The sequence below is a fragment of the Streptomyces sp. NPDC048295 genome (genome assembly GCF_040652135.1).
In the GTDB taxonomy this organism is placed as follows: domain Bacteria; phylum Actinomycetota; class Actinomycetes; order Streptomycetales; family Streptomycetaceae; genus Streptomyces.
This window is the reverse complement of sequence record NZ_JBEZLL010000009.1, coordinates 171,199-227,411: the sequence shown is the minus strand read 5'-3', so window position 1 is coordinate 227,411 and position 56,213 is coordinate 171,199. Positions and strand designations below refer to the sequence as shown.

51 protein-coding genes, 1 tRNA gene and 2 pseudogenes (2 of these 54 only partly in view) are annotated in these 56,213 nt (G+C 71.3%); 31 read left to right on the top strand and 23 right to left on the bottom strand.

The genetic code is table 11. The features are described 5' to 3' along the window. Both AB0D53_RS16410 and AB0D53_RS16405 read left to right on the top strand, forming a co-directional pair. Window positions 1-143, top strand: partial view of a hypothetical protein gene (locus AB0D53_RS16410; RefSeq protein WP_362446192.1) — the final stretch only. The gene continues 1,048 nt to the left of window position 1, outside the view; only the last 143 of its 1,191 coding nucleotides appear in the window; its start codon lies off the left edge, out of view; the stop codon is at window positions 141-143. 122 nt (window positions 144-265) lie between these two features. After that, window positions 266-442, top strand: a pseudogene (locus tag AB0D53_RS16405) (IS630 family transposase); the annotation flags it as partial. On the opposite strand, the gene AB0D53_RS16400 reads toward AB0D53_RS16405, so the two are convergent. From AB0D53_RS16400 to AB0D53_RS16385, 4 genes and pseudogenes are all read right to left on the bottom strand, one after another. Further along, window positions 414-596, bottom strand: a complete 183-nt coding sequence (locus AB0D53_RS16400; RefSeq protein ID WP_362446439.1) for a polymorphic toxin type 30 domain-containing protein — start codon at window positions 594-596, stop codon at window positions 414-416. The pseudogene AB0D53_RS16405 and the gene AB0D53_RS16400 overlap by 29 nt on opposite strands. 96 nt (window positions 597-692) lie before the next feature. Continuing rightward, a pseudogene (locus AB0D53_RS16395) lies at window positions 693-887 on the bottom strand (RHS repeat-associated core domain-containing protein); the annotation flags it as partial. A 513-nt stretch (window positions 888-1,400) separates the two neighbouring features. Then, the gene (locus tag AB0D53_RS16390; protein ID WP_362446189.1) at window positions 1,401-2,279 is read right to left on the bottom strand and encodes an SCO0930 family lipoprotein; all 879 of its coding nucleotides are present in this window, start codon (window positions 2,277-2,279) and stop codon (window positions 1,401-1,403) included. 339 nt (window positions 2,280-2,618) lie between these two features. Further along, window positions 2,619-4,214 (bottom strand): hypothetical protein, encoded by a 1,596-nt coding sequence (locus tag AB0D53_RS16385; RefSeq protein ID WP_362446186.1) that lies wholly within the window; start codon window positions 4,212-4,214, stop codon window positions 2,619-2,621. A 158-nt stretch (window positions 4,215-4,372) separates the two neighbouring features. Between AB0D53_RS16385 and AB0D53_RS16380 the strand changes: the two genes are divergently transcribed. The 3 genes from AB0D53_RS16380 (at window position 4,373) to AB0D53_RS16370 (ending at window position 15,344) form a co-directional block, all read left to right on the top strand. Further along, complete coding sequence (locus tag AB0D53_RS16380) at window positions 4,373-10,465, top strand: hypothetical protein (protein ID WP_362446183.1); 6,093 nt, start codon at window positions 4,373-4,375, stop codon at window positions 10,463-10,465. A 98-nt stretch (window positions 10,466-10,563) separates the two neighbouring features. Then, complete coding sequence (locus AB0D53_RS16375; protein WP_362446180.1) at window positions 10,564-10,860, top strand: hypothetical protein; 297 nt, start codon at window positions 10,564-10,566, stop codon at window positions 10,858-10,860. 95 nt (window positions 10,861-10,955) lie between these two features. Beyond that, a complete protein-coding gene (locus AB0D53_RS16370) occupies window positions 10,956-15,344 on the top strand; it encodes an FtsK/SpoIIIE domain-containing protein (RefSeq protein ID WP_362446177.1) in 4,389 nt (1,462 codons plus the stop codon). A 177-nt stretch (window positions 15,345-15,521) separates the two neighbouring features. Here the strand turns inward: AB0D53_RS16370 and AB0D53_RS16365 are convergent, their stop codons facing one another. The 3 genes from AB0D53_RS16365 to AB0D53_RS16355 form a co-directional block, all read right to left on the bottom strand. Then, entirely contained in the window at window positions 15,522-16,148 is a 627-nt protein-coding gene (locus AB0D53_RS16365) for a hypothetical protein (protein WP_362446174.1), read from the bottom strand. Window positions 16,149-16,227: 79 nt separating this feature from the next. Continuing rightward, window positions 16,228-16,560 carry a hypothetical protein gene (locus AB0D53_RS16360; RefSeq protein WP_362446171.1) on the bottom strand — a complete coding sequence of 111 codons (333 nt, stop codon included), beginning with the start codon at window positions 16,558-16,560 and terminating at the stop codon, window positions 16,228-16,230. A gap of 141 nt (window positions 16,561-16,701) precedes the next feature. Further along, entirely contained in the window at window positions 16,702-17,199 is a 498-nt protein-coding gene (locus AB0D53_RS16355; protein WP_362446167.1) for a hypothetical protein, read from the bottom strand. 204 nt (window positions 17,200-17,403) lie between these two features. Here AB0D53_RS16355 and AB0D53_RS16350 point away from each other — a divergent pair, with 204 nt between their 5' ends. From AB0D53_RS16350 to AB0D53_RS16335, 4 genes are all read left to right on the top strand, one after another. Further along, window positions 17,404-18,330, top strand: coding sequence for a CHRD domain-containing protein (locus AB0D53_RS16350; protein ID WP_362446164.1), 927 nt, complete (start codon window positions 17,404-17,406; stop codon window positions 18,328-18,330). Window positions 18,331-18,417: 87 nt separating this feature from the next. Beyond that, the gene (locus AB0D53_RS16345) at window positions 18,418-19,416 is read left to right on the top strand and encodes a DUF1996 domain-containing protein (protein ID WP_362446161.1); all 999 of its coding nucleotides are present in this window, start codon (window positions 18,418-18,420) and stop codon (window positions 19,414-19,416) included. Between the two features lie 122 nt (window positions 19,417-19,538). Then, entirely contained in the window at window positions 19,539-20,111 is a 573-nt protein-coding gene (locus tag AB0D53_RS16340; protein WP_072489594.1) for a sigma-70 family RNA polymerase sigma factor, read from the top strand. Continuing rightward, window positions 20,108-20,827, top strand: coding sequence for a zf-HC2 domain-containing protein (locus AB0D53_RS16335; protein ID WP_362446157.1), 720 nt, complete (start codon window positions 20,108-20,110; stop codon window positions 20,825-20,827). The genes AB0D53_RS16340 and AB0D53_RS16335 overlap by 4 nt, the downstream gene beginning before the upstream one ends. A 709-nt stretch (window positions 20,828-21,536) precedes the next feature. On the opposite strand, the gene AB0D53_RS16330 is transcribed toward AB0D53_RS16335, so the two are convergent. Then, window positions 21,537-22,214, bottom strand: coding sequence for an HdeD family acid-resistance protein (locus AB0D53_RS16330; protein ID WP_362446153.1), 678 nt, complete (start codon window positions 22,212-22,214; stop codon window positions 21,537-21,539). A 552-nt stretch (window positions 22,215-22,766) separates the two neighbouring features. Between AB0D53_RS16330 and AB0D53_RS16325 the strand changes: the two genes are divergently transcribed. From AB0D53_RS16325 to AB0D53_RS16300, 6 genes are all read left to right on the top strand, one after another. Continuing rightward, window positions 22,767-23,405 carry a choice-of-anchor M domain-containing protein gene (locus tag AB0D53_RS16325; RefSeq protein WP_362446150.1) on the top strand — a complete coding sequence of 213 codons (639 nt, stop codon included), beginning with the start codon at window positions 22,767-22,769 and terminating at the stop codon, window positions 23,403-23,405. 96 nt (window positions 23,406-23,501) lie between these two features. Then, window positions 23,502-24,644, top strand: a complete 1,143-nt coding sequence (locus AB0D53_RS16320) for a choice-of-anchor M domain-containing protein (RefSeq protein WP_362446147.1) — start codon at window positions 23,502-23,504, stop codon at window positions 24,642-24,644. Then, window positions 24,641-26,167 carry an anchored repeat ABC transporter, substrate-binding protein gene (locus AB0D53_RS16315; protein ID WP_362446144.1) on the top strand — a complete coding sequence of 509 codons (1,527 nt, stop codon included), beginning with the start codon at window positions 24,641-24,643 and terminating at the stop codon, window positions 26,165-26,167. Before AB0D53_RS16320 ends, AB0D53_RS16315 begins: the two co-directional genes overlap by 4 nt. 5 nt (window positions 26,168-26,172) lie before the next feature. Continuing rightward, window positions 26,173-27,840, top strand: coding sequence for a TIGR03773 family transporter-associated surface protein (locus AB0D53_RS16310; protein WP_362446141.1), 1,668 nt, complete (start codon window positions 26,173-26,175; stop codon window positions 27,838-27,840). Beyond that, window positions 27,837-28,583 carry an anchored repeat-type ABC transporter ATP-binding subunit gene (locus tag AB0D53_RS16305; protein ID WP_362446138.1) on the top strand — a complete coding sequence of 249 codons (747 nt, stop codon included), beginning with the start codon at window positions 27,837-27,839 and terminating at the stop codon, window positions 28,581-28,583. The genes AB0D53_RS16310 and AB0D53_RS16305 overlap by 4 nt, the downstream gene beginning before the upstream one ends. After that, window positions 28,580-29,467, top strand: coding sequence for an anchored repeat-type ABC transporter permease subunit (locus tag AB0D53_RS16300; RefSeq protein ID WP_362446135.1), 888 nt, complete (start codon window positions 28,580-28,582; stop codon window positions 29,465-29,467). Before AB0D53_RS16305 ends, AB0D53_RS16300 begins: the two co-directional genes overlap by 4 nt. A gap of 16 nt (window positions 29,468-29,483) precedes the next feature. Here the strand turns inward: AB0D53_RS16300 and AB0D53_RS16295 are convergent, their stop codons facing one another. From AB0D53_RS16295 to rpmG, 7 genes are all read right to left on the bottom strand, one after another. Next, the gene (locus tag AB0D53_RS16295; protein ID WP_362446132.1) at window positions 29,484-29,849 is read right to left on the bottom strand and encodes a hypothetical protein; all 366 of its coding nucleotides are present in this window, start codon (window positions 29,847-29,849) and stop codon (window positions 29,484-29,486) included. A gap of 2 nt (window positions 29,850-29,851) precedes the next feature. Further along, on the bottom strand, window positions 29,852-30,103 hold the full coding sequence (locus AB0D53_RS16290) for a DUF1490 family protein (RefSeq protein WP_362446436.1): 252 nt from the start codon (window positions 30,101-30,103) through the stop codon (window positions 29,852-29,854). Then, window positions 30,097-30,330, bottom strand: a complete 234-nt coding sequence (locus AB0D53_RS16285) for a hypothetical protein (RefSeq protein ID WP_362446452.1) — start codon at window positions 30,328-30,330, stop codon at window positions 30,097-30,099. Before AB0D53_RS16285 ends, AB0D53_RS16290 begins: the two co-directional genes overlap by 7 nt. Before the next feature lie 83 nt (window positions 30,331-30,413). After that, a complete protein-coding gene (gene rpsR / locus AB0D53_RS16280) occupies window positions 30,414-30,650 on the bottom strand; it encodes a 30S ribosomal protein S18 (protein ID WP_362446129.1) in 237 nt (78 codons plus the stop codon). A gap of 43 nt (window positions 30,651-30,693) precedes the next feature. Further along, on the bottom strand, window positions 30,694-31,845 hold the full coding sequence (locus tag AB0D53_RS16275; protein WP_362446126.1) for a GTP-binding protein: 1,152 nt from the start codon (window positions 31,843-31,845) through the stop codon (window positions 30,694-30,696). Next, window positions 31,845-32,090, bottom strand: coding sequence for a type B 50S ribosomal protein L31 (locus AB0D53_RS16270; protein WP_362446123.1), 246 nt, complete (start codon window positions 32,088-32,090; stop codon window positions 31,845-31,847). The genes AB0D53_RS16275 and AB0D53_RS16270 overlap by 1 nt, the downstream gene beginning before the upstream one ends. A 44-nt stretch (window positions 32,091-32,134) precedes the next feature. After that, the gene (gene rpmG, locus AB0D53_RS16265) at window positions 32,135-32,299 is read right to left on the bottom strand and encodes a 50S ribosomal protein L33 (RefSeq protein WP_150529996.1); all 165 of its coding nucleotides are present in this window, start codon (window positions 32,297-32,299) and stop codon (window positions 32,135-32,137) included. A 67-nt stretch (window positions 32,300-32,366) separates the two neighbouring features. On the opposite strand from rpmG, the gene rpmB reads away from it, so the two are divergent. The 7 genes from rpmB (at window position 32,367) to AB0D53_RS16230 (ending at window position 35,898) form a co-directional block, all read left to right on the top strand. Continuing rightward, a complete protein-coding gene (gene rpmB / locus AB0D53_RS16260) occupies window positions 32,367-32,603 on the top strand; it encodes a 50S ribosomal protein L28 (protein WP_362446118.1) in 237 nt (78 codons plus the stop codon). After that, complete coding sequence (rpsN, locus tag AB0D53_RS16255) at window positions 32,603-32,908, top strand: 30S ribosomal protein S14 (RefSeq protein ID WP_362446115.1); 306 nt, start codon at window positions 32,603-32,605, stop codon at window positions 32,906-32,908. The genes rpmB and rpsN overlap by 1 nt, the downstream gene beginning before the upstream one ends. 121 nt (window positions 32,909-33,029) lie before the next feature. Further along, window positions 33,030-33,281, top strand: coding sequence for a hypothetical protein (locus tag AB0D53_RS16250; RefSeq protein WP_362446112.1), 252 nt, complete (start codon window positions 33,030-33,032; stop codon window positions 33,279-33,281). 93 nt (window positions 33,282-33,374) lie between these two features. Next, window positions 33,375-33,704, top strand: coding sequence for a hypothetical protein (locus AB0D53_RS16245; protein WP_362446109.1), 330 nt, complete (start codon window positions 33,375-33,377; stop codon window positions 33,702-33,704). 60 nt (window positions 33,705-33,764) lie between these two features. Then, window positions 33,765-33,935, top strand: coding sequence for a 50S ribosomal protein L32 (gene rpmF, locus AB0D53_RS16240; RefSeq protein ID WP_362446106.1), 171 nt, complete (start codon window positions 33,765-33,767; stop codon window positions 33,933-33,935). Between the two features lie 4 nt (window positions 33,936-33,939). Continuing rightward, entirely contained in the window at window positions 33,940-35,100 is a 1,161-nt protein-coding gene (locus AB0D53_RS16235) for a GTP-binding protein (protein ID WP_362446103.1), read from the top strand. Between the two features lie 534 nt (window positions 35,101-35,634). Beyond that, window positions 35,635-35,898: a hypothetical protein gene (locus AB0D53_RS16230; protein WP_362446100.1), complete on the top strand. Its 264-nt coding sequence runs from the start codon at window positions 35,635-35,637 to the stop codon at window positions 35,896-35,898. A 226-nt stretch (window positions 35,899-36,124) separates the two neighbouring features. Here AB0D53_RS16230 and AB0D53_RS16225 read toward each other — a convergent pair. After that, window positions 36,125-36,198, bottom strand: a tRNA-Pro gene (locus AB0D53_RS16225). 51 nt (window positions 36,199-36,249) lie between these two features. Next, a complete protein-coding gene (locus tag AB0D53_RS16220; RefSeq protein ID WP_362446097.1) occupies window positions 36,250-38,883 on the bottom strand; it encodes an AAA family ATPase in 2,634 nt (877 codons plus the stop codon). Window positions 38,884-38,990: 107 nt separating this feature from the next. Here AB0D53_RS16220 and AB0D53_RS16215 point away from each other — a divergent pair, with 107 nt between their 5' ends. Together AB0D53_RS16215 and AB0D53_RS16210 are read left to right on the top strand one after the other, a co-directional pair. Then, on the top strand, window positions 38,991-39,494 hold the full coding sequence (locus AB0D53_RS16215) for a DUF309 domain-containing protein (protein ID WP_362446094.1): 504 nt from the start codon (window positions 38,991-38,993) through the stop codon (window positions 39,492-39,494). Window positions 39,495-39,627: 133 nt separating this feature from the next. Next, window positions 39,628-39,996, top strand: a complete 369-nt coding sequence (locus AB0D53_RS16210) for a hypothetical protein (protein WP_362446091.1) — start codon at window positions 39,628-39,630, stop codon at window positions 39,994-39,996. A 7-nt stretch (window positions 39,997-40,003) separates the two neighbouring features. Here AB0D53_RS16210 and AB0D53_RS16205 read toward each other — a convergent pair whose 3' ends face one another. Genes AB0D53_RS16205 through AB0D53_RS16195 form a run of 3 tightly spaced genes read right to left on the bottom strand, consistent with a single transcriptional unit; the run spans window position 40,004 to window position 44,134 of the window. Next, on the bottom strand, window positions 40,004-41,236 hold the full coding sequence (locus AB0D53_RS16205; protein ID WP_362446087.1) for an FAD-dependent oxidoreductase: 1,233 nt from the start codon (window positions 41,234-41,236) through the stop codon (window positions 40,004-40,006). Continuing rightward, window positions 41,233-42,681, bottom strand: coding sequence for an NAD(P)/FAD-dependent oxidoreductase (locus AB0D53_RS16200; RefSeq protein ID WP_362446084.1), 1,449 nt, complete (start codon window positions 42,679-42,681; stop codon window positions 41,233-41,235). The genes AB0D53_RS16205 and AB0D53_RS16200 overlap by 4 nt, the downstream gene beginning before the upstream one ends. A 19-nt stretch (window positions 42,682-42,700) precedes the next feature. After that, entirely contained in the window at window positions 42,701-44,134 is a 1,434-nt protein-coding gene (locus AB0D53_RS16195) for an FGGY family carbohydrate kinase (RefSeq protein ID WP_362446081.1), read from the bottom strand. Window positions 44,135-44,576: 442 nt separating this feature from the next. Here AB0D53_RS16195 and AB0D53_RS16190 point away from each other — a divergent pair, with 442 nt between their 5' ends. Continuing rightward, the gene (locus tag AB0D53_RS16190; RefSeq protein WP_362446078.1) at window positions 44,577-45,584 is read left to right on the top strand and encodes a hypothetical protein; all 1,008 of its coding nucleotides are present in this window, start codon (window positions 44,577-44,579) and stop codon (window positions 45,582-45,584) included. 85 nt (window positions 45,585-45,669) lie between these two features. Further along, window positions 45,670-47,199 carry an amino acid permease gene (locus AB0D53_RS16185; protein ID WP_362446075.1) on the top strand — a complete coding sequence of 510 codons (1,530 nt, stop codon included), beginning with the start codon at window positions 45,670-45,672 and terminating at the stop codon, window positions 47,197-47,199. A 92-nt stretch (window positions 47,200-47,291) separates the two neighbouring features. On the opposite strand, the gene AB0D53_RS16180 is transcribed toward AB0D53_RS16185, so the two are convergent. From AB0D53_RS16180 to AB0D53_RS16170, 3 genes are read right to left on the bottom strand one after another with little or no spacing between them, the layout of a single operon-like run. Continuing rightward, the gene (locus AB0D53_RS16180; RefSeq protein ID WP_362446072.1) at window positions 47,292-48,557 is read right to left on the bottom strand and encodes an MFS transporter; all 1,266 of its coding nucleotides are present in this window, start codon (window positions 48,555-48,557) and stop codon (window positions 47,292-47,294) included. A 5-nt stretch (window positions 48,558-48,562) separates the two neighbouring features. After that, window positions 48,563-49,168, bottom strand: coding sequence for a DUF5825 family protein (locus AB0D53_RS16175; protein WP_362446069.1), 606 nt, complete (start codon window positions 49,166-49,168; stop codon window positions 48,563-48,565). After that, window positions 49,165-51,081, bottom strand: a complete 1,917-nt coding sequence (locus AB0D53_RS16170) for a RiPP maturation radical SAM C-methyltransferase (RefSeq protein WP_362446066.1) — start codon at window positions 51,079-51,081, stop codon at window positions 49,165-49,167. Before AB0D53_RS16170 ends, AB0D53_RS16175 begins: the two co-directional genes overlap by 4 nt. Window positions 51,082-51,492: 411 nt before the next feature. Here AB0D53_RS16170 and AB0D53_RS16165 point away from each other — a divergent pair, with 411 nt between their 5' ends. The 5 genes from AB0D53_RS16165 to AB0D53_RS16145 all read left to right on the top strand — a co-directional run. Beyond that, window positions 51,493-52,629, top strand: a complete 1,137-nt coding sequence (locus AB0D53_RS16165) for a substrate-binding domain-containing protein (protein ID WP_362446063.1) — start codon at window positions 51,493-51,495, stop codon at window positions 52,627-52,629. A 103-nt stretch (window positions 52,630-52,732) separates the two neighbouring features. Beyond that, window positions 52,733-54,073 carry a sugar ABC transporter substrate-binding protein gene (locus tag AB0D53_RS16160; RefSeq protein ID WP_362446060.1) on the top strand — a complete coding sequence of 447 codons (1,341 nt, stop codon included), beginning with the start codon at window positions 52,733-52,735 and terminating at the stop codon, window positions 54,071-54,073. A 47-nt stretch (window positions 54,074-54,120) separates the two neighbouring features. Beyond that, a complete protein-coding gene (locus AB0D53_RS16155) occupies window positions 54,121-55,125 on the top strand; it encodes a sugar ABC transporter permease (RefSeq protein ID WP_362446057.1) in 1,005 nt (334 codons plus the stop codon). Further along, window positions 55,122-55,994, top strand: a complete 873-nt coding sequence (locus AB0D53_RS16150) for a carbohydrate ABC transporter permease (protein WP_362446054.1) — start codon at window positions 55,122-55,124, stop codon at window positions 55,992-55,994. The genes AB0D53_RS16155 and AB0D53_RS16150 overlap by 4 nt, the downstream gene beginning before the upstream one ends. A gap of 35 nt (window positions 55,995-56,029) precedes the next feature. Next, on the top strand, window positions 56,030-56,213 hold the beginning of the coding sequence (locus tag AB0D53_RS16145) for a hydroxyacid dehydrogenase (RefSeq protein ID WP_362446051.1). 857 nt of this gene lie beyond the right edge of the window; 184 of the gene's 1,041 nt are visible here — the first part of the coding sequence; it begins with the start codon at window positions 56,030-56,032; its stop codon lies off the right edge, out of view.

The window sequence follows — 56,213 nt, the reverse complement described above, 5'->3', positions numbered from 1 at the left end:
TCGTCGCGGGCATCTGGGCGCTCGGCTTCACCGCGCTCGTCGCGCTGTCGATGCGCTCGGACGCGGCCGCCCCGAAGCTCCGGGAGGAATTCGGCTACCGGCTCCCGACCCAGACCTCCGGAAACGACAACACCTGGCACTGAGATTCAGGTCCGGTAGTTCGCCGGGAGCACGACTCCGGAACAGCTGTGAGGATGGCGCTGTGCCACTCCGGTCCCGTCGAGGCGCGTCGGCCCCGGGTGACGAGGCCGCCCGCCGCGGTGGCGCCGTGGTGCTGTCGGTCGACGAGAAGACGCAGGTGCAGGCCTTGGACCGGACCCAGCCAGTGCTGCCGGTGGCTTTCGCAGCCACCGAGAAGCGCACCCACGACTACATGCGGCACGGCACCACGAACCTGTTCGCCGCACTGAACGTCACGACCGGTGAAGTCCTCGGCGAGTGCAAGCCGAGCCGGAACGGCGGTAGACAGGACCGCTGCTGGCGTTGGGTCCGGTGAGTGGGCCGAGGCCGGGCCCGTGGACGCGCATTCGCACCGTCTTACCCGTGACATCGTCCGTCCACTTCCACTTGATGCCGTGCTCGACGCCACCCGGGATCGGCTTCCAAGGTTCCTGAACGGCGCCCTTCGGAATGATGCTCAGCGGGTCCGCATCTCCACTGAGGCCCCAGCCTCCGCCCTGGATCCGGGGCGGACACGGAGCGAGCCCGAGCGGATCGCTCCACGTGTGTGGGTTGTGGACGTACATGACCGGGTTGTCTGCCGGCGTCAGGCCCAAGGGATCCGGCGTGAGGTAGCGAGCCGACTCCGGGTCGTAGTAGCGGAAGAAGTTGTAGTGGAGTTCCGATTCACGGTCGAAGTACTGCCCCGGAAAGCGGAGCGGGGTGTACGGCATGGCGTGGAGGGTCCGGGTGGTGGTTACCTGGACGGTCGTATGCGTACCGCCAGACCGTGCCGTCCGGCGTCGCCACCGACGTCACGGCACGGCGACGGAGGGCCAGTGACTGTGCGCCGAGCAGTTCCTGAAGAAACGGGGCCGCCTCCTCGCAGGTGACGCGTGGGGGCCAGCAGCCCCAGCTCGTCTCGAACGGGGTACTCAGCTTGACTCCCGTCCCCACCGATCCCGGCGATACCCCTCATCCCACCACCTGAGAACGCATCAGCCCTGCCTCCTGGGCCCCACCGAGACGACTGCACGGTGAATCGGGCTTTCTCCGCGCATGGATGTGCCCCGGCCGCCAGGGGTGGGGCGGCCGGGGCTGTTCCGCTCGGGCAACGGCGCGTTCGAACCGAGCGGAGTCCGGAGGATGTCAGCTCGGGGCAGGGCCTCTTCGTCCGAGCATGCGGGGCGTGGCCCTGCCGTGCATGGCCGGGCTGACGGTCGACGTATGCCTGAGGTCAGTCACTTGGCGAGCTTGCCGTCCGCCCGCACGGTGAACCAAGTGCCGTTCACGCCCTGCCCGTTGGTATCGCCGGGCTGCTCGTCACCGGTGTACCAGTAGAGCGGCCAGCAGTCGATGGTGAGCTGCTCGGTGCCGTCGGGGCGGGTGTACTTGATGAGGAGCTTGGGGGCGATGCCCTTGATGTTTTTCTTGTCGACGAGCTTGGCCGGCTTCCACTGCTTGAGGCAGTCGCCCTGACAGTTCGACTTCATCGGCCAGGCCGTGTCCTTGGTGAAGCGGTAGAGCGTGCGGCCCTTGCCGTCGCGGACGATCTCGCCGAGTTCCTTGTCCTCGACCGTCGACAGCGCGGGAAGTGCCTTCGGGGCGCTCGCCGTCTGCTTCGCCTTCGACCCGTCGGGGGCGGCCGCGAACCACGTGCCGCCGACACCCTGGCCGCGGGTCTGCCGGGGCTGCGTGTCCTGCACGTAGCGGTAGAGCGGCCGGCCGGCAAGCGTGAGCTGCCTGGTGCCGTCGGGGCGTTCGACCGAGCCCAGCAGCGACGGGTCGAGGCCGCGGCCCGCCTTCGCACTGTCGGCGAGCACCGGAGGCCAGGTGGTGGCGCAGTCGCCCGCGCAGTTGGACGCGGGGGGCGAGGCCGTGTCCTTGTCGAAGCGGTACAGGGTGAAGCCCGCTCCGTCCGTCACGACCGAGCCCAGATTCGCGCTCTTCCACACGCTCAGGCGGCCCGCTTCCTTGGGCTGCACCCCGCTGTCCTTCGAGGCGGAAAGCTTGGGGGAGCCGGCGGTTGTTGCCGCCGTGCCCTGGGAGCTGCCGCACGCAGCTGTGGTCAGGACCGCAGCAAGGGTGATCGCGACCGGGACGTAGGCGAATTTACGCATGGGGATCCCTCTTTCGGAACTCTCGACGAATGCGTGAAATGAATTGCTGAGCTGATTGCTCAGGTGGTTGTGCGGCCTTTTCGGCGCCTTTTGGTTTGCTCGATGCGCGCCTGAAAGGCCCGCCCCGGCAGCCGGGGAGGAGGTCGGCCGACTGCCGGAGCGGAGTTTCTGGACCAGAAATCCGTCCTGGCCGGTCACCGTGCACACGGCTTCGGCTGCAGAACGGTTCAATGCCGGGGATTTCTTTCCTCGGGTCGCCTCTATCGGCGTGCGCCCGCGCGTCGCCACCACGCGCCCGGCCGTACGCACGCAGCCACACGCCCTGTCGTACGGGGTGCGTCACACACGCCCCGTGCCCGCCCCCGCCAACGTCTGTGTCGGGACGACCACTTGGATGCCGAGCACGCCCAGGTCCACGCTTCCGTCGCTCTCCGCGTACCACCGCCAGTGCGCGCCGGGGATGTCGCCGACGGTGAGGACTGTCCATCCGCCGCCCTCCGGTGAGGAGAGGTCCGCGAGGGCCCGTGCCTCCTCCGCCGTCGGCGCGTCCTGGAGGACGACGAAGCCCGTGACCTCGCCGGTACGGGCCGCGCCGCGTACCAGGCCGATACCCAGCTCCTCTGCCGAGTTGAGAATCTCGTCCGGCGCCTTGCCCTGCACATCGGCGACCGAGCGGACCCGGACCAGGCCGTTGAGGCCGGGCAGGGCGCTTGCGCTCGGGTCCACCGACACCACCACCGTGCTCTGCCGGGGCAGTTCGAGGAGACCGCGGACCAGGGCCGCCACCGTGTCCTGCGCGACGACGAGGTCACCGCTGATGCTGAGCGCACCGTTGATCTGCCCGAGGTCCACCATGACCTGCGCGCCCCGCTCGCTCACCCCGATCCGGGCGAGGTGCGGCAGCGCGAGCGTCACGTCGGCCGCCGGATCGCCCTCGATGACGGAGGGCAGTCCGGTGCGCTCCCAGCGGTTGGGTTCGAGCGCGGTCCACGGCACGGGCGCCGTGCGCGCTCCCGACACCGACGCGAGCAGCTTCGTGGGTTCGGCGAGGACGCTGTAGACCCGCACCGGACGCTCCGCCTCCGCCGCGTCGGTGGGGATCAGCTCGCGCAGGGCCTGCCGCACCATCACCGGCGTACGGGTGTCCGCCGCGAGCCGCCGCGCGAGCGCGCCCCTCCGACGTCGCCGCAGCGCGAGGGCCAGGCGGCGCGGCAGCCGCGGCCGCAGCACCCGGGCAGCACGTGCGATCCCGGAGCCGGTGGCACGCAGGGCCCGGCCGATCGGACGCCGCGCGACGATCACCACGGTGAGTACGGCGGCGCCGGCGACACCCCCGATCAGCCACGGCGACCCGAGTCGGTCGCCGAGCCCGGCAAACTGTCCCGAGCCCCGGCCGGCCGCGGCACGGGGCGCGGGGGAGGCGCTCCGTGCGGGAGGCTTCGCCGCGTCGGCGTTCTCCTCGGGCAGGACACCGAACTCCACGCCGGGCCCGTCCGCGTCCTCCGGCAGGATCAGCGGGAAGCCCGGGACCAGCTGGTCGGGGCTCACGAAGGCCGAACCGTCCGGGAGCTGGCGCCCGCTGTTGAGGACCAGGATCTCCTCGAACCGGTCGCCGTCGCCGAGGGTGCGCTGCGCGATCGCGAACAGCGTCTCCTGCTCGCCGCCGTTCTCCTGCGTGGACTTGACCACGTAGTACTTCGTCACATCGTCGGCCCGGAGCGCCCGGGAAGGCTGCATCCGCACGGCCGTCAGTGCCGGTGCGGAGTCCAGAGCCCGTACAGAATCCGGAGCCCGTACGGATCCCAGCGCCTGCGCCGGTGCGGGCAGCGCCAGCCAGGTGACGGCCGCCAGACCGCACACCGCCGTCACCCGTGCCGTCGTGCGCCACGGCGCCGGCCGCCACGCTTCGTTCGTTGTCCTCGGGGCGTCGCGCATCTTTCTCGTCCTCCTCCGTACGGGGCCTGGTGACGCGCACTGCAGATGCGTCGGCCGTCACACGCGTGGATCCCCGGAGCGGTTCAACAAGCTGAACCGAAACGTCGACCGCCCCGTTAGGAGGTGCCGAACGAGCGTGCAGCCGAGAGGAGTTGGACATGGCGCGTCGGCACACCACGGGCTGGGAGGTGCTCGGGTTCGGGGAGGACCCGACCCCCGGGAACCCGGAGGCGATCAGAACACTGGCCAGGACCTATCAGGAGCTGGGCGACGGGGCGGGCGAGGCGGTCGATCTGCTGCGCGCCGACGGGGCGCTGCGCCGGGGCAAGGGCCAGGCGATGGACGCCCTGAAGACGCGGATCACCAAGGACCTGCCGGGGCTCCTGGAGAAGACCCGGGACTCCTTCCGTACCGCCGCGGGCGCCTACGACGAGTACGCGAACACCCTCACCGACGCCCAGGACCTGCTGGACCGGGCCATCGACCAGGGCGAGGAGGTCGCCGGCACCGCGAGGACGGAGGTCCCGGAGCTCGCGGCGGACGCCACTCCGGAACAGGCCGAGACCCACCAGACGCAGCAGGGCGAGGTGAACGCCGCGAAGGAGGCGCTGTCCGCCGCCGAGGAGCTCGGCCGCGCGGCGCAGCGGATGCGCGAGGACGGGTCCAACAAGGCCACGGTCATCCTCGACGAAGCCGCCGAACAGGCCATCCCCGCACGGGACTGGGTCAAGCAGTTCGGTGACTTCCTCGCGGACAACCCGCTGGTGGAGATCATCGCCGGGGTCATCATCGGCATCGTCGCCGTGTTCTTCCCGATCGTGGGTCTCATCCTGGGCGCGATCCTGTTCGCCGTCTCGGTGATCCGGATGGTGTCGCAGGGCAAGATCGACGCCGGTGAGATCATCATCGGCCTGCTCACCCTCGTGCCCGGTGGTGTGCTGCTCGGCGGGCTCGGGAAGATCGTCGGGGCGGCGGGCAAGCTGGCGAAGTTCGCGCCGTTCCTGGCCAAGGTGGGGAAGGGTGTCGGGACGGCGTCCGGGGCCGTCTCGGCTGCTCTGAAGAACTCGACGTTCGTCCGCAAGATCATCGACCCGCTGTCCAAGGGGCTCGTGGGCCTCAAGACGTCCCCCGGTCTGGCCCTCGGCGCCAAGTTCGCGATCGATGTGACCACCGAGTTCTCCCTCGGATTCCTGGCGAGCGGGATCACGGCGGCGGTCGACGGGAAGAAGTTCGACGCGGCCTCGGCCGCCACCGGCGCCGCGCTCGGCGCCGCCACGGCCGGTGCCCTCACCCTGTTCGGCGGGACGAAGTTCGCCACCAGCATCAAGGACGCCTTCACCACCAAGGGCAAGTTCAAGAGCAACATCGACAAGGCGTTCTCCGTGAACAGTCTCGGTGTCGTCGACGGCAAGTTCAAACCCAGCAACGTCCTGTTCAACGACACCAAGGGCGCGCAGAAGACCGGCTTCCACGGCATCAACGGCACGACCAAGTCGGACCCCAGCACGGGCGAGGTCAAGACGAAGGTCACGACCCCGGACGGTGCGAAGACCGAGACGAAGATCACCCCGCCCGGTCCCAAGGCCGACCAGGTCCAGGCCCCCGACGACCTGCCCTTCGGAGTCCCGGCCCCCGAGACGTCGACGACCACCACGACGCCGGACGGGTTCACCTCGACGACCTCGAACGGCACGAACACCATCAAGAGCCCGGACGGGGACGTCATCACCTCGAACGGCACCACGACGACGATCGACACCCCGATCCAGGGCCCGACCACGAAGGAGACGGTCCTCGACGGGCTCGGCGGCGAGTTCGCGCCCGCGCACTCCGAGAAGCCCGCGCTCTCCACGGAGCTGGGCCCGAACGGCGGTTTCACGACCTCGGGACCGTTCGGCGAGGTCAACAAGGGACCCGACGGCACCACGACGTTCAGCTCGCCCGGCGGCGACGGCGGTGGTCCCACGCCGGAGTTCACCGTGAACAACAACACGGTCGCCACCCCGAACGGCCTCTCCGTGACCGACACCGGCGGCTCCACGACGGTGGGCGGCGGCGGGCTCAGCGCGGACAACACGAACGGTGTCAACTCGGTGTTCAACGGCCCCCCGGCGGGCCAGCCGGTGGTGACCCACAACCCCGCCGACGGCAACGTCGACATCAACTTCGGCAACACCACGCTCAACGGCAACGCGGGGAATCCCGGCGGCGGATTCGCCCTGCCGGACGGCACACAGGCCAACGTCGGCAACCACGGCAACGTGAGCGTCGTCAACGGCGACGGCGGCGGCCAGAACGTCAACCTGCCCCCGGCAGGCGCGGGCGGCCCGGTCACCTTCACCGACACCAACGTCAGCACCAGCATCCCGCCGGGCGGCGGCGCCACCATCACCACGCCGGGCGGCGCCGCCACCACGCTCGACAACACGGGGTTCACGGTGAACACCGGCGGCCCCACCCCCGACACGGTGCAGTTCAACGGTCCGGCCAACTCGCTCGACGTGACCCCGCCCGGCGGTCAGCCGCAGGTCTCGGTCAGCCCGGACGGCGGTGTCACCACCGGCAACATCACGACCGACGGCGGTGGCGGCGGTACGGCCACCGGCGGCGGGGGGAACGTGGCGTTCTCGCCCGCCGACATCAAGTTCGGCACGCCCGACGGCGGAACGATCGCCGTCAACCCGCAGGGACAGTTCGACCTGAACCCCTCCGGCACCCAGCCGCCGATCACGGTCAACCCGAACGGGGACATCTCCGTGGGCCCGAACGGCGTGGCCCCGGTCACCTTCAACGGCCCCGACGGCACCGCCGTCACCACCAAGCCGGGCGGCGGCCTCGACGTGACGCCGCCCGGCGGCCAGCCACAGGTCTCGGCGGGACCGGACGGCGGCGTCACCGTCAACGGGATCACCACGGACGGCAAGGGCGGCGGCACGGCCACGGGCCCCGGTGGCAAGGTCGACTTCTCGCCGCTCGACGTCAAGTTCAGCTCTCCGGACGGCACCACGTTCACCATCAACCCGAACGGCAAGTTCCATGTCGACGGGATCAGCCACGGCGCGGACGGCGTCACCATCGGCGGCTCGACCACGGTCAACCAGGACGGCTCGGCGAGCATCGCCCACGGCGGCCAGGAGATCAACGTCGGTGCCGGCGGCACCATCACGGCCAAGGACGCGCAGGGCAATACGGTCGCGCCGGCCGTTCCGCAGCCGACCCCCGGAAATCCGGTGAACGCGGGCAACACCACCATCTCCGTGGACAACAGCGGCGGCCACTCGGTCACCGTCCACGGTCCGAACGGCGCCACGGTGACCGTCGGCAACAACGGCACCACGACCGTCAACAACGGTCCGATCCAGGCGAGTCACGGCCCGAACGGCATCAGCGGCAGCGTGGGCACCGCCAACCCGGTCCAGGTCAGCCAGGGTCCCAACGGTGTGACGACCGTCAGTCAGAACGGTACGTCGGTGAGTACGGGTGGCAACGGCCCGACCACGGTCGCACCGCAGGGCGGGCCCGCCTCCGTCACCGTCAAACCGCCCTCGGGCGGCAACCCCGCCCAGGTCACCACCGCCGACGGCAGCACCACCAGCGTGCACGGCGACGGCACCGTCACCAAGTCGGCGCCCGGCGGAACCGGCACCCAGACGGTCAACACGGGCGGCCCGGACAACACCACGATCACGCTCGACAACAACGGCACCACGACCGTCAGCCATGGTCCGATCCAGGCGAGTCACGGCCCGAACGGCACCGGCGGCAGCGTGGGAACCGTCAACCCGGTCCAGGTCAATCAGGGTCCGAACGGTGTCACGACCGTCAGTCAGAACGGTACGTCGGTGAGTACGGGTGGCAACGGCCCGACCACGGTCGGACCGCAGGGCGGGCCCGCCTCGGTCACCGTCAACCCGGCCGACGGAGGCAACCCGACGCAGGTCACCACATCCGGCGGCAGCAGCACCACCCTGACGGGGAACGGCGCCCAGACGGACGTCAACGGCAACAACACGGCGAACAGCACGATCAACAACGACGGCACCATCAGCAACAACGCCCCGGCAGGCCCCAACAGCACCGTCGTCACCGGGGCGAACGGCACCACCGCCGCCGACAACAACGGCAACTTCAGCGTGGACAACACCGGCACCGTCACCGACGGCCCGGTCACCATCACCGCCAACACCGACGCCAACAACAACCCCGTGGCCACCTTCACCGACACCTCGGCCGGCGGTGCGCAGGCCGATGTCGGCACCAACGGCGTCAACACCCAGGGCGTCGACACCACGGTCAAGCCGGGCGGCGATGTCACCGTCACCCACAACCAGGCACCAGGCGGGCCGCCCACGACCGTCAACTCGGGCGCCGACGGCACGATCACCGCACAGACCCCCGACGGGGCCCAGGCGAAGGTGCCGCCGCCGCCCCAGAACATCGCGGGCGGCGGACCGGTGCCCGCACCGGCCCCGAGCACGATCACGAACAACAACGGCGCCACCATCTCGTCGGACGGACAGACCACCACATTCACCAGCGACGGGTTCACGACCACCATCGGCAACGACGGCACCGGCCCGGCCACCACAACCGTCCACCACGACTCCGGCGTCAGCCACACCATCGACAACAACGGCCAAGCCACGGTCGACAACTCGCCGAGCGGCGCCGGCATCACCGGCACCAACACCCAGGTGACGGTGAACACCCCGCAGCAGGAGGGCTGGGGCCTGTTCGGCTCACCGGAGATGACCGGCGGCCAGAACACCCTGTCCAACGGCCCGGACGGACCCACGATCACCACACACGGCGCCGACCCGGTCCACGAGCCCGGCAGCACCGTCGTGCACGGCCCGAACCCGGGCGGACCCGACGGCGAGTTCTCCGTCACGTACGGGCCGGCCACCGGCACCTTCGCCCCCGGCGGCGTCACCGGCCTCGGCCCCTCCGGCACCCACGTCGACCCGGTCACCAACCTTCCGATCGACACGGCGGGCAACCCCATCGGCAACAACCCCGGCAACACCACCATCAGCACCGTCACCGGCGACGGCAACAGCGGCATCACCGTGCCCACGCCCGGCGGCGGCCCCGTCGTCCAGCACGACGGCTTCTACGGCGGCAACACCAGCGTCGACACCAACAACACCAGCATCGGCAAGAGCCCCGGCGACGTGGAGAACGCCGGTACGCCGGGCCAGAAGTCCGACATCCTGGACGGCCCGCACAACCCCTACGACCGCGGCCCCGCGCCGGGCCCCGAGACCTTCACGGTCGGCGGCAACGGCGGCGGCCCCACCGCGGACATCCCGGTCGGCGGCAAGGGCGCCTCCACCGTCCACGGCGGCCCGTTCGACGTGAAGGCCAACGGTGACGGCAGCTTCGACGTGTCCGTGCCCGGCAGCAACCAGCCCGGCGACACGGTCACCGTCGGACCGGACGGCAGCCTCACCGGGCCCGGTGTGGCTCAGGCGCAACCCGGAGCAGGACAGGAGGGGCCCGCCGGGCCCCCGCAGGCCACCTTCAGCAACAACACCACCTTCACCGGCGGACAGGGCGCGGCGCCCGTCGTCACCCCCGACGGCGGCGGGGCCACCACCACCTTCGCCAACGGCGGCGCCACCACCACCGACCAGGCGGGCAACGTCACCATCACGCAGAACCCGGACGGCACCACCACGTTCAGCAACAACGCGGGCGGCGAGAACACCACCTTCACCGTCACCAAGGACGGCGTGGAAGGCACCGTCACCACGACCGACAACAACGGCAACCCGGCCACGTTCGACGTCAAGGTCAACAACAACGGCTCCGCGCAGGTGAAGGACGCCAACGGCAAGACCCTCACCGAGGTCGACGCCAACGGCTCCTTCAACGAGCAGCACACCCCGATCCACGACTACCACGCCTACGCGGGCGGCCCCACCTCCGTCACCGAACTCCACGAATACGGCTACGAGGCCCTCACCAGCATCCTCAAGGGCGCCGTCGGCCAGGCCGTCAACTTCGGCTACGAGGTGGGCGCCAAGGGCGCCGACGCGCAGACCACCTTGGAGAACGCAGGCATCAAACTCGGCTACGGCGTGGGCAATTCGCTGGCCGGCAAGAAGGTCGAGAACGACCACGGATTCAAGACCAAGGGCCCCGAGGTGCCGCTCTCCTCGCTCCCCACGAAGACCATCGGCGCCGTCAACTCCAACCAGGACACCGAATTGGCGAATCCGCCGGAGGAAGTCCCCATCAAAGTCTGAACCGAATGACCGCACCCGTCGTGTGTAGGGCGCGGGTCCACGAAATGGTCCTTGAAATACCCATCCGCATCACCGACTTGGAAACAGGAGACATTCCGATGGCCGATTACATCGTCAACGACGAGAAGACCAGCGCCGCCGCCTCGCAGACCATGAACGAGTACGAGATCGCGGTCGCCCAGCTCAACAAGATCAAGTCGGACCTGGACGCGCTCACCGCCGACGGCTACAACACCCCTTCGGCGAAGAGCGACTTCCAGCCCTTCGTGCAGGAGTACACGGACAACTACGGCAAGGTCACCGAGGGCCTCACCGGCATCTCCGAGTACATCAAGAAGTACGGCGAGGGCATGACCCAGTTCGACTCCGAGATGGGTGCCAGTCTCCGCAAGTGACCCCGCCCGGACATCGGCCGGGCCGGCCCCTATCCGGTCCGGCCCGGCCGATGTCCCGCACAACCTGGTGACCCCGTGCCCAAGGAGCACTGACGATGCGTCTGACCGTCACCGCCGTCGACCCGGAGCAGGGTCAGACCGCGGACATCATGATCGAGGCCGACCCCGAGGCCCCCGCGGGCGAACTCGCCGCGCAACTGCACCGGCGGCTGCGAGGCGGCACCCCGGACACCCCGCCCGTCCTGTACCACGGGGCCACCCCGCTCCCCGCCGACCAGCCGATGGCCGCCGCCGCCCTGCGCTCCGGCAGCCTGCTGTCCCTGGACGCCCCCGCACCCGAGGCGGGCCCGGAGCCGGACGGCGTCGTGGAACTGCGCGGCATCGGCGGCGCCGACGCCGGGCTGGTGTTCCGGCTGTCGCCCGGCGACTACGAGATCGGCTCCGCCGCGTCCTGCCGCATCCAGCTCCGCGCCGAAGGGCTCGCGAAGACCGCGGCGCGCCTGAAGGTGCACGCCGACGGCACCGCGACCGTACGCTCCGTCGACCAGGACGGCGTCACACGGGACGGCACCGAGGCGCGGGACTGGACGGACTGGCCGCTCGGCGGCGTCCTCACCGTCGGCCCGGCCCTGCTCGAACTGGCCGCGCCTTCCGTGCCCGACGCCGCCCTCCAGCCCTCCGACGACGGCGTGGGGCTCGACTACAACCGGCCGCCCCGGCTGCTGCCCCCGCCGGTCAACAACCGCTTCCAGCTCCCGGTCCCGCCCGGCAAGCCCACCCGTAACAAGCTCCAGTTCGTGCTGATCTTCGCGCCGTTGATGATGGCCGGCGTCTCGTTCGTCATCTTCAACAACCCCAGGTTCCTGATCTTCGGTGTCCTCTCCCCGGTCGTCGCCCTCGTCTCCCAGTTCTCCAACAAGCGCCGGGGCAAGGAGAGTTACGAGGACCAGCTCAAGGAGTACGAGGAGAAGAAGGCCGTCCTGGAACAGGACGTGGACGAGGCGGTGCTCGCCGAACAGCACGCCCGGCGCCTCGCCGCCCCGGACCCGGCGTCGGCCCTGCTGATCGCCACCGGCCCGCGACAGCGGCTGTGGGAGCGCCGCTGGCGCGACGACGACTTCCTGCTGATGCGGCTCGGCGTCGCCGACCGCCCCGCCTACGTGGAGCTCCAGGACCCCGCCGAGCCGGAACACCGCCGCCGGGTCGACCGCACCACGCACTCCGTGCCCGTGACCGTGCCGCTGCGCTCCTCGGGCGTCATGGGCGTCGCCGGAGGCGACACCGCCGAGCCGCTGGTGCGCTGGCTGATCGCCCAGGCCGCCGTCCTGCACAGCCCCTCCGACCTGCGGATCTGCGTACTGTCCGGCACGGGCGGCGCGGACCGCTGGTCCTGGGTGCACTGGCTGCCGCACTGCGCGCCGCTCGGCGAGGACACCATCTCCCTGGTCGGCGCGAGCGCCGAGTCCGTGGGCCGCCGCATCGCGGAACTCACCACCGTGATCGCCGCCCGGCAGGCGGCCGGCGACCGGGCACCGCGTGGCGGAGCCGTGGGCGAACCCGATGTCCTGGTCGTCCTCGACGGCGCCCGCAGACTGCGCTCCCTGCCCGGCGTCATCCAGATCCTCCGCGACGGACCGGCCGTCGGCGTGTACACGCTCTGCGTGGACGACGAGGCCCGGCTCCTGCCCGAGGAGTGCCGCGCCGTGGCCGTGGCCGGGCCGGAGTGGCTGCGCGCCGAGCAGGACAGCGCCGACCCCGTCGACGAGGTCCGCATGGACGCGCCGGCCCGCTCCTGGTGCGTGGGCGTGGCCCGCGCGCTCGCGCCGATCCGCGACGTGGGCGACGACGCCGACGAGAGCCTGCTGCCCGCCTCCGCCCGGCTCCTCGACGTACTCGGTCTCGAACCGCCCACCCCCGACGCCGTCGCCGCGCGCTGGGTGATCGCCGCCCGCAGCACCCGCGCCGTGATCGGCGAGGGCGTGGACGGCCCGTTCGCCGTCGACCTGGCCGCCGACGGGCCGCACGGCCTGATCGCGGGCACCACCGGATCCGGCAAGTCCGAACTGCTCCAGTCCCTGGTGGCGAGCCTCGCCGTCGCCAACCGGCCCGACGAGCTGAACTTCGTCCTCGTCGACTACAAGGGCGGCAGCGCCTTCGCCGAGTGCGAGGACCTGCCGCACACCGTCGGCATGGTCACCGACCTGGACACCCACCTCGTGGGGCGGGCCCTGGTCTCCCTCGGTGCCGAACTCAAGCGACGCGAACACCTCCTCGCCGAGGCCGGGGCCAAGGACATCGACGACTACACCGACAAGCGCACCCGCCGCCCCGAACTCGCCCCCATGGCCCGGCTCGTCCTCGTCATCGACGAGTTCGCCTCGATGGTGCGCGAACTCCCCGACTTCGTCTCGGGACTCGTCAACATCGCCCAGCGGGGCCGCTCCCTCGGCATCCACCTGATCCTCGCCACCCAGCGGCCCTCCGGCGCGGTCACCGCCGACATCCGCGCCAACACCAACCTGCGGATCGCGCTGCGCACCACCGACACCAGCGAGAGCCGCGACATCATCGACGCCCCCGACTCCGGGCAGCTCTCGCCCCGCACCCCTGGCCGCGCCCACGCCAAGCTCGGCCACGCGGCGCTGCTGCCGTTCCAGACCGGCCGGATCGGCGGCCGCCGCCTCGACGCCTCGGACACGGACGAGGACCGCCCGGCGCCGGTGCTCACCGAACTCCACTGGGAGGCCCTCGGCGCCCCGATACCCAGGCCGGACGCCCAGGAGGACACCTTCCAGCCGGTCACCGACCTGTCGGTCCTGGTCGACGCGGTACGCGACGCGGCCACCCAGCTCGCCGTACCGCCCGCCCGCCGCCCCTGGCTGCCCCCGCTGCCCGACACTCTTACCCTCACCGACCTGCCCACGCCTCCCGAGGCGGCCGAGGACGGCCGGCTCGCCCCGGTCGCGTACGGTCTCATCGACGTACCCACCGAGCAGGCCCAGCGCCAACTCGCCTTCGACGCGGATGAGATGGGCCATCTGTACATCGTCGGCTCACCGCGCAGCGGACGGTCCCAGACGCTGCGCACCCTTGCCGCCGCTCTCACCGGCGCGCACCGCTGCGCCGACGTCCACCTGTACGGACTCGACTGCGGCAACGGAGCCCTCCAGGCCCTCAGCGGGCTGCCGCACTGCGGTGCCGTGGTGGACCGGGGCCAGGTCGAGCGGGTGGCCCGCCTCCTCAACCGCCTGGTCGCCGAGGTCGGGCGACGCCGTGAACTCCTCGGCAGGCGGGGCGTCGCCGACCTCACCGAGCTGCGCCGCGCCCTGCCCGAGGCGGAGCGGCCCCCGCACATCCTGCTGCTCGTCGACCGGTTCGAGGCGTTCGAGCGGGACTTCGCCAACTACGACCAGGGCAGCCTGATGGACGCCATGACCCTCCTGATGCGCGAGGGCGCGAGCGTCGGCGTGCACCTGGTGCTGTCCGGCGACCGCATCCTCGGCCAGAGCCGGTTCTCCGCCTCCACCGAGGACAAGCTCGTCCTGCGCCTCAACGACCGCTCCGACTACTCCATGGTGGGCCTCAACGCCCGCAATGTCCCCGAGGACCTCCCGGCCGGCCGCGGTGTCCTCGCCAGGGACACCAACAGCGCCCAGGTCGCGCTGATCCCCGGCACCGACGGCACCGACGCCACCGGCGCGGGCCAGGCCCAGGCACTCGGCGCACTCGCCGAACGGGTCGCGGAACGCGACGCCGACGTACCCGCCGGGCGCAGGCCGTTCCGCGTGGACGTCCTGCCCGACGAGTTGGACTTCGCGGACGCCCTCGCCCGCAAGCCGCGGAACACCTCCCCACTGTGGGCGATGATCGGCGTCGGTGGCGACGAACTCGCCGCCATCGGCACCGACCTGTCGCAGGTGCCGTCCTTCGTGGTCGCCGGTCCGCCGAGGTCCGGCCGGAGCACGGTGCTGCTCACCATGGCGAAGTCGCTGACCGAGTCCGGCACGAAGATCGTGGTGATCGCGCCACGCAATTCGCCGCTGCGCGGCCTCGCCGGACAGCCCGGCGTCGTGGAGGTCTTCACCGACGTCGACGTCGCGGTCGCCGACTTCCGCGCCGCACTCGGCAAGGTGGACAGCCCCGCCGGAGCCATCCTCGTCGACGACGCGGAAATGATGATCAACTCCGAGCTCGACACCGACTTCGTCGCGCTCGCCCGCGGCAGCGCCGGGGACGGCTGGGGCCTCATCGTGGCCGGCAACAACGAGGCGCTGCTCGGCGGCATCGGCGGCTGGCAGGCCGCCGTACGCCGCAACCGGTGCGGCGCCCTGCTCGTGCCCCGCCTGATGGGCGACGGCGAACTCGTCGGCGCCCGTCTGCCACGCGGCCTGATGGGCCAGGACAGCGAACCCGGCCGCGCCCATCTCCAGCTCGGCGACGGCCGCTTCACCACGGTCCGCGTGCCCGCGACGACGGTGGACTGACCGGCAGTACGGCGTACCGCACCACGTCGCACCGCACCACAGAGCAAGGCCGGAAGGCCTCCGCTCCCCTCCGGCCACCGGGGGGAGCGGAGGCCTTCCGGCCTTCGGCACACACGAAGAAGAGGGCCCGGCCGTTCCTCCCAGGAACGGCCGGGCCCTGTGCGGGGCCGACGTCGGTCAGGTGGCCGCCGCGCCGGCGGCCACCGGCGCCTCCTCACCGAAAGCGAACGTCGAGGTGATGGCGTCGAAGAGGTCGCACAGCGGCTCGGCGAGCGGGAGGTTCGGGCTGAAGCAGGTGATGATCAGGACCCGCTCACCACCGGGAACCGGCACGAACGTGTGCGTCACCACCATCTTGTACGAGATGCCGTCGGAGATCTCCGTCTCCTCGATGCCGGTCATCCGGCCGACCGGACCGACACCCGGCAGCGTCGCCGTCGTGAGGGTCCGGGTGGTGCCCTCGCGGCGGCGGCCCCCGGTGGCCGAGAACTGTTCGGCGATGCCCCTGGCGGAGAAGTCCTCACCGGGCGGCGAATTCACGCTGAACACCATGAGCCCGGCCATCAGCAGGCCGTCCTCATACATGGCGGTGGTGCCCGCCGCATAGACGGCGCCGCGCATGCGGGCGCCCTCCATGATGCGCCGCGCGCTGCGGAACGTGTGGTTGATGGCGTCCCGGGTCTCCTTCTGCGGAGCGTGCCGCAGCATCTCGGCGCGGCGCTCGGCGAGCGTGTCGCCGTGCAGGTCGTACTCCGTCCAGTTCTCCGGGATGGCGATCCCGAAGGTGTGCGAACCAGCGGTCATGGGACCGTTCTCCTCAGTTCGTTTCGGGCCGGGCTCGTGTCGGGCCAGGCGGAAAGGGGGAAGCGATGAGGCCGTCGTCCTAGGACGACGGCCGGGGGCCGCCCCCGGAGGGTGTTGTGTCGCCGCCGCTCTGGCTGCCGCCCTTCTTCAGCGCAGAGCCCATCTTGGTGTCGAATTCGGCGAAGGCCTTCACGATGGCATCGCAGCCCTCCTTGAGGTCCTTGCTGTTCCGCTTGACCTGCACGCGCCCGTCCTTCCAGGCGTCGTCGAAGTTGGTGCCTGGGCGCACCAGTGGTGGGCCTACGTCCGCGGGGTTGTAGCCCGACGGCCGGGTGTCGATGAGATCCACCACCCGGCCCAGCAGCTCACCGAGACGTTGCACCTCGTCTCCCGGCATCTCGATCTCGGCCAAGGCTCCTCCCTCGTACGCGTCGTCCGGCGGGCGTGTTCCGCCCCGCTCCAGGAACGACCGTGGACGCGGAACGGTTCAACGACCCGCCGGAGCAAGGGCGTACGGGACACGGAGCGGCATGGGACCGGGCCGCGGAGACGGTCACGCGGACTTGCGGACCAGCTTCCCGTCGGGCGACACGGCGAACCACTCGCCGTCCAGGCCCTGCCCGTTGACATCACCGGGCGCCATGTCGCCGACGTAGTAGTACAGCGGCCAGTCCCCGTACGTGACCTGCACGGCACCCCCCGACTGCTTCGCCTCGCGCAGCAGCGACTTCTTGACGCCCTTGCCCGCGTCGGCAGGAGAGGGGCTGGTCAGCGCGGGCCACACGGCGATGCACTCCGCGTCGCAGTTGCTGGTGGCCTCCTTGTCCTTGGTGAAGGCGTACAGGGTGCGGCCCTGACCGTCGACCAGGACGGAGCCGAGCCCGACGTCCGCCACGGTGACCTCGGTGCCGGGCGCCGCCCTGCCGGACACTGCCTTGCCCGGCGCCTTGTGGCCGCCGGTGCCACTGTCGGTGCCGCCGTCGCTCCCGGCACCGCAGGCGACAAGTGCCAGGGCCAGCGGGATCGCGAACAGAGCCTTGCGTGCGCGCATGGTGATGACCTCTCTCGTACATCGTGAAAAGCGGCGGGGCGATTTCCCCGTGGCCCACACGTGCCGCCCGCCGTACGGGTTCAGCGAACGCCGTCCCGTCTGCCGACGCCCCCGAATCGCGGACGGCGTTGAACCGTTCGTGCCGTCCGTCCGTTGGTCGACGCGAAGGGCCCTGGAAGCCCAACTCCCGGAAGGACGAAAGACATGCGCAGGCTCACTGTCGCGGCGAGCGTCGCCGTGCTCGTCGCCGGTCTCACCGGTTTCGCCGGTGTGGCCCCGGCATCGGCCGAGGACGGCCCCGGCGCCCGGGTCTCGACGGCCGCCGCCGAAGCGGCTCGGGCGCCGGCCGTCTCCCTGATCGCCCGGCTCACCGGTGACGAGGGAGTGCGGAAGAAGGACGGGCCCGCCGAGGACGGCAAGGCCGTCGCGCTCATCAAGGTCAAGGGCGACCGTGTCACCTTCGCCCTCACCTGGAACGGCATCGGCAGGCCGGCGCGCGCCCATCTCCACCAGGGCCGGGCCGGCCGTGACGGCGGGGTGAAGGCCGAGCTGTTCGGCACGGCCATGCCCGCCTCCGTGAATTCCGCCGCCGGGCAGACCTCGATGTCCTCCGCCGCGCTCGCCCGGCGGTTGCGCACCGACCCCGGCGGCTTCTACATCGACCTGCACTCCGAGGAGTCCCCCGGCCGCGGGGTGCGCGGACAGCTCAGGCTCCTGGAGAAGCCGGTGAACCCGCTCAGCATCATCAGGGGCGGCAAGTTGCGCGCGCTCGCGGACGGCGGCCAGGAGATCCCGGCCGACGACACCGGGAAGGCGGGCGACCCGGACGGGCACAGCACCACGTTCCTGCACCCGAGGCCGGACCGCGTCGACTACTCCATGGCCTGGGTGAACATCGGGGCGCCGCTGGCCGGACACATCCACGAGGGGGTGCTCGGCGAGAACGGCGACGTACGGCTCCCGCTGTTCGTCACTCCCGTACCGAAGAACGTCTTTGCGGTCTCCGGCAGCGTCAGCACCCCCGACGCGGAACTGATCGCGCGCCTGAAGGGGAGCCCGACCAGCTTCTACTCGAACGTGCAGACCCGGGAGTTCCCCGACGGCGCCGTACGGGGGCAGTTGTTCCTCTGACGTTCACCGGAAGGGAGTTGATGGAGGTTCGGCGGGTGAATTGCGGGCAATCTTGCCTGACCCGGTCCCTGGTGCCACTCTGCTTGCGTGCGGATCAAGCTGCTCTTCTCCGACTCCCGCCTGCTCTGGGGGATTCTTCCCGTGGCGCTCGGGCTGGTCGTGTTCCTCGGCGTCATGACATTCGGCGCCGACGGGGCCGCCAGGGTGCCCAACGCGCCCGCTGACAGCAAGTATGTGGACATCGGAACCGTTGCGCCGACCCAGCGGCCCGCTGCCGGACCCGACGCGTCCACCGGCTCGTACACCGTCGACTGCGGCCGCAACGAACAGGGCCACTACAACATGGACAACGTCGTGACCTCCCCGGGCGTCGTGAACGGCGCCCACCACACCCACGACTACGTCGGCAATCTCTCCACCGACGCCCTTTCCACCGACCGGAGTCTGGCCACCGCCAGGACCACCTGTGCGGGCGGCGACCGGTCCACGTACTACTGGCCGGTGCTGCGCCGACTCGACCGCACCGGCGAGGCCCACAAGGCCGGCCTCGGCGCCCACGGCAACACCGGCGAGGCCGTCACCGCCTCCTCGGTGCGGGTGGAGTTCCGCGGCAACCCGGTCAGCTCGGTGGTCGGCATGCCCCGATTCATCCGGCTGATCACGGGCGACCCGGTCGCGGCCACCACGGACAGCACGAACGTCCGTGCGCAGTGGGGCTGTTCCGGCTACCCGGACCGGTTCGCCCGGAACTACGTACGCTGCCCGCAGGGCAGCGGACCGACCCGCACCCTGGACTTCCCGAGCTGCTGGAACGGCCTCGCCACCGACAGCCCCGACCACCGCGCGCACGCGCAGTTCCCCGCCGCCGACGGCACCTGTCCGCGGGCCACGTTCCCCGTGCCGCAACTGCGCGTCACCCTCACCTACGAACTCCCGGAGGGCACGCCGTTCGCCGTCGACTCCTTCCCGGAGCAGCTGCGCGATCCGATCACCGACCACGCGATGTTCGTGAACGTGATGACCGGGGACCACATGGCGGAGCTGGTGCGCTGCATCAACGAGGACCGGCAGTGCAAGGCGGGGTGACCAGGACCCCTCGCACGACCCCCGACCAGGCTGTGATTCAGCTCACATCCACCGGGGATTGAACCGGCCCGGCCCGCCGTCCGTGTTCAGCGCATCGGCCCAGGAGAGGACGGAGAAGATGGATGGCGGCATTGTGGTCCCGCAGCCGGCAGAGACAGGACACCGGTGACGAGGCACTGATCCGGTCCCTCTACGAGGAACACGGCAGAGCCCTGCTCGCGTACGCGCAACGCCTGACCGGCGATCGCAGCGCCGCCGAGGACGTGGTCCAGGAAACCCTGATCCGGGCCTGGAAACACCCGGACGCGCTGGTCAACGGCAAGGGCTCGGTACGCGGCTGGCTGCTCACCGTGGCCCGCAACATCATCACCGACCGGTACCGGGCCAAGGCCGCGCGCCCCACGGAGGTCGCCGAGTCGGTGACCACCCAGCCCGTCGAGCAGGACCACGCGGACGCCGTGGTCGACTCGATGGTCGTCATGGAGGCGCTCGACCGGCTCTCCCCGGACCACCGGGACGTGCTCATGGAAATCTACTTCCAGGGCAGGAGCGTCGCCGAGGCGGCGAACAGGCTCGGGATACCACCCGGGACGGTCAAGTCCCGGTCACACTATGCGTTGAAAGCCCTGCGGGACATGTACGCGGACAGACCGAAGGCAGTGAAGCTGGTGGCGTTGAAGGGGGTGGCGGTGTGAGCACCAGGGAACACGACAGCGAACTGCTCGGCGCCTATGTCCTCGGCGCGCTCGATGAGCAGGAGGTGCGAACCGTCGACGAACACATGGCGTCGTGCCAGAAGTGCCGCGACGAACTGGACGGGCTGCGGGAGATGGAGTCCGCGCTCGGCGAAGTGCCCCCGGAGGCGTTCCTCGACGGGCCCCCGGAAGGCGGTGACCTGCTGCTTCAGCGCACGCTGAGGCAGGTCCGCAGCGAACGTGCCGGGCAGACGCTGCGGCGAAGAGCGGTCCTGGGCGCGGTCGCTGCGGTCGCGGCGGGCGCCGTGCTCGGTGGCGGCATACTGATCGGGCAGAACACCGGCGACGGCCGCGCCCTGGAGGCCCGCCCGTCGGCGCCCTCGGTCACGGCCACCGCGCCGGCCACGCCGCCGGGGAGCGTGAAGGTCGTCGAGGGCCACAGCACCAGGACCGGCAGTGAGGTGCGCCTGAAGGTGACCCCGGCAGTCGACTGGATCCGCCTCAACGCCTCGGTCACCGGCATCCCGGCGGGAGAGCGCTGCCGCATCGTGGTTGTGGCGAAGAGCGGCAAGCGCGAGATCGCCGGCAGCTGGCTGGTCGCCGACAAGGAGAAGGGGGCGAACCTCGACGGCTCGGCAGCCGTCCCCATGGACGACGTCGAGAAGGTCGTGGTCGAGAACGACAAGGGCAAGGAGTACGTACAGGTCAGGATCTGAGTACGCGCCGGGCCCGCACAGCGCATGCCCTTGCCGCGCCGAGGACGTACCCGGGGAGTGGGGCCACCCCACCGCCGCGTACGTCCGCGGTCCACGGCCGACGCGACCGCCCGGCCCGCCCCGCGAGGGAAATGTCCCGAGTACGGGCGCGCCACCGCCAGGGGGCCACGGCCGTGACAAGCCGGACGATTGCCCGCGAGCGGGGCGAGGGCGACGCAGAGCGCGGCGCGTCCGGCGATGGCTGGGGGCGCGGCATCTCGCCGAGGACGCCCGTCGCTGCTGCGCCGAGCCAGTTGCCCGGCGGTCCGACGGCCCGACGGCCCGACGGCCGGGAACGGCTCACCGGAGTCAGTCTCAGACCGGACCACCCGCCGGATGGCGGGCCGACCTCGCAGTCCCCCGGAGGTCCCGGCGCGCCCGGGTCGACGGCTCCGCCTTACGGGCAGCGGTCGAGCGGACCCTGGTCGTCGAGCTGACCGAGCACCTCGGCTGCGGCCACGTGGTCACGCCGTGAATGGCTTCTCCACCTCTCTGGCTCGAGCGGAACCTGAGTGCGTTGCCCCGGCAGATCGGGCGCGACGCGCGACGCCAGGACCACCACCACAACCGCGCGCTACTGCCATGAACGTGAAGGACCGCTCGCCGGCCGACGACCCGCGGAGGTTGCGCGATGTCGCCACTCGCCGCGTCCGGCCGATCCGCCCACCGATCAGTGCTGGGGGTGCGGACGTGCGTGGAACAGGGGGCGCCGCTGGGTGGCCGTGCCGACAGCCCGATGGCCGATCGCGACGCGTGTCATGATGGCGCGTACCACCTCGGTCAGGCCCAGAACTATGGCCATGACGCCCACCACCAGGGTGAGTGTCGCGATGGAGGCGAACGGCATGATGATCATCACGATGCCGGCCATAGTGCCGATGATGCCGAAGGCCACGTGCCAGCCGCGGGCCGGCATGGCCTTATCGGAGGCCGCAGCGACCGTCTCCAGGGTGCCTCGCATCAGCCAGCCGAAGCCGATCCACAGGGCGAGCAGAAAGATCGACTCCAGGGGGCCCCGGAAGCAGATCAGTCCCAGGAGGACGGAGGCCGCGCCGGTGACGAAGTGCAGTACCCGAAGATGCCGGGGGACGTGTGTGCCGAAGGCGGCGGCGAGTTGGAAGACACCGGTGGCCAGCAGGTACACACCGAAGAGCACCCCGACGACACGGAGCGTCTCGCTCGGCCAGACCAGGGCGATGACGCCCAGGGCTATGGCGGCGAGGCCCATGGTGAGCAAGATCTGCCAGCCCATGTTCGCCAGGGCGGGCATGCCTTCGGTCAGGCGGCCCTCTTGTGGTTCGGTGCCGCGTGGCGGAACGGGGCCGGGGGAATCGGAAGGGGATGTCATGGCACCTGTCTCCTACTGGGAGCAGCATGGTCACGTCCGTACATGTCCATCGTCACCCGATCAGCCCCATGCTGCTCGGTGGAAGGGCCAGGGTCCGTGGCCCAAGAGGCATTCCGAGTGTCCCCTTCGGGTTGGCGACGGCAGCCACGTGTGGGGGCTGATGACGGCACGTCCTTGGATCCTGCCGTTGTGCAGGATCTGGTAGGCCTCGTGCGCGCGTTGCAGGGGAAGTGCTCGACCAGCACCTGAACTTTTCCTGCCGGATTCGCCGCGGTCGGCACGGTGTGACAGTGCGGCCACAGCGTGGTCCTGGCACCCATACGGGGAACAGACCTGACACGGTGTGAGATCAGCCGGCCCACGTCGGGCAAAGCCCGAACCCCGCCCGATCGATGCCCGCGAGGCTTTCCGGTCAGGGTTCCCGCCGCCAGACCCAGGAGACCCCACGACAGCCGTCAGACCCCCTTGCCACATTCAAATGAAAACGATTATCGTCTTACTTCTTCGTGCTCATTCAACGCTCTCAAGGGGGGCTTTCTTTTGCGTACCTTCATGCGCACTCTCACCGTGGCCGGCTCCGTAGCCGCCGCCGTCGCAGTCGGTGGGCTCACCGCTGCCCACGCGGCCGGGACCACGCTGTCCGAGGGACACGTCGACGTCCTCGACGTCGAGTACGCCGCCGGCGCCCTCGACCTGCACGTCCACGACGAGTCGGTCACCCCGGACGTCGAATACGCCCCGGCCGACGTGTTGCTGCAGGCTCTGCCCGCCTCCGCGTACACCGTTCCGAGCGGCACCTGCTACAGCCACCTGGGCACCGCCGGTTCGACCGTCTACCGGCTCCCGCAGCTGCAGAACGCCAACCTGCTGTGGCCCGGCATCTCCGGCGAGCACCTGTCCACCGGCGTGTTCCAGAACGACAAGGTGCAGGTCAAGCTGAAGTCGGTGACCGGCCCGGGCAAGATCACCGTCTACAAGGACGGTCTCTGCCCCAAGAACAACCGCTACTACGACAGCGGTGACGCGGCCCTCACCAACACGAAGGACGTCGTGGCCGGCTCGCACGACCACGCCAACTGGGTGTTCACCAAGGCCGGTACCTACACCGCGACCTTCGACGTCAGCGGCACTCTGACGAACGGCACCCCCGTCGGCCCGACCACGGCGACCTACACCTTCCAGGCCGGCTGATCCTTCGGCCTCCGTGCCGGGGCGGGCTCTTGGCAGCCGCCCGCCCCGGCACGGCCCGTGATCCACTGACCTCACCGCTCGAAGGAGACGCCCCGCATGCGGGCTTCACTGTCGCGACGTACGACACATGCCGCCGCCCTGACGGCCGTTCTGTCCCTGCTCGGCTCGGCACCCCTGGCGCTCGCCACCGAGGACCCGCCCCGAGAGGCGCCGCCCGGAGAGCGCGTCGTGCTCAACGGCGGCCACCTGGACATGGCGGCACGCCTCGAGGACGGACGGCTCGAGTACCGGATCAAGGACGGGACCGTCGCGGGCAAGCCCGTATGGCGTGAACCCTCGGACGTACTGCTGCACTTCGATCCGCGACACGAGCTCGTCATCCCGCCGCGCGAGGAGGTTCCCCAGTTCGAGGGGTTCGGCGAGCCCGGGGAAAGCCTCTGGGTCGACAAGGACTTCGAGGTGAAGGAAGGGCTGCTGTGGCCCGGCTGGAACACCATGGAGATCCTCCCCGCCGACGTCACGGCGCCGGTAAAGGTCACCTTCCCGAAGATCGAGGGTCCAGGCCGTTTCGTCCTCGGCCAGTTCGAGGACGACCCTGACCTCGGAGTGCGCATCGGCGTCACCATCGACAGCGCCAAGTCCGGCCCCGGCTCGGTCGAACTGCCCGCGAACACGCACGCCCACCCACTGTGGATCTTCAACACCAAGGGTGTCTACCGGATCACGATGGAGATGAGCACCACCCTGTCGTCCGGGCAGAAGGTCACCGACCGCGAGACCCTCGCCGTGGCCGTCGGCGACGTGGACCCGTCGACGGTCGTACCGGGAGACGGCACGCCCAAGCCCACGCCGACCCCGACTCCCACGCCGACCCCCACTTCCACGCCCACCCCCACTTCCACGCCCACCCCCACTTCCACGCCCACTGCCACTTCCACGCCCACTGCCACCGCCACCGCCACGGCGAACCCGTCGCACGACCCGAGCGCGTGCCCGACACCGTCCATCACCGCGAGCCCGACACCGTCGGCCACCAGGTCGTCGGCCCCGGTTGCTCCGCCCACCGGCGGTGGCGGCAGTGGCAGGGGCACCGGGTCCGGGACCACCACGGGCGGGAGCCTGGCCAAGACCGGCGCGGGTGTGGCGCTCCCCTCCGGGATCGCCCTCGCCGCGGTAGTGGCGGGCGGCACGGCCGTTCTGTTCGTCCGGCGCAACCGGCGGAAGGAAACCGTTCGATGAGGCGGATCCGTACGGCCGTCGCGGGCGTCGTCGCGGCCGGCCTCCTGGGCAGCGGATGCGGTCCGGGCGCCGGGGGCGGGGCCGGCGACGCCGAGCTGACGGTGTCCACCACCACCGCGATCATCGCCGACCTCGTCCGCAACGTCGGCGGCGACCGTGTCGACGTGAGGTCGGTGGTGCCCCACCACGGCGACCCGCACTCCTACGAGCCGAGCCCCGGCGACGCCGCCAGGGTCGTGAGGTCCGACCTGGTCTTCAGCAACGGACTCCTGCTGGAGGAGCCCGGGATCATGAAGATGATCCACACCAACAGCCGCAAGGGCACGCCCAAGGTGGCGATCAGCGAGCAGCTGGAGCAGTACGGCGGCAAGGTCATCAAGCTGAAGGAAGACCTGGGCCTCGACGTGCTGTGGCTGGGCTGGGCCGTCGAGGGCGAGGTCACGGGCGACGGCTCCCAGGTCCGTACCACCGCCACCAGGTTGAAAGGGCCGGGCGACCTGCACGTCTACCTGACGGACACCCTGGGCGACCCGCAGAGCTACGTCGACTCGACCGACGGGCTCGACGCCAAGGACTCCTTCGCCCTGCCGCCCGAGGCGCACACCCACGTCAACTGGGTGTTCAGCAATCCGGGCACGTACCGGCTCACCGTGCGGGGACGCACGGAGACCCTGGACGGGAAGACGGCACCGATCGGCGGCGGCACCATCACCTTCGCGGTCGGCGACACCCCGGTCCCGGCCGGGAAGAAGGTGCTCGACGGCGGACACGCGGACGTCGCGCTCAACGCCGCTACGAAATCCGTGTACGTCCGCTCCGACGACCCGTCCACCGGGAAGCGGATGCACCACCCGGCCGACTCCGTCGTCCTGTCCGTACCCGACCGGGCCAAGGAGACCGTGCCCAAGGAGGGCGCCTTCCGATTCCTGGGCGCGCCGGGCTCGGACATCTGGGTGCTGCCGCAGGCGGTCATCGGCAAGCACGTCCACGGGGAGATGGACCCCCACGCCTGGGAGGACGTCGCCAACGCCGAGGCGTACGTGCGTCGCATCGAAGCCGAGCTGATCAAGGCCGACCCGAAGGGCAAGGCCGCCTACGAGCGGAACGCGGCGCGTTATCTCAAGCAACTGGCCGAGCTGGACGACCACATGGCCCGGACGCTCGCGACCGTGCCCGAGGTCAACCGGCAGCTCATCACCACACACGACGCCTTCGGTTACCTCGCGGAGGCGTACGGCATGGAGGTCGCCGGCTTCGTCGTACCCGTGCCGAACCGGGAACCGAGCGCGACGGAGGTCGAGAAACTCCGCGACACCATCCGGGAGAAGAAGGTCCCCGCGGTCTTCCTGGAGCCCAACCTGGCCGCCCGGGCCGACGTCCTGCGCCGGGTCGCCGAGGACGAGGGCGTCAGCATCTGCACGATCTACGGCGACTCCTTCGACGACAAGGTCCACGACTACGTCTCGATGATGCGCCACAACGCGAAGGAACTGGCCCGCTGCCTGGGCCGGGAGGGGAGTTGAGTCCGATGAGGCTCGTAGGGAACAGCGTAAGGAACAGCAAGGTCGCGCTGGCCGCCGCCGGTGTTCTGGCCCTCGGCGGTACGGCCATGGCCGCACCGCCCGGCGAGGAGCCGCAGGCGCCCGAGGCCCCCGTCGTGGCACCTGTCACCCTGGCCGACGGGAGGCTGGGCCTCGGGGTGGGCGGCGTGATCGACATCGACGACACGCACCGCGTCGCCGGCCCCGACGGCACGCCCTTCTGGGAGCTGCAGCACGCGACCTGGGACACCACCGGTCTCCCGGCCGGCGCCGTGCGGGGCGACGGCGTGCGCTGGTCACTGACCGGGGTCGAAGGACCGGGCTCGCTCAGGGTGTACGAGCCGGCCACCGGCCCGGACCACGAGCCCGTCGTACGGTTCGACAGCGCCGACGGCCTGCCCGACGGGTACGGCCTGCCGACCGGCGCGCGGGGCGAGACGCGCTGGGTGTTCGACAGGCCGGGCACCTATCAGCTGACCTTCGCGGCGCAGGCGGAGGCGGAAGCGGAAGCGGACGCGGAAGCGGGGACGAATACGGACACGAAGGCGGACGCGGCGCCGGAGACCGGAGGCGGTCCACTCATCGCCGAGACCCGCTACACCGTCCGCGTGGGCGACTCCGCCCTCGCGACTCCCGTACCCACCAGCCCCCCGGCGCCGCCCGCCAGGACCGAGAGCCCTTCTCCCACCGCCCCCGTCGCTGGTACGCCGGCCGACGCAGGCGAGGACCGGCGTCCGCCCACCCCCTCCCAGGCGGGCGCCGGTCCGCTCGCCGCGCGCCAGGCGGCGAACACCACGGCGGAACCCGTGGAAACGGCGAAGAAGGTCCTCGACCAGGGGCACATCGACATCGCCGCACGCGTGGTCGACGGGAAGCTGCAGATCCACGTCAAGGACGGCACGGTCCCCGGGAAGACGGTCTGGCGGGAGCCGTCGGCCGTCGTCCTGCACGTCAAGCCGCAGGCCAAGAAGGTCATTCCGGCGGCCAAGGACTTCGCGTTCCTGGGCAAGGCCGGTGACCCGGTGTGGCTGCTCGACCAGGTACAGCAGCCCGGCCTGCTGTGGCCGGGCTGGTCGACGGACAACATCGCGGCCGGCGCGACCAAGGGCGACACGGAGTTCAAGTTGGTCAAGGCCGACGGGCCGGGGAACTTCGCGCTGTACAACTACGACGGCCTGTCAGGGGCGGCCATCCGCTTCAACAGCGCGGACGGCGTCCCGGACGCCTTCGGTGTTCCGCAGAACACCCACGCGCACGGCGGTTGGGCCTTCGGCAGAGAAGGCGTGTACCGGCTCACCTTCTCGATGACCGGGACGCTGGCGAACGGCGCCAAGGTGAGCGACACCGAGACGATCGCCTTCGCCGTCGGGGCGACCGACCCGAACGCGGTGCAGCCGGGCGGCGGCTCGACGGGCGGCTCGGGCTCCAAGGGCGGCTCCGGCTCCACGAGCGGCTCATCGACCGGGGGCACGGCTACGGGCGGGGCGACCGGCGGCTCTGGCACCGCAGGCCCCGGCACCAGCGGCTCTGGCACCGGTGACGGTTCGATGGCGTCCACCGGCGGAGGCTCGTCGCTCCTGCTGGGCGGAACCGCGGCCGTGCTCGCCGCGGTCGGCGCCGGCGCCGTCCACCTCACCCGGAGGCGTACCGCGTGACCGCCGACGAGCCACTGCTGCGGGTCGCCTCCGTCTCCGTCGCCCTTGGCGGCCGTACGGCCGTGGAGGAAGCCTCCCTCACCATGTCGGGCGGCGAACTGGTCGGCCTGCTCGGCCCGAACGGCGCGGGCAAGACCACGCTGCTGCGCGCCGTCCTCGGGCTCACAGCCACCGCTTCCGGCAGTGTCACCGCCACCGGGCAGATCGGCTATGTACCCCAACGGCACGAGTTCGCCTGGGACTTCCCCGTCGACGTGGCCGGCGCCGTACTGAGCGGCCGTACCCGCTCCATCGGCTGGCTGCGGCGGCCCAAGGCCCGCGACCGCGCGGCGGCCGACGAGGCGCTGGAGCTGGCCGGGCTCACCGACCTGCACCGGCGCCCCATCGGCGAGCTGTCGGGCGGCCAGCGCCAACGCGTCCTGGTGGCACGGGCCCTGGCAGCCGAGCCTCGGCTGCTGCTGCTCGACGAACCGTTCACCGGAGTCGACGTCCCCACCCAGGAACTACTGAACGAACTCTTCGGCCGCCTCGCCGCCGAAGGCAGAGGACTGCTCATGACCACCCACGACCTGGCCGCCGCCGCCCGCACCTGCACGCGGGTGGTGCTCCTGAACCGTACGGTCGTCGCCGAAGGCGGACCCGAACTGCTCGCCGACCCCGAGCAGATGCTCCGCGCCTTCGGGCTCGACCGGGCCGGCGCGGAACCGGCCCCTGGTGCCGCCGAAGCGGGGGCCGCCGCATGACGGACCTGCTGGCCTTCATCACGGCCCCCTGGGACCTCCCGTTCATGCAGCGGGCCTTCGCCGTCGCCGCGATCGTCGGTGTCGTGTGCGGCGTGGTGGGCGTGTACGTCGTGCTGCGCGGCATGGCGTTCATCGGGGACGCCGTGGCCCACTCGGCGTTCCCGGGTGTCGCGCTCGCCTACGCCTTCGAGGGCAACCTGCTGCTCGGTGGTGCGGCGGCCGGGGTCACCACCGCCGTCCTCATCGCGTTCGTCTCGCAGAACCGGCGGCTCAAGGAGGACACCGTCATCGGCGTCTTCTTCGCCTTCGCCTTCGGCCTGGGCATCGTCCTGGTCTCGACCCGCGACAGCTGGACGACAGACCTGTCGTCCTTCCTGTTCGGCCAGGTCCTCGCCGTCGACTCGGCCGACGTCTGGCGGGTGGCCGGCATCGGGGCCGTACTCGTCGCCGTCGTCCTGGCCCTGCGCAAGGAACTGGTCGCCGTCAGCCTCGACCGTGAGACGGCCCGCGCCGCAGGACTGCCGGTCCTGCGCCTGGACCTGACGCTGTACGTCGTTGTGACGGCCACGATCGTGATGTCCCTGGAGGCCGTCGGCAACATCCTCGTCCTGGCCCTGCTCATCACCCCCGCGGCCACGGCCCGGCTGCTGACCGAACGCCTGCGGGCCATGACGGTGCTCGCCTCGGCGTTCGGCTGCGCGGGCAGCCTGACCGGCCTGTACGTCAGTTACGCCTACGACCTGGCGGCCGGCGGCTCCGTTGTCGTTGTCCTGACCGCGTTCTTCGCCCTGACCTGGCTGCTGGCCCCCCGGCACGGGCTCGCGGCGCGGCTCCGGTCGCGGGCCGGATCCCGTACCCCGGCGGTCGTCGGTCCGAGCGCCTGACTCCCGCCGGTGGACATCACGTCACGCGGCGCTCCTCCAGCGGCGCCGCGTGCAGCAGCGCACGACTGCAAGCACGGCACCGCCGACAACGAGCCGGGCGATCTCTCCGGTGGAGGAGTCGGGGGCGGACCGAGTGGCCTTGGCGGGGGCGGAGGTGGGCGGGACTTCTTGGGGCGTGGACCAGGACGGCCACGTCGAGGTCGGCGGGCTCCATCCAGATCACGACGCTGCCGGTACGGGGGAAGATGGGCAGGGCGCGGAAGCCGGAGAGGCCGGTGAGCCGATCGTCGACGAGGCCGGCGCAGCCGCGCCGGTCACGCAGCCAGAGCACGGTCAACCGGTCCCGCCCCGTCGCGACCGAGCGGACGAGTACCTCGGACATGATCAGTGCTCGTGGCCGTGATCGTCGTCGGTCGACCTTGGCCGAGGAGGGGGTGGGGCCTCCTCGCCGAGCGAGGTCCGGGCCTCCCCGAGCATGTCCCCGGCCCTGAGCCGGGCCTCCTCGGCGGCCGAGGACAGCCACCGGCTCGCCACGATGCCGCCTGACAGGCCACCGGCCAGCGCCTTGCGCGCGCGTCGGCGGGCGAGACCTTGCCGAGGGCCTGGGCGATCCGGTCGGCGAGCAGGTCCTACCAGACGGGTTCGTTGAACTGCCCTGCCGCGTCGGGCGACTTGCCCGTGACCTCGACGGCATTCACCAGCTCGGCCGAGGTGGTGTCCGAGCTGCGCAGCATCCTGCCGACGACGTCGCCGTGCATGTTCGTCGAGACGACCACCGGGATCGGGGCCGGGCCCCAGACAACTACCAGCGCCAGTGGGAGCCCGAGAACCACCCTCGGTGCGCTGATCGACACGCCGGGCATACCGTCCTCCCTGTCGAGGGAAGTAAAACGGCAATCACTTCGATTTCCCCCGGCAGTGAGGCCCTCCGGTGAATCGGGCTGCGTCAGCGGCTGGAGTACGGCAGCAGGGCCATCTCGCGGGCGTTCTTGATGGCGGTGGCGAGGGCCCGCTGCTGCTGGGCGGTCACGCGGGTGACGCGTCGGCTGCGGATCTTGCCGCGGTCGGAGATGAACTTCCGCAGCAGGTCGGTGTCCTTGTAGTCGATGTACGTGATGCCGGCCGCGTCCAGCGGGTTGGGGCGGGGCTTGGCGGGCTTGCGAGGGTTGGGGCGCGGTGCCATGGTGGCGTCTCCTTGCGTGAAGGTTTCGGGTGCGGGGTGTTGGTCAGGCGGCGTCGAGGAGGGAGTCGAAGGCGGCCGGCAGGGTCTTCCAGGACTCGCGCCCCGACGCGTACTCGGCGTCCGTCAACAGGCAGGAGTCGAGGAGCCGTTCCAGTCCCTCCTGGTCGAGCCCGGGCGAGGTGAAGACGAGGTGCTGGCAGCAGTCGCCGTGCTCGGGGTGCCAGTCGAGTGCGGCCGCCGCCTGGCGCATGGGCGGGGCCATCTCCCAGGCCGCGTCCGGCAACGACGCCAGCCACGGGCCGGCGTTCTCCACGCACAGCGCGCCGCCGGCCGCGTCCCAGGCGAGCAGCGTGTCGGGGCGGTCGGCGAGCCAGAAGCGGCCGCGGCTGCGGGCGGCGGCGCAGCACAGGTCCTCAAGGGCCTGGTAGAGGCGCTCGGGGTGGAACGGCCTGCGGCGGTGCCAGACGAAGGTAGTGACACCGGCCTCGTCGGCTTCCTGGGGCAGCAGCGCGCACGCGGGGTGCTGGGCGGCCGCGGCGGCCTCGACGTCGAAGCCCGCGAACGCGGCGCGGGCGAGTTCGGCGGAGGCGGCCGGTACACGGCGGGCGGTGGGGTGGAGCTGCGCCAGCAGGGCGTGATCTTCCTCGTCGGCCTCGTCGTTGTCGACGACGGCGAGGACGGGAGCGTACTCCAGCTGGCGGGCCCAGGTGTCGCCGACCGTCCGCTGGTCGGTGGGGGCAGCGGCGAGGCCCGCTTCGGCCAGGTCGTCGCCGTTGCCGAGGTACGGCAGGACGAGCGCCGGGTCCACTGCGGTGATGACGCCGGTCACGGCGAGCCGGTCGCCGCCGTGACCGGCGATGACCTCCGCCATGGCCTTCGGTTCGACCGAGTCCCACAGTTCCACCACGGCGAGACGGGTCAGCCCGCCGTCCGTCATCCGTTCCAGCTCCGGGACCAGGTCCTCGCGCAGCGCACAGCAGGCGCAGTCGTTGACCAGAGGCGTGTCACCTCGGGAGAGGATGCCGGAGGCGTCGCGGACGATGCGGAGGACCGTACCGTCAGGAGCCCCGGCAAGGTCGTGGTGCAGCGCCACACTGCCGGGAACGGCCCGCAGGAGGCGATCGACGACCTCGCTCCTGGCGTCGGCGTGGAGGCCGGCGACGATCACGACGGGGAGCTGGTGCCGAGCGCCCATCAGCGGGCTCCGTAGCGGCGCTCGAAGCGCTCGACACGGCCGGCGGTGTCGAGGACGCGCGCGGTGCCGGTGTAGAAGGGGTGGCTCGCGGCGGAGATCTCCACGTCGACGAGCGGGTACGTGTTGCCGTCCTCCCAGGCGATGGTCTTGTCGCTGCTCATCGTCGATCGGGTGAGGAACACAGTGCCGGAGGCGGAGTCGCGGAAGACGACGGGACCGTAGGCGGGGTGGATTCCGGGTTTCATGGCAGGTGCCTTTCGGGGGTGCGTGGTGGCGGGTGCGGGAGGGGTCAGCGCTCTTCGCGGAAGTCGACGTGCCGGCGAGCCACGGGGTCGTACTTGCGCAGTACCAGCCGGTCGGGGTCGTTCCGGCGGTTCTTGCGGGTGACGTAGGTGAACCCGGTGCCTGCCGTGGAGCGGAGCTTGATGACCGGGCGGATCTCGTTGCGTGCCATGAGGCTACTATATGGGAATGGTTTTCATTTCCAACCAACCCCTCCTCGGAGAAAGGCGGCAGCACCCATGTCGTCCCACTGTCAGCTGACCGGCGCCAAGCCGGGATTCGGCAACACCATCTCCCACTCGCACCGGCGCACCTCGCGCCGCTTCGACCCGAACATCCAGCGCAAGCGCTACTGGCTGCCGAGCGAGGGGCGGCACGTTCGCCTCACCCTGAGCACCAAGGCGATCAAGACGGTGGACGCGATCGGCATCGAGGCAGCCGTAGCCCGGATCCGCGCACGGGGAGGAAAGGTCTGATGGCGAAGAAGAGCAAGATCGCGCAGAACGAGAAGCGCAAGGAGACCGTCGAGCGCTACGCCGCCCGACGGGCGGAGCTCAAGGAGATCATCCGCCGCCCGGCGTCCACGCCTGCCGAACGCGACGCGGCCCTCGCGGAGTTGCGCCGGCAGCCGCGTAACGCCAGCGCCACCCGCGTGCGCAACCGCGACAGCGTTGACGGCCGGCCTCGCGGCTACCTCCGCAAGTTCGGACTCTCCCGCGTCCGGACGCGACAGCAGGCGCACGCGGGATTCCTGCCCGGAGTGACCAAGTCCTCCTGGTGAGGGAAGGCGTACCCCCGACGGCATCTCCCGTCGGGGGTACGCGCCGGAAGCGGAGTCACCGCATCCCCGACATCGAACCTGCATCACTACACCTCGGACCACGAGAAGGAGCCGCGCGACAATGACGGCAGTCGGCGCACGGAAGGGCCTCCTGAGCATCCTCACCGGCAACACCCCAGCGGTTCGCGGCGAGTTGGTCGACCGACTGCCCCAGCGGCATCCGGAAGCGATCACCCTCTCTGTCTCCGTCCAGGCCGCCCCGACCGGCCATTACCCGGCGGTCCAGCGCCTGATGCGGCCCGACGACCTGGGCACGAGGCTTGGGGTGAACGTCTCGTCGGGGGCCACCGGAGACCCGACGGTGATCCTGTGACAGGACCTGATCGGGCTCAGGCGGGCCAGGAAGGACGCCCATGTCCTGCTCGCCCTTCCCCAGGAGATCGACACACTGCCCTTCCTCCTCCAGTTGCGGCGCAGCAGAATCGGGGCCGCCGACCTGGAGGACCACTACCACTCCTCCCCCGTCCTCACCGCCGTCGACCCCCTCGCCTCCCCGAAGGACATCACCGACGTACGCCGTGCGGCGCGCCTGCGGCAGGGCACCGAGCGGAGCGAGCCTCTCACCGCGGCCGAGGTCGCGGCCAGGCAGATCGAGGCCGCCGACAGGTGCATCGCGGGCGCGCTGGACGGAGCTCTCGTCACAGATGCAGGACTCTCGCCCGGACGCGCGGGCTGGAGCGAATGGACCGACCCCCTCTCCCGTCGCACGGAGGAACCCCGACCATCTCAAGATTGAAAATGAGACCCGTTTTCATATAGCCTCGCCGAGTTCCCGTCCAGACCGAGGAGTCACACCATGGCCGTCCCCAAGCGGAAGATGTCCCGCAGCAACACCCGCCACCGCCGCGCCCAGTGGAAGGCGAGCACGCCCCAGCTGGTGCCGGTCACCGTCGACGGCGTGATGTACCAGGTCCCGCAGCGCCTGGTGAAGGCGTACGAGCGTGGCCTCGTCCACCCCGAGGGCTGAGCCCGTGACCTCGTACGACCGCCTGCCGGTGACGGTGCTGTCCGGCTTCCTCGGCGCGGGAAAGACCACTCTGCTCAACCACGTGCTGGGCAACCGCGAGGGCCTGCGGGTCGCGGTGATCGTCAACGACATGAGCGAGATCAACATCGACGCCGCACTCGTCCGCGGCGGCGAAGCGGCGCTCTCCCGGACCGAGGAGCGGTTGGTCGAGATGACCAACGGGTGCATCTGCTGCACCCTGCGCGACGACCTGCTGGAGGAGGTCGACCGGCTCGCCCGCGAAGGCCGGTTCGACTACCTGCTCATCGAGTCCAGCGGCATCTCCGAACCCATGCCGGTCGCCGCCACGTTCTCCTTCCCCCGGGACGACGGCGCCACCCTCGGCGACCTCGCCCGCCTCGACACCATGGTCACCGTCGTCGACGCCGCGAACTTCCTGCGTGAGCTCGACGGAGGCGACGAACTCGTCGCCCGCGGCCTCGACCAGTACGAGGACGACGAGCGCACCGTCAGCGATCTCCTCATGGACCAGGTCGAGTTCGCCGACGTCATCGTCCTGAACAAGCTCGACCTGGTCGGCCCCGAGGAGGCACGCCGGCTTCGCGCCACGCTGTCCCGGCTCAACCCGGAAGCACGGATCGTGCCCGCCGTGCGCGGGCAGGTGGCTGTCGAACAGGTACTGGGCACCGGCCTGTTCGACGTCGAACGTGCCCAGCAGGCCCCGGGCTGGGTGAAGGAGCTCAACGGCGACCACGTACCGGAGACCGAGGAGTACGGCATCTCCTCCCTGGTCTTCCGCGCCGACCGCCCCTTCCACCCGCGACGGCTGTGGACCCTGATCACCAAGGACCTGGACAGCGGCGCCTACGGGAACATCCTGCGCTCCAAGGGCTTCTTCTGGCTCGCCAGCCGCCCCCGCGTGACCGGCCTGTGGTCCCAGGCGGGCGCCGTGGCCCGGTTCGAGCCCTCGGGCGCCCGCGGCCCGGAGGCCGCACAGGGCCAGGAACTGGCCTTCATCGGCACCGGCCTGCGCCCCGAGGCCCTGCGCGCCGCTCTGGACGCCTGCCTGCTGGCCCCGGGCGAACCTGTCCCCGCCGACGACGACTTCCCGGCATGGGAGACGTACGGCATCGACGACGCCTGCGAGCACGAGCACGCGGCCTGACATCCCAGGCCGGAAGAATCCGGGCCGGACGGTGGTCGCAGCCACGGCACCGTCCGGCCCGGTCCTGTTCACGGGCCATCTCCGCGTGGCTCAGCTCCCGGCACAGGGGCGCGGCAGGCGCCGCGCTCCGGCATGTTCAAAGGCAACCTGCGGGCCGGGCGAGTGGCTCCGCGCCGAGGTCATGGCCGACACCGCTTCGCCGAGAACCGGGCCCGGAAAAGAGCCGCATCCAGTCATCGAGCGTCACCGTCGAGTCGACGGCAGACCAATGCGGCGGCAGGCCCGCGCCGAGGATCTCAAGCCATTCATGCGCGGTTGGAGCCCCTACGGACCCACCTACCGAGCGCCCGCTCCGCCAGACGTCCGGCCCGCTGATGGCGGCGGCAGTGCGCCTGCCGCCGCACTCAACGGCGCCGGAACCTGGCAGCTTTTGTTCAAGCACAGGAGTGGCTCCAGTCCATCATCGAGGCCGCGGAGGCAGGACTGTCCCCGTCGCTCGCCACCATGAAACTCGCCGGATACGGTGACGCGAATATGGATCTTGCCCTGCGGGGCCTGGAGTTGAAAACACTCGACCCGTATCTCGCGGGCTGGCGGATGCGTGTCGTCCCCGCCCTGGACCATCTCGCGGTCCGGTTGATCACCAACGGTGCTGTCGACCGCACCGTGCAGAACTGGATCGCCGACAAGCGCAGCCGCTCAACAGTGAAGAACACCATCGCCGTCCCGGTCCGAGCCATGGAGCGGGCAGTCCGCGACGGCATCATCAAGGCAGGATCGCCGGCCACGGATCACTGACCACCCCCCAGCGCTACCTGCACCCGGATGTCCACAAGATCACCGCGGCCGGGGCAGCGCTCTCGGTCCACTTCAGCGTGCTGCGCGCACCGCGCTCGCTACCGAGCCCCATCGCCATGACCCGCTGACCCGGTCAAGGACGCTGGTCCCCAACTGGTCCCCAAAAATGATCAAGGGCCGGTTTCGGATTCCTCCGAAAACGGCCCTGACCTGCGACTGTCTCCAGTCGGGACGACAGGATTTGAACCTGCGACCCCTTGACCCCCAGTCAAGTGCGCTACCAAGCTGCGCCACGTCCCGATGCGCTTCCTCCCGGTTTTTGCCGGGCGGCTTCGCGGGACAAACATTACCTCACTCCGAGGCCCGGATCGACGCCCGTGCCTGGTGGGCGCGGTTCGCCAGGGATTCCGCGCCGCAGGCGGTGGCCAGTTTGTGGGCCCTGGCGAGTTCGCGAGGGGAGCGGATCGCGATGCCGTAGTCGACGAGGGCCAGCGCGTGTTCGTACGCGGACGGGGACGCCTCCAGATGGCGGACCGACTCGGCCAGCAGGTGGATGGCGTCCTCCGGAGCGGCGAAGAGGGAGACGCAGCGCAGGGCCTCGCCGATCGCGGTGTCCGTGCCGAAGCGCTCGGCGTGCACCCGGGCCGAGGCGGCGAGTTGCCCGGCGCGGGCCGGGTCCTCCTCGGCCAGGGCCCGGGCGAGGTCGCCGGCCCAGGGAGCCCACACCCCGTTGAACCTGCCGCGGGGTTCGAGGGCCTGGCCGGCCGCTTCGAGTTCGACGATGGCTTCCTTCGTACGGCCTTCGGCCAGCAGCAGACGGCCGCGTACGCACGGGCCGTCGGGCAGCACCATCGCGCTGGGATAGGGCGCGCCGAAGGCGTAGCGGTCGGCGATCTCGCGGGCCTCGGTGACGCGTCCGCGGGCGACCAGGGTGTCGATGAGCAGACAGGCCGCGTCCCAGTGGACGGGGAGTCCGCTGCCGACACGGTCGGCCAGGCGCAGCCCTTCGCGCAGGAAGCCCTCGGCCTCGGCGAGCCGGCCGCGACGGCGGTGGACCAGGCCGAGCAGGGTGTGCGCGAACGCGAGGTGCGCGCCGCTCCAGCCGGAGATCTCGAAGGCGCGGACGGCCTCGCCGAAGAGTTCCTCGGCCCGGTCGAGCTGGTCGGTGAAGGCGTAGGTGATCCCGACGAGGGTCGGCAGTTCGAAGCCCCACTCCGCGTCCGTCCAGCCGAGTCCCCGGGCGGGGTGGCCGTCGACCAGGGCGCGTTCGCAGAGGTCGACGACGAGCTGGGAGTTCTCGCCGCGCAGCATGGCGTCGAAGGCGCGGAGGGTGAGCAGGGCGCGCTCGGCGTTGTCGCGGCCGTGCAGATGGTCGGCGTTCCGTGCGAGGCGGCCGGAGCGGCCCGGACCGTCGTCCTCGCTGGCCAGCATGCCTTCCCAGAGGAAGTGGGCGGCCTGGAGCCGCATCAGGCCGGGGCCGGGAGCGGTGCGGGCGGCCTCCGCGGCGAGGGCGCCCGCTGCTTCCTTCAGCTGGTTGTTGTGCGAATGCGCGGCCGCGAGCCGGTAGGTGGCGTCGATCCGCTGGTCGTCGTCGAGTCCCGGCATGTCGAGGGCGGCGCGCAGGTGCTGGACGGTGGTGGCCGGGGAGCTGAGCAGGGTGGCGCAGCCCAGTTCGTACAGCAGGGTGGCCTTCACGCGCTGGCGCGGTGGTTCCTGCAGGGCTCGTTCGAGGCAGCGGCGGGCGGCCTCCGGGGCGCCCACGGCGAGGTGCTGTTTGGCCGCCTCGCGGAGCTGCTCGACCAGCTCCTGGTCGTCGTCCGGGTGCACTTCGAGCAGGTGCCGGGAGGCCGCGGCGGGGCCGAGTCCGGCGCGGGTGATCGCCCAGGCGGCCCGGCCGTGCATCGCGGTGCGGGTGGCCGGCGGGATGGACCGGTAGACCGCGCTCGCGATGAGCGGGTGGACGAACTCCAGCGGGTCGAAGCCGGTGACGATACGGGCTTCGCGCAGCCGTGCCGTGCAGTCGGCGGCCTCGGCAGGGCTCATTCCGGCCAGGGTGGCCGCGAGGTCCTGGGAGATGTCCGTGCCGAGGACGGCGGCGGCCCAGGCGAAGCGGTTGGCGTTGGTGCCGAGCCGTTCCAGGCGGGCGACGAGGCCGCTGCCGCGTGCCGACGCGCCGAGTTCGCGCAGCAGCCCGGCCGACTCCTCCAGCGGTGCCAGTTCGCGGTCCTGCACCTTGGCGACGAGCTCGACCGCCTCGTAGGGGTTGCCTCCGGTGACGGCCCACACCTCGCGGCAGAACGGGTCGTCGGCATGTTCGCCGAGGGCCGCGCGGACCAGTTCGGCGGTGGCGTCCGGGGTGAGGGCGCGCAGCGCGACCCGCACCTGGGACGGGTGGGCGCTGCCCGGTCCGCTCTCCTTCTGGCGAGCGGCCAGCTCCTCCGGGCGGTGGGCCTGCACGACCAGGACGGGGAGTTCACCGAGGCGGGCGGTGAACGAGGCGAGCCAGGCGAGGGATTCGCCGTCCGCCCAGTGCGCATCGTCGATGATGAGCAGCAGCGGACGGTGGCTCAGCCGGGACGCGAGCCGGGCGACGACGAAGTCCAGGCCGTCGCGCACACCCTGCGGGTCCGGCTGCGGGCCGGACGGCTCGGCCAGGCCGAGGGCCGGCGCGGCGATCTCGTACCAGGACCCGAACAGGGCCCGCACCTCGTCGGGCGGGAACCGGTCGAGCGCGGGCTGCAGCAGCTGGCGTACGACGTGGAACGGCACGGATGTGACGGTCTCGCCGCCCCGTGCGGACCAGACCGTGCAGCGGTCGGCGGCGATCGACTGGATCTCGCCGAGCAGTGCTGTCTTGCCGATGCCTGCCTCGCCGCTGAAGATCAGCAGCCCGCCGACGGCCTGGGCGCCGCAAAGGGCGTCCACGGCTTGTGCGGCGGCAGCGAGTTCCGGTTCGCGCTCGTACAGCGGCCGGGACGGCTTCATGCCTACCCTCCCCAGGGTGGTACGGATGGCTTCGACACTAGTCGTGTCCGGGGGTCCACGGACAGTGGTTCGGACAGTTCGCCGCAGGTGCGGGGCACAATCGTGGAGTGGACGAGACGCACAGGGACCGCGACACCGAGGGCAGGGCACGCAACGCGCGCCCGCGTGACGGGCTGGGGCGCCCCCTTCCGTACGGGGCTCCGGGAGTCGAGCGGCAGCCGGAGGGGGTGGTGCGCACCCCCGAGGAAACCGTGCGGGAGGCGCAGCGACTGCTGGACGCGGGGATGCCGTTCCACGCGCACGAGGTGTTCGAGGACGCGTGGAAGTCGGGCCCGGCGGCGGAGCGGGAGTTGTGGCGCGGGCTCGCGCAGCTGGCCGTGGGGCTGACCCACGCGGCCCGGGGCAATGCGACGGGCGGGGCACGGCTGTTGCGGCGCGGCGCGGCGGCGCTCGCGGAGTTCGCCGGTCTGCGGCCGTACGGGATCGGTGTCGACGACCTGACCATCTGGGCCCAGGAGCTGGCCGGGCGGGTGGCGGCGGGGCAGACCACGGCCGGCGGGACCGTCGACGCGGCCGCCGAGGCACCGTGTCTGCGGCCCCCGGCCCCATGACCCGGGCCGGGCCCGGGACGTGCCGGTGCGAGGCGCAGGATGCGGCCGGACACGCGTCGGACGTGCGCCACATTTGTTGCCCATCACCCGGAGCGGTGAACAGGGCGGCCCGCAGCCATTACGATCGCGCGTCATGAGCACTTCTGACCAGGACCAGGCCGTGGACACCCCGATACCCGTCCCGGAGGCCGATCCCGAAGCCGTCGCGGAGACGGACTCCGAGGCGGCCGACGGGGCCGGGGACCGGAAGCTGACACCACGCCAGGCGAGACGGCTGCGCGTGGTCCTCTCGTCGGTCGGCATGGCGGCGATGGCGGTGGTCCTCGCCCTGCGGATCGCCAGCCGGTCGTCCGTCCTGGTGGTCGGGGTGTACGGGCTGGCACTGATCCTGTGCGGGATCGTGATCGAGCTCAGCCGCAACGGCCGCACCCGTCTGGGTAGTTGGCTGCTGGCCTTCGGCCTGGTCGCAGCGATCGGCTCGGACTGGCTCCTCATTCCCTGACGTATGGTCAGTGCACCGCGATCCGTACGGTCCCGCCGTGCGGATCGACCCGGTCGAGCCACTCGGCGCGCAGATGGAACGCACGGTCCGGCACGGCGGGCAGCAGCAGACGCTGCCGGTGGATCTCCCGGCCGTCCTGGCGGACGAGGAGCAGCGGCGAGGAGAGCCTGCGGTCGGTGCGCAGGGTGAAGCGGCCGTCGAGCGGGAGGTCGCCGTCGGGGCCGATGAGGTTCGGCGCGATCCACCGCAGTGGGGATTCGACGGCGACGGACGGCCGTCCGGCGGGCCAGGCGCCTGTTGTCAGATGGCGCAGTACGGGCGCGGCGACGGCCCGGCCCTCGGCGAGCGCGACGCCCGCGCTCTCCACGCCGTGCAGCAGATTGCCGACGGCGAAGACTCCGGTTCCGGTCGTGCGGTGGGCGGCGTCGTACGCGGGGCCGCGGGTGCCGCGGTCGAGGGTGATGCCGCCGCGGCGGGCCAGTTCGTGGTCGGGGATCCAGTCGCCGGTGAAGACGACGGTGTCGCAGCGCAGGGTCGCGGTCCGGCCGTCGTGATGGCGTACGCGGACGCCGGTGAGCCGTTCCCGGCCGGTCAGCGCCGTGACGGTGGTGCGGCCGAGGACCGGGGTGCGGTCGCCGGGCCGGGTCAGGGCGGTGAACCGGGAGGCGGGCCGGTCGGTGACCATGGCGACGACGTCCAGGCCGGCGGTGCGCAGGGTGTCGGCCGCGGCGCGGCTGACGGGTTCGTTGCCGATCACGACCGCGCGGTTGCCGATCGGCTGCCGGTAGAGGTGGACGGCCTGCTGGAGTTCACCGGTGGTGTAGACGCCGGGTGGGCGGCTGCCGGGGACAAGGCGGGCGCTGCGGGGGCGTTCGCGGGCACCGGTGGCGAGGACGACCGCGCGGGCGGTGATCCGTTCCAGGCCGGTGGGCGCGGTGGTGTCCAGGGTCAGCTCTCCGGCCCAGCCGGTGACGGTGACGCCGGTGCGCAGGGTGGCCCCGGCGCGCACGGCGGCGGCCACGCAGCCGCGGGCATAGGCGGGTCCGGTCTTCCCTCCCCCGACGGCACGGCCGCCGAATCCGCCGTGGTGGCAGTGGCGGGGGATGCCGCCCGCGGTCTGTTCGCGTTCCAGGATCTCGACCCGGCCCGCCCCGGACGCGGCGAGTTCGGCCCCGGCGCCGAGGCCGGCCGGGCCGCCCCCGACGATCAGCACGTCGACGGTGCGCTCACGGCGGGTCATGGGCGGGCCTCCTCGAACAGTGCGCGGACCGCGGGCCCGCAGTAGAAGCCCTGGCATCTGCCGTTCCCGGCTCTCGTCCTGCGTCGCAGGCCGTCCGGGGAGTGCGGCGGCACCGTTGCGGCGAGGGCGTCCCTGATCTCGCCCGCGGAGACCCGTTCGCAGTGGCAGACGAGCGTGCCGTACGCGGGGTCCGCCGCGATGCGTCCGGCGTCCTGGTACGGGCGCGGGAAGGCCTCGCCGAGGTTGGGCATGGTGACGGGCGGCAGTTCGGACGGTGTGCCGAGGCCGAGGCCCGCGTCGCCGAGCAGTTCCATGACGTAGGCGGCGATGGCCATGGAGGCGGTGAGTCCGGTGGAGCGGATGCCGCCGACGGCGATGTAGCGCTTCTCCGGCCGGGACCGGATGCGGTAGTCCTCCTGGCCGGTCGCGGCGCGCAGTCCGGTGTAGACGGCGGTGACTTCCTCGTCGAGCAGTTCCGGCAGGATGCGGCGGCCCTTCTCGCGCAGCAGGGCGATCGCGTCGGCGGTCGATCCGGTGGCGGTCTTGTCGTCGAGGTCCTCGGCGGTGGGGCCGAGCAGCACATTGCCGAAGACGGTCGGTGCGACCAGTACGCCCTTGCCGGCGGCGGTGGGCACCGGGAGCAGGATGTGGCCGACGAGGTCGCGGGCGAGCTTGTCGAAGACGATGAGCTGGCCGCGGCGCGGGGTGACGGTGAAGTCGTCGTGGCCGAGCTCCCGGTCGAGTTCGTCGGCGTGGAGCCCGGCGGCGTTGATCAGATGACGGGTGTGCAGCGTTCCCCGGGTGGTGGTGAGGGTGTGCACGTCGTCGTCGCTGCCGATGTGCCGCACCCGGCAGTTGAGGTGCAGATGGACTCCGGCGCGCACGGCCTGGGTGGCGTAGGCGAGCGGTGTCGTCCAGGGGCAGATGATGCTCTCGTCGGGGACTTCCAGTGCGCCGAGGGCGCCGGGGCCCAAGTGGGGTTCGCGGGAGCGCAGTTCACCGGCGTCCAGGAGGCGTGCCGCGTGGTATTCGTTGCGTTCGGCCTTGGCCAGCAGGGCGGGCAGTGCGGCCAGTTGCTCCTGGTCCCAGGCGACGAGCAGGGCTCCGACGCGTTCGACGGGGATGCCGGTCTCGGCCGCGTAGGCGCGGAGTCTGTGCTGCCCCTCGCGTACCAGCCTGGCTTCCAGGGAGCCGGGCACGGCGTCGAAGCCGGTGTGCAGGATGGCGGTGTTGGCCTTCGACGTGCCGTTGCCGATGTCGTCGGAGGCGTCGAGGAGCGCGACGCGCAGCCGGTAGCGGGCCAGTTCGCGGGCGATGGCCGCGCCGACGACGCCCGCGCCGACGACGGTCACGTCGTAGACCGGGGCGCCGGGTCCGTCGCCCGGCCGGCTCCCGGGCAGGGCGGCGTCCGTCAGTGGGCCGGCTGTGGTGATCGTGGGGTGCATCGTGGGGCTCTCGTACGTCTCAGGCCTGGTCCAGCAGGGTCTGCACGGCGGCCCGGAACCGGGCACGGCGTTCGGCGGCCTCGTCGGCGCCGATCCGGGGTTCGTACACGGCGGCGGGTTTCCAGTCGGGTACGGCCTGCCGGAGCGGGAGCCGCGGGTCGAGACCGAGCCGGGCGACCGCTCCGACGCCGAGCGCGGTGACGTCGGGGAGGGCGGACACCTCGACGGGCCGTTGCAGCAGGTCGGCCTGGGTCTGCATGAGCAGCGCGGAGCGGGTCAGGCCGCCGTCGACGCGGAGCGAGGTCAGCGGTGAGCCGAGGTCGGTCGCGGCGGCCTCGGTGAGTTCGACGACCTGGGCGGCGATGCCTTCGCACAGTGCGCGCACCAGATGGCCCGCGGTGGTGGAGAGGCCGAGGCCGGTGACCGATCCGCGCAGATCGCCGCGCCACCAGGGGGCGGCGAGTCCGGCGAGTGCCGGTACGAAGGTGACGCCGCCGGAGTCGGGGACGGTGGCGCCGACGGGGTCGAGACCGGCCGCGCCGGAGATCACTCCCAGGCCGGCGAGCCAGTCGACGGCGGACGCGGCGGTGTAGATCTGCCCGTCGAGGCAGTAGCTGGTACGGCCGCCGAGCCGCCAGGCGACGCAGCTGACCAGGCCGGTGGAGCCGCGGCGCGGGGCGGGCCCGGTCTGGGCGAGCAGGAAGGCGCCCGTTCCGTAGGTGCATTTGGCGTTGCCGGGGTCCAGGGCGTTCTGGGCCAGCAGTGCGGCCTGCTGGTCCACGAGCAGTCCGGTCAGCGGGAGTTCGCTGCCGAAGGCGGCCGTCGTACCGACCGTGCCGTCGCAGTCGACGACGTCCGGCAGCCGTTCGTCGCCGAGGCCGAAGACCTCCAGGGCCCTGGGTGACCAGTCGGCCCGGTCGAGGTCGAGCAGCTGGGTGCGTCCGGCCGTCGCCGCGTCCGTGACGAAGGCGCCGGTCAGCTGGTGGACGAGCCAGGAGTCGGTGGTGGTGACGACGCCTTCGCGGGTCAGTTCCCGGCGGATCCAGGCCATCTTCGGCGCGGCGAAGTACGGATCGAGGGGCAGCCCCGTGAGGTGCGTCAACTCCGCGTCGCATGAAGCGAGTTCCTCGCAGATCGGGGCGGAGCGCCGGTCCTGCCAGACGATCGCCTCGGTGAGCGGCCGCCCGGTGTCCGGGTCCCAGGCGAGCACGGTCTCGCCCTGGTTGGCGAGGCCGACCGCCGAAACCGGTTCCCCGGCCTCCGCCAGGGCCCGGCGGCCCGCTTCGACGACCGAGCCGAGCAGTTCGGCGGGGTCCGCCTCGACCGCCCCGCCGGAGCCGTGCCGGGTTTTCACCGGAACGGAAGCGGATCCGATCACACCGCGTTCGGGGCAGATCACCAGAGCCTTCGTGCCCGACGTGCCCTGGTCCACGGCGAGTACCGGGCCTGTCATCGACTCTCCAGCGGTGCGGAAGCTCTGCGGCTTGAACGGAATCGTGATCACTGAACTCGCCGCCCAGAGTGGTGCAGACCACCGCGTACGTCAAGGGCCGTCAAGGACGCGGTCGGAGCAACCGGTACATCTTTCAACATCCAAGTGGATCAGCCGACTTGAGTAAGATCCGCGAATCGGTCCGGAGTTCGGAGTGACTGGCCTTACACTCACCGCCGAGCAACAACCGGACGCTTTCGAGCAGTTCGTTCTTCAACAACTGCTTCACCCCCCACGTCCTTGAGGATTGATGAGACCGACACCCTGCCCCGAGACCCGATCCACCGGTTCCCCGGCCTTTCGCATCTGCACGGGTTCCATGCCACCGCCGGGTTGCGTGACGTGCTGAGGAGAACTTCCGACCATTGCGTGCCGGCCTGTCGTACGGGGGCAGGACGAGTCGATGGCCAACAGTGATTTTCGGCCGGTCTACCACCCGGCCGGCCATGACAACGATCTGCGGGTCGCGTTACAGGACCTGCGCACCGGACGCTGGATGTCCATGCGGACGCTGCTGGAGAGCACACCGGACTGGACCCTGTGGACCCAGCGCACCCAGGTGCTCGGGGCGGTTGCCGCCGGTTCGGACGCCGTGCAGGCCTGGCTGGCCGAGGACCCCCGGAGCGTCGCCGCCACGGTGATGCAGGCGCGGGTCGTCGTCGAGCGGGCGGTACGCGCCCATCGCGAGGGCCATCACCGGGCACAGGAGTTGTGGCAGGAGGCCTGGCAGGCCTGCCGCACGGCCGCGAACGCCTCGCCCGCGGACCCGGTGCCCTGGGTGTGCCTGCTGGCCCTGTCCCAGCTGGACGAGCGCCAGCAGCTGGAGGAGCACCGCCTGCACCCGCCGGGGCCGATGCTCTTCCCCGGCCCGTGGGGACTGCTCGCGGAGGCCGACAAGCGCGATCCGTGCAACCGCGAGGCCTACCACCGGATGCTCCAGTTCGTGTATGCGCGAAAGGCCGGCGGCTCCCTCTCGGAGGCCGTCAACTTCGTGCAGTGGGCTGCCTCTTCGGCGCCGGACGGCTCCGCGCTGCACGTGCTGCCCCTGTATGTGCGGGTCGAGCGCTACCGCCGCGAGCAGGGCCACGAGAAGGCCCTGGACCTGCACTGGGTCACCGAGGACGCGGAACGGGACGCGGCCCGTGCGCTGGAGCTCTGGTTCCGTCGTACGACACCGATCTCACACTCCCTGCTCGACCTGAACCACCTGGCCCACGCCCTGTGGGGGGCGCTCCAATTCGCCGAGGCAGCAACGGTGTTCGAGGAGCTCGGCCCGTATTTCACTTCGGTTCCATGGGTGTACCGCACACGCGGCCGCAAGGGCCCGGGAGACGCCGAGGACGTCTTCCTGCGCGCCCGCAGCCGCTGCCTCGCGGCTCCCCGCACCCCCGGACGGGGGCCGCACCGCTGAGCGAGGACGCCTCGCCGCCGCGCCTCCTCCCGTCCCGGACCGATCCCGACCGTCCCTTTCCATCCCGCTCACGGAGGTTTTCCCGATGTCCATATCCACCCCGACCCAGTCGGGTGCGGAGGCAACCCCGCCGAAGGACGAGGAGGAGCGGCTGCGCGAACTCGGCTACCAGCCGGTGCTCGCCCGCCGCATGGGAGGCTTCGGCAACTTCGCCATCAGCTTCTCCGTCATCTCGATCCTCTCCGGCTGCATGACCCTGTACGGCTTCGGCATGTCGACCGGCGGCCCGGCCGTGATGCTCTGGGGCTGGGCCGGTGTCGGACTCTTCGTGCTCTGCGTCGGCATGGCGCTCGCCGAGGTGACCAGCGCCTACCCGACCTCGGGAGCGCTGTACTACATGGCCGACCGGCTCGGTGGCCGCAAGTGGGGCTGGTACACCGGCTGGCTGAATCTGCTGGGTCTGCTGGGCGCGATCGCGGGCATCGACTACGGTGCGGCGCTGTTCACCGGTGCGCTGATGAATCTGCAGTGGGGATTCACTCCCACACCGGGCAAGACGATGATCATCTTTGTCTGCATCCTGCTGCTGCACGCCGTGCTGAACCTCTTCGGCGTCCGACTCGTCAGTGTGCTCAACTCGATCAGCGTGTGGTGGCACCTCGCCGGTGTCGCGGTGATCGTCTCCGTGCTCGCGATCGTGCCCTCGCACCACCAGTCGCCGTCGTTCGTCTTCACCGAATTCGTCAATGACACGGGCTGGCACAACCCGTTGTACGTGGCGGCGATCGGCCTGCTCCTCGCGCAGTACACCTTCTGCGGCTACGACGCCTCGGCCCACCTGTCGGAGGAGACGTCCAACGCCTCGGTGACGGCCGCCAAGGGCATCGTCCGCGCGATCTGGGTCTCCTGGATCGCCGGTTTCGTGCTGCTCGCCGGGCTGACCTTCGCCATCCAGGACTACGCGGGCACCCAGAAGAGTGCCACCGGTGTGCCGCCGGCGCAGATCCTGATCGACTCGCTGGGCACCTCCGGGGCCACCGCCCTGCTGCTGATCGTGATCGCGGCCCAGCTGTTCTGCGGCAACGCCGAGGTCGCCGCCGCGAGCCGGATGGTGTTCGCGTTCAGCCGTGACAACGCCCTGCCGGGCTCGGCGCTGTGGCACAAGGTGAGCGCGCGCACCCAGACGCCCGTCAACGCGGTGTGGCTGTCGGTCGTCGTCGCCGGGGTGCTCGCACTGCCGTCGCTGTACTCCGCCACCGCGTACGGTGCGGTGACCGCGATCAACGTCATCGGCATCACGCCCGCCTACGCGATCCCGATCTTCCTGAAGCTGCGCTCCGGCCACCGGTTCGAGCGCGGGCCCTGGCACCTGGGCCGCTGGAGCAAGCCGATCGGGTGGATCGCCGTCGTGTGGGTCGCCATCGTGACCGTGCTGTTCCTGCTCCCGCAGTCCTCCCCGGTGACGGTCGACTCGATGAACTACGCGTCGATCGCGCTGATCGCGGTGCTGGTCCTGGCCACCGTGTGGTGGTTCGTCGCCCGGCGTTCGTACAGCACGCCCTCGGCGTACGGCAACGCCCGCGAGCAGGCCGAGATCGAGGAAGGCATCGTCTGAGCCCGCCCGTCCCGCCGGCCCTCCCGGAACAGCCCTGACCACAGGGGCGCTCCGGGAGGGCCGCGCGCATGCCGGGCCCCCGCCGGGAGGTCCTACGGCCACCAGAGGCAGGCGGCGGCCACGAGTGCCACCACCGCGCCGCCGGTGAGCACCGGGACGTTGCCCAGCCAGGCGGCGAGCGCACCGCCGCCGAGTGCGCCGATCGGCACCGTGCCGATCAGTGCGGCCTGCAGAACCCCGGCAACCCGGCCCTGGAGCTCGGGCGGTGTGATCAGCTGCTGGGTGGTGGTCATGGAGATGGCCCAGACCGTGGCCGCGAGGCCGAAGAGGAACTGGTACGCGAGCAGCGCCGCGAAGCCGGGCCCCAGGGAGGCGCCCGGGATCAGGAAGATCGCGAGCGCGGCCACCACGGCGCAGATCCGGGTGGCCCTGGCCAGCCCGATGGTGGCGGCGAACCGGCCCGCCAGCAGCACTCCGAGGACGGTGGCGACGCTGAATGCGGCGTAGACCGTACCCAACTGCCAGGCGGGCAGCCCGAGATCACGGGTGGCGTAGAGCACGAACAGCGCGTCGGCGGCCCCGCTGCCGAGGTTGAATCCGGCCCCCGCGAGTACCTGCCTGCGCAGCACCGTTTCTCCGCGCACCACGTCGATTCCCGCTCGCAGGGCCGCTGTCCGGGATTCCGTGGCACGTCTTCCGCGCTGGGCCGGGGTGTTGAGCGTGGCGGGGAGCGCGAGCAGCAGCAACGACTCGATTCCGTACGCCGCGCAGGCGGCCAGCAGCGCCGTCGAGGCACCGGTCAGGCCCACCAGCACGCCGCCGAGCGCGGGGCCGCCGATCTGTCCGGTGGTACGGGCTCCGGTCAGCGCGGAGTTGGCGGACAGCAGCTGTCCGGGGTGCACGACCCGGGGCAGGGCCGCCTGGAGGGCGACGGCGAGCATGGAGGTCAGCGCGCCGGACGCGGTGGCCACCACGTACAGCTGGGGCAGGGCCAGCCGGCCCAGGGCGGCCGCCAGCGGTACGGAGCCGACGACGAGCACCTGCAGTACGGTGAGGACCACGGTCAGGGTACGCAGTCGCGCCCGGTCGGCCAGCACACCGGCGAACGGGCTGAGCAGCGCGCCGGGGAGGTAGCTCAGCGCCATCAGCGCGGAGGCGCCGAACGGTCCCGCGTCCAGCCGGGTCACGGCGAGCAGTGCGAGGGCCAGGGTGGTGACCTGGCGCCCGACGGAGCTGGCGATCTGTTCCCCGCACAGCAGCGCGAACGGCCGGTGGCGCAGGAGGGGGCGGCCGGGAGGGCCGGTCCCGGCGGTGCGTGTGCGGGCGGAAGGGGGAGGCGGGTCGGGCAGCTGCTCCATCCGGCTCAGATGTCGGTGCAGGGGACCGGCCACCGGCGGATGCGGGGTGGCAGCGCCACCACCCAGCCGCCGGTCACCCATGCGAGACGTTCCGAGGCCAGCAGCTCCACCGCCTCCCGTCCGACGGGGCTCAGCGTGGCCGTGGCGGTGGGGTCCTGGACGGTGAGGAAGGTGGCGAGCAGGTCTGGGTCGTCGATCGTGAAGCGGGCGGCGGCCGAGGGCTCCCTGCGGTCCATGACGGTGACGAAGCCGGGGCCGCGCCGGTGGTAGAGCTGTCCGTAGGCGTGGCGCTCGCGCCACACCGTGAGTTCCGTCGGTTCGCCGGGCACTGGGCCGGGGGCGGGCAGGTGGCGCAGGAGTGCGACCGTGGCGGCGGCCTCGTGCGCGGGTCCGGTGAACAGGGGGTCGTCGGTCGCCGGTGTCCAGTGCACGACGAGATCGTGGCTCTGGCACTCGCGCAGGAACCGGACCGCTGCCGCCGCCGGCCGGCCGCCCGCGCCCAGCCGCAGGGGTTCGTCCACCGTCACCAGCCGTCCTCGGATCCGGTGGGGCACCGGCCCGGCCGGCAGGGCGGGGGCGGGACGGGCGGGGGGTGCGGGCAGGGGGCTCATCCGGCGACCTTCTCTCCGCTGCTGTCGGGCACGTCCGTCGTCCCGTCCGGTTCCCGGGTGCGCTCGACCGACCGGACCGGTACGCGCCAGGTGGGCAGGGACACGCAGGAACGCCCGTCGTCGAAGAGGAGGCCCAGCGTGACCGCTTCGTCGAGCCAGGCGTCGAGTTCCCCGGCAAGGGGCGGTGCCCCGTCGGCCGTGAGCAGCCGGTGCAGCGCCGGCCGGGTGCGGCCCGCCTCCAGGTGACGCAGGGCGGCGGCCCGCCAGCCGGTCAGCCGGTGGGTGCGGCGCGGCCAGCCGTGCCGTCGGTCGTGGACGAGGAGCACCTCCTCGCCGTCCGAGCCCCCGGGCTGTTCCAGGACCAGGGTCGAGGAGGGGTGGCCGGTGTACCAGTCGCGGGCCGCGGCCTTGAGCCGTGCCTCGGTCCCGCCGCCGATCCCGGCGGGCGGGGTGTCGAAGAGGTAGACCAGATCGGCCAGTTGTTCCTCGGGCAGGTCGTAGACGTGGCGGTACATCTCGGCGGGCCTGCGCTCGTGGAAGCCCAGCGCGGGGTCGGCGAAGTTGGGGCTGAACCGCTCCAGTTGGATGCGGTGGGCGCCGCCGGGCGGCTGGAGGTGGACGAGCGCCGGCATCTGGTCGAGGACGGAGTCGTAGTCCGCGGCGCTCTCCCCCGGGAAGCCGTACAGATAGTTCCAGGAGCAGGTGAGCGAGTGGTTCTCGCACTCGCGGAGCGTACGGATGTTGCGGGCCGCACCGACCCCCTTGTCCATCAGCTCCAGGGCCTTGTTGTTGAGGCTCTCGATGCCGGGCTGGATATGGACCGAACCGGCGCGGGCGAGCAGTTCCAGTTGCTCCGCGGTGAGGTTGGACTTGACCTCGTAGTGCATGCGCAGGTCCCAGTCGCTGTCGGCGGCGAGCGGGAGGAAGTCCTTGAAGTACGCCATGTCGATGATGTTGTCGACGGTGACGACGTCCAGGATGCGGTGGCGCCGGACCAGGCGGTCGACCTCGTCCCACAGCCGGGTTCCGGTCTTGGCGCGGAAGGTCATCGCCGATCCGTTGAGCCCGCAGAAGGTGCAGTGGTGCTTCTCGCCCCACCAGCAGCCCCGGGCCCCCTCCACCACCAGTTTCGGATGGACGTACTCCGCGAGCGGGGAGGCGTCGATGGCCGTCTGCCAGAGGTCGTAGTCGGGCGAGGGGATGTCGGCGGGTGCCACGGTGCGCCGGGACTCCTCGTTGGCGCGCGACTCCGGCCCGTCCCACCAGCAGAGTCCGGGCACATCGGCCGGATCGGTGCCCGCCTCGACATGGGCGAGCAGGGCGGGCAGGGCGTACTCCCCCTCCCCACGCACCACATGGTCGACGAAGCGGTGATTGCGGTGCAGGGCGTGGCCCATCGGGCCGTCGCAGTTGCTGCCGCCGAACACGACGGTCAGTCCCGGGCGGCGTCGTTTCAGCTCCGCGGCGAGTGCCAGTGAGGAGACGTTCTGCATGAACGTGGAGGTGAATCCCACGACATCGGGTTCCTCGCCGAGGATCACGCTCGCGCTCTCGTCGATGAACTCCGCCGCGTGGACCCTCATCGCGGTCGCGGTGGAGAGGTCGGTCCCGCGCCGGGTGGCGTATTCCTTGAGCTGCGCCACGCCCCATTCGGGGTCCTTGTACAGGACGCCGGAGAAGACCCAGTCCCCGAGGCCGTCGAAGATCGATTCACTTCCGACCGCGACGTGGTCGCCGGGCCGCAGCGCTCCCCGCGAGCGTTCCAGCAGGAATTCCGCCCAGCGCAGGGAGCCGTGGAACTCGCGCACCTCGTCGTGCGGCCGCGTACGGTCCAGCAACGAGTGCAGCAGCCCCACCTGGAGCGAGGGAAGCTCGATCGGCTGCCAGGGCATGGTCACCAGATGTATGCGCACTGTGTCTCCCACGGCACGGGGGCGGGCGCCGGGTCGCGCCCGGCGTCCGCCCTTTTCGTCACTGTCCGGCCGCCGGCGGGCCGGTCGCGTCGTCCGCCGGCCGGAACGCACCGGCTCAGCGCGTCGGGCGTTTCTCGATCGTCTGCCGTTCGCGGTTCTTCGCCTCTTCCTCGCGGACCACTACCTTCTTGATCTCCATGTGCCCCTCCCCTCGGCGTTCGGTCCCAAGTCCGCTGACGTTAGGTGCCGTTGCGCGGAGGTCGCAAGAGTGCCTGCTGGGGCTGGTGGGGTGTAAGGGATGGCCGGAGCCGGTGGACGAGCGGAGCCCGATCGCTATGCTGCGACCCGAACGCTCACCAGAAGCGTTCAAACGAACAACACGCGGCGGTACGGCGAGGGGGCCACAGCAGCATGCGGGAGCCGGTTGAACTCAGGCGTCAGCGAATCCTGTCGGTGGTGGAGTCGCGCGGCGCCGTCAAGGTGAGCGCGCTCGCGGCCGAGCTGGACGTCTCGGTGGTCACGGTCCGGCGGGACATCGAGGAGCTGGCCCGGGTCGGCCGGCTGCGCCGCGGGCACGGGGTGGCCCGGCCGGTGCGGGAGCCGGTGCCGCCCGCTGCGGTCCCGGCGGCCCGGGGCGAGGAGCAGGCCGGGGAGGCGGGGGCGGTCGCGCTGGTCGTTCCGGAGCGGCATTCGTACCTGTACGAGACGCTGCACGGTGCCCGCTCCGTCCTGGAGGAGTCCGGGATCCGGATCGCCCTGCACATCGCGCCCCCGTCGCCCGGTGCCGAACGTCCGCTGGTGGAGCGGGCGCTGGCGGACGGGGCTCGGGGGCTGCTGATCGCACCGCGCTGGCCCAGTGCCCGTTCGGAGGAGCTGGACTACGGCTGGCTGGCCGACGTGGGGGTGCCGACCGTGCTGATGGAACGGCGGCCCCGGCCGGGCAGCGCGCTGCACGCCCTGGATTCCGTCTGTTCCGATCACTGGTACGGGACGCACCTCGCCGTGGACCATCTGGTGTCACTGGGGCATCGCCGTATCGTGCTGGCCGCCCGTGACGACAGCCCGACGGCGCGCAGCATCCGTGCGGCGTTCGCCGAGATCGCGGCCGCCCGTCCGGAGGTGGAGGACTGGTCGGTGGTGCTGAGCTCGCCGGAGGCCGCGGCGGAGCCCGGTGGGTCCGCGCCGGCGGCCGACGGCCGGGCCGCCCTCGATCTCGCCGCGCTGCTGCGGGAGCGGGGTGCCACGGGGGCCGTGCTGCACGGCGACGTGGATGCGCTGATGCTGGTGCAGCGGCTGGCGGAGAGCGGTGTCGAGGTTCCCCGGGACTGTTCGGTGGTGGCGTACGACGATGTGGTCGCGGCCCTCGGCAGCACTCCGCTGACGGCGGTGGCACCGCCGAAGGCGGAGATCGGCCGGGCCGCCGCCGAGCTGCTGCTCCACCGGCTCTCCGGAGGCGCGGGAGCGAACGGTCCGGTGCGCCGGACGGAGCTGCTGCCCACGCTTGAGGTGCGCGGATCGGCGCAGGGGCCGCCCCCTTCCGAAGAATGATCGTTTGACCGCTTTGATTTTCTTCTGAGCGATCACTTGACCAGTACCCGATCAGCCGATCAGGATTCCCCGTGAGCCGATTGAGAAGCCGCGGGAGGCGCAGATGCCCGGTCGACAGAGCCGTCGGTCCGTGCTGTCCACGATCGCCGCCCTTCCGCTGGCGGGTGCGCTCGGCGCCTGCGGCGGCGGCGACGCGCCGTCCGGCCCGGGCGGCAGAAGCGGGAAGCGCGCCACCCGCATCACCTTCTGGTCCGCCCTGCGCGGCAGCCGGCAGGTGGTGGACGCCTTCAACCGCACCCATGACACCGTCCAGGTCGATTTCCAGCAGGTCCCCGCGGGCAGCATGGGCGGTTACGCCAAGCTCGGCAACGCCGCCCGGGCCGGCAACTCCCCGGACGTCGCGACGATCGAGTACCCCCAGCTCCCCGGCTTCGCCATCGACGGGGTCGCCCGTGACATCACCGGCCTCGTCGGCGACGGCCTGCGCGCCCGGCTGCTGCCGCAGGCCCTCGGCCTGACCACCTTCGACAGCCGCGTCTTCGGCGTGCCGCTGGACGTCGAGCCGATGGTGATGCACTACCGCACCGACCTCTTCGCCGAGTACGGCCTCACGGTCCCACGCACCTGGGACGAGTTCGAGGACGTGGCCCGGACAGTACGCCGCACAGCACCCGGCCGCCGTCTGACGGCCTTCGCGACCGATGGCGCCCCGCAGTTCGCCTCCTTCGCCTGGCAGGCCGGCGCCCAGTGGTTCGACACCCGGGCCGGCGCCTGGAACGTGTCCTTCGCCGACGCGCCGAGCCGCCGCGTCGCCGCGTACTGGCAGCGGATGATCGACCAGGACCTGGTCGTCGTGAACGCCGTCGACAGCCGGCAGTACGACGCCCAGCTCGCCGACGGCCAGGTGCTCACCCGGCTCAGCGGTGCCTGGGACGCCGGGGCGCAGATGAACGCCCGGCCCGCGCAGAAGGGCAGCTGGGCCATCGCGCCGCTGCCCCAGTGGAGCCTCTCCGCACCCTCGCTCGGCACCCACGGCGGGTCCACCTTCGCGGTCACCTCCGGCAGCGGGCACCCGGAGGCCGCCATGGAGTTCATCGAATGGCAGGTGTCGCACCCCGACGCGCTGCGCGCCCGGCTGTCCAGCGGCACCAGCAGCCAGTACCCGGCCGTCCCGGACCTGGTGGCGGTGGGCCGCGAGGCCTTCGATCGCGGCTACTACAACGGGCAGGACATCTACGCGCTCTTCGAGCAGGAGGCGCACAGGATCAGGGACGGCTGGATCTGGGGCCCCCGGATGTCCGCCTCCCAGAAGGTGATGCAGGACGGCTTCGCCCGCGTGGGCGGCGGCCGGGGCTCACTGATCGACGCCGTGCGCGCGACCCAGCGGGGCACCATGCCGGACCTCAGGGCGCTGGGCCTCGCCACCACCGAGCACAGCACCTGAAACCGAGCCCCGTCCCCCTTCCCCGCAGCAGAGAGGCAGGTGACACCATGACCAGCCCCCTCACCACCCCCGCACGCCCGTCGGGTACTCCGCCCGGGCCGGCGTCGCCCGCCGGTCCGGCCCGCGGACGGACCCGAGGTGCCCGCAGGACCGCCAGGCGCCGTGAACTCGGCGCGTGCGGCGCTCTGATGGCCCCCTTCCTCGTCCTGCTCGTGACGGTCTTCCTGATCCCTGTCGGGACGGCCGTCCGGCTCAGCTTCTTCGCCGACGACCAGCCGGGGCTCGGCTTCGGCCCGGAGCGCACGGTCTTCGTCGGGCTCCGCAGCTACACCGCCGTCCTGACCGACCCGACGTTCCTGAGCGGGCTCGGCACGGTGTTCCTGTACTGCCTGATCTACATCCCGCTGATGGTGACCGGCGCGCTCGCGCTCGCGCTCCTGCTGGACTCCGGGGTGGTACGGCTGCGGTCCTGGGCCCAGCTGGGGCTGTTCCTGCCGCACGCGGTGCCCGGCATCATCGCCGCCCTCATCTGGCTGTACCTCTACACGCCGGGGCTGAGCCCGGTGATCGACCTCTTCGCCGAGGCGGACATCACCATCGACTTCCTCGGCCTGCACACCGTGCTGCCGTCGATCGTGAACATCGCCCTGTGGAGCAACCTCGGTTACAACATGGTCGTCTTCTACGCCGCCCTGCAGGCCGTGCCGCGCGAGGTCGTCGAGGCAGCGGTGGTCGACGGTGCGGGCCCGGTCCGTACCGCGCTCCAGGTCAAAACCCCACTGGTGCGTTCGTCGATCGTGATGGTCGCGATGTTCACTCTGATCTTCGCCCTGCAACTGTTCACCGAACCGATGCTGCTCGGCCAGGCCACGCCGATGATCGACTCACGGTTCTCGCCCAGCATGTACATCTACGACGCGGCGTTCACCCGGAACAACTACGGTCTCGCCGCGGCCGCCTCGGTCGTCCTGCTCCTCTGCACGATCGCCCTCTCGTACGGGGTCACCCGCTGGTCCAACCGCGCGGGCGCCCCCGAGGAGGACGCCCGATGAGTGCGAGCTCCACCCGCACCGCCGCCGCACGGCGGCCCCGGCTCCTCGGCCGCTCCGTCGTCAATCTCGTCGTCGGCATCTCGGTGCTGTACACACTGCTGCCCGTGCTGTGGCTGGTGCTCGCCGCCGCCAAGGACCGTGACGCCCTGTTCGGCAGCGATGTGCTCTCGCTGGACCACTTCTCCTTCGGACAGAACCTCAAGGACCTGTTCGCGATGGACGGCGGGCTGTACGGGCGCTGGTACGGCAACAGCCTGCTGTACGCGGTCCTCGGCGCCGCGCTCGGGGCGCTGGTGAGCATCGCCTGCGGGTACGCCTTCGACAAGTACCGCTTCGCGCACAAGGAGAAGCTGTTCGGTCTGGTGCTGGCGGCGGTCATGGTGCCGCAGACCGTGCTCGCGCTGCCGCTGTATCTGATGGCGTCCCGCACCGGCCTGGTCAACACCTTCTGGTCGGTCTTCATCCCGGTGCTCTTCAACCCGTTCGGGGTCTACCTCGGCCGGATCTTCAGCCGGGGGTATGTGCCGGACGAGGTGCTGGAGGCGGCGCGGATGGACGGAGCGGGCGAGCTGACCACGTACTTCCGGGTCGCCCTGCGGATGCTGGGGCCGGGCCTGGTCACCGTCTTCCTCTTCCAGCTCACCGCGATCTGGAACAACTTCTTCCTGCCTATGGTGATGCTCTCCGACCAGCATCTCTATCCGGTCAGCCTCGGCCTCTACACATGGAACAGTGCCGCCACCGTCTCACCCGAGTACTACCCCGTCGTGATCATGGGTTCGCTGCTCGCGGTCCTGCCGTTGATCCTCGCCTTCGCCCTGCTCCAGCGTTTCTGGAAGTCGGGGCTCACCGCAGGTGCCGTGAAGTGACCGGGCCACCGCCCCCGTCCCCCGCCAGGAGAGAGATGCCCAGCCCAGACCCCGCCACCCCCTCCGCCCCGAACCGGCCACGCGCCGCCGTCGCCATGAAACCGGCCGCCGCGGACGCGCTCCTCGGCTCCCGGTCCCTGGCCGCACTCGACGCGGTGTGCGATCTCGCGCCGCTGCCGGCGATCGACGACTTCTCCACCGACCGGGCCCGCGGTGTGC

Excerpts from the sequence above, each read along its gene's own strand:
- AB0D53_RS16390 (WP_362446189.1), bottom strand. The coding sequence starts at position 2,279 with ATGCGTAAATTCGCCTACGTCCCGGTCGCGATCACCCTTGCTGCGGTC.
- AB0D53_RS16385 (WP_362446186.1), bottom strand. The coding sequence starts at position 4,214 with ATGCGCGACGCCCCGAGGACAACGAACGAAGCGTGGCGGCCGGCGCCG.
- AB0D53_RS16380 (WP_362446183.1), top strand. The coding sequence starts at position 4,373 with ATGGCGCGTCGGCACACCACGGGCTGGGAGGTGCTCGGGTTCGGGGAG.
- AB0D53_RS16375 (WP_362446180.1), top strand. The coding sequence starts at position 10,564 with ATGGCCGATTACATCGTCAACGACGAGAAGACCAGCGCCGCCGCCTCG.
- AB0D53_RS16370 (WP_362446177.1), top strand. The coding sequence starts at position 10,956 with ATGCGTCTGACCGTCACCGCCGTCGACCCGGAGCAGGGTCAGACCGCG.
- AB0D53_RS16365 (WP_362446174.1), bottom strand. The coding sequence starts at position 16,148 with ATGACCGCTGGTTCGCACACCTTCGGGATCGCCATCCCGGAGAACTGG.
- AB0D53_RS16355 (WP_362446167.1), bottom strand. The coding sequence starts at position 17,199 with ATGCGCGCACGCAAGGCTCTGTTCGCGATCCCGCTGGCCCTGGCACTT.
- AB0D53_RS16350 (WP_362446164.1), top strand. The coding sequence starts at position 17,404 with ATGCGCAGGCTCACTGTCGCGGCGAGCGTCGCCGTGCTCGTCGCCGGT.
- AB0D53_RS16340 (WP_072489594.1), top strand. The coding sequence starts at position 19,539 with ATGGCGGCATTGTGGTCCCGCAGCCGGCAGAGACAGGACACCGGTGAC.
- AB0D53_RS16330 (WP_362446153.1), bottom strand. The coding sequence starts at position 22,214 with ATGACATCCCCTTCCGATTCCCCCGGCCCCGTTCCGCCACGCGGCACC.
- AB0D53_RS16325 (WP_362446150.1), top strand. The coding sequence starts at position 22,767 with ATGCGCACTCTCACCGTGGCCGGCTCCGTAGCCGCCGCCGTCGCAGTC.
- AB0D53_RS16320 (WP_362446147.1), top strand. The coding sequence starts at position 23,502 with ATGCGGGCTTCACTGTCGCGACGTACGACACATGCCGCCGCCCTGACG.
- AB0D53_RS16315 (WP_362446144.1), top strand. The coding sequence starts at position 24,641 with ATGAGGCGGATCCGTACGGCCGTCGCGGGCGTCGTCGCGGCCGGCCTC.
- AB0D53_RS16310 (WP_362446141.1), top strand. The coding sequence starts at position 26,173 with ATGAGGCTCGTAGGGAACAGCGTAAGGAACAGCAAGGTCGCGCTGGCC.
- AB0D53_RS16300 (WP_362446135.1), top strand. The coding sequence starts at position 28,580 with ATGACGGACCTGCTGGCCTTCATCACGGCCCCCTGGGACCTCCCGTTC.
- AB0D53_RS16295 (WP_362446132.1), bottom strand. The coding sequence starts at position 29,849 with ATGTCCGAGGTACTCGTCCGCTCGGTCGCGACGGGGCGGGACCGGTTG.
- AB0D53_RS16285 (WP_362446452.1), bottom strand. The coding sequence starts at position 30,330 with ATGCCCGGCGTGTCGATCAGCGCACCGAGGGTGGTTCTCGGGCTCCCA.
- rpsR (WP_362446129.1), bottom strand. The coding sequence starts at position 30,650 with ATGGCACCGCGCCCCAACCCTCGCAAGCCCGCCAAGCCCCGCCCCAAC.
- AB0D53_RS16275 (WP_362446126.1), bottom strand. The coding sequence starts at position 31,845 with ATGGGCGCTCGGCACCAGCTCCCCGTCGTGATCGTCGCCGGCCTCCAC.
- AB0D53_RS16270 (WP_362446123.1), bottom strand. The coding sequence starts at position 32,090 with ATGAAACCCGGAATCCACCCCGCCTACGGTCCCGTCGTCTTCCGCGAC.
- rpmG (WP_150529996.1), bottom strand. The coding sequence starts at position 32,299 with ATGGCACGCAACGAGATCCGCCCGGTCATCAAGCTCCGCTCCACGGCA.
- rpmB (WP_362446118.1), top strand. The coding sequence starts at position 32,367 with ATGTCGTCCCACTGTCAGCTGACCGGCGCCAAGCCGGGATTCGGCAAC.
- rpsN (WP_362446115.1), top strand. The coding sequence starts at position 32,603 with ATGGCGAAGAAGAGCAAGATCGCGCAGAACGAGAAGCGCAAGGAGACC.
- AB0D53_RS16250 (WP_362446112.1), top strand. The coding sequence starts at position 33,030 with ATGACGGCAGTCGGCGCACGGAAGGGCCTCCTGAGCATCCTCACCGGC.
- rpmF (WP_362446106.1), top strand. The coding sequence starts at position 33,765 with ATGGCCGTCCCCAAGCGGAAGATGTCCCGCAGCAACACCCGCCACCGC.
- AB0D53_RS16230 (WP_362446100.1), top strand. The coding sequence starts at position 35,635 with ATGGATCTTGCCCTGCGGGGCCTGGAGTTGAAAACACTCGACCCGTAT.
- AB0D53_RS16220 (WP_362446097.1), bottom strand. The coding sequence starts at position 38,883 with ATGAAGCCGTCCCGGCCGCTGTACGAGCGCGAACCGGAACTCGCTGCC.
- AB0D53_RS16210 (WP_362446091.1), top strand. The coding sequence starts at position 39,628 with ATGAGCACTTCTGACCAGGACCAGGCCGTGGACACCCCGATACCCGTC.
- AB0D53_RS16205 (WP_362446087.1), bottom strand. The coding sequence starts at position 41,236 with ATGACCCGCCGTGAGCGCACCGTCGACGTGCTGATCGTCGGGGGCGGC.
- AB0D53_RS16200 (WP_362446084.1), bottom strand. The coding sequence starts at position 42,681 with ATGCACCCCACGATCACCACAGCCGGCCCACTGACGGACGCCGCCCTG.
- AB0D53_RS16195 (WP_362446081.1), bottom strand. The coding sequence starts at position 44,134 with ATGACAGGCCCGGTACTCGCCGTGGACCAGGGCACGTCGGGCACGAAG.
- AB0D53_RS16190 (WP_362446078.1), top strand. The coding sequence starts at position 44,577 with ATGGCCAACAGTGATTTTCGGCCGGTCTACCACCCGGCCGGCCATGAC.
- AB0D53_RS16185 (WP_362446075.1), top strand. The coding sequence starts at position 45,670 with ATGTCCATATCCACCCCGACCCAGTCGGGTGCGGAGGCAACCCCGCCG.
- AB0D53_RS16180 (WP_362446072.1), bottom strand. The coding sequence starts at position 48,557 with ATGGAGCAGCTGCCCGACCCGCCTCCCCCTTCCGCCCGCACACGCACC.
- AB0D53_RS16175 (WP_362446069.1), bottom strand. The coding sequence starts at position 49,168 with ATGAGCCCCCTGCCCGCACCCCCCGCCCGTCCCGCCCCCGCCCTGCCG.
- AB0D53_RS16165 (WP_362446063.1), top strand. The coding sequence starts at position 51,493 with ATGCGGGAGCCGGTTGAACTCAGGCGTCAGCGAATCCTGTCGGTGGTG.
- AB0D53_RS16160 (WP_362446060.1), top strand. The coding sequence starts at position 52,733 with ATGCCCGGTCGACAGAGCCGTCGGTCCGTGCTGTCCACGATCGCCGCC.
- AB0D53_RS16155 (WP_362446057.1), top strand. The coding sequence starts at position 54,121 with ATGACCAGCCCCCTCACCACCCCCGCACGCCCGTCGGGTACTCCGCCC.
- AB0D53_RS16150 (WP_362446054.1), top strand. The coding sequence starts at position 55,122 with ATGAGTGCGAGCTCCACCCGCACCGCCGCCGCACGGCGGCCCCGGCTC.